General features: G+C 68.9%; 47 protein-coding genes, 1 tRNA gene, 1 pseudogene and 2 riboswitches. Of the genes and pseudogenes, 33 read left to right on the top strand and 16 right to left on the bottom strand.

Features of this window, described 5'->3' with window-relative positions:
• The 5 genes from PK606_RS10715 to PK606_RS10695 all read left to right on the top strand — a co-directional run.
• Nucleotides 1–326, top strand: a 326-nt coding sequence (locus PK606_RS10715; protein WP_324563698.1) for a Bug family tripartite tricarboxylate transporter substrate binding protein, incomplete at its 5' end; no start/stop codon positions are given.
• A 137-nt stretch (nucleotides 327–463) separates the two neighbouring features.
• Nucleotides 464–1,789 (top strand): glucarate dehydratase, encoded by a 1,326-nt coding sequence (gene gudD, locus PK606_RS10710; protein ID WP_324563696.1) that lies wholly within the window; start codon nucleotides 464–466, stop codon nucleotides 1,787–1,789.
• A gap of 25 nt (nucleotides 1,790–1,814) precedes the next feature.
• Nucleotides 1,815–3,374 (top strand): galactarate dehydratase, encoded by a 1,560-nt coding sequence (garD, locus tag PK606_RS10705; RefSeq protein WP_324563694.1) that lies wholly within the window; start codon nucleotides 1,815–1,817, stop codon nucleotides 3,372–3,374.
• An 82-nt stretch (nucleotides 3,375–3,456) separates the two neighbouring features.
• Complete coding sequence (locus PK606_RS10700; protein WP_324563703.1) at nucleotides 3,457–4,344, top strand: 2-hydroxy-3-oxopropionate reductase; 888 nt, start codon at nucleotides 3,457–3,459, stop codon at nucleotides 4,342–4,344.
• Between the two features lie 62 nt (nucleotides 4,345–4,406).
• The gene (locus PK606_RS10695) at nucleotides 4,407–5,177 is read left to right on the top strand and encodes an HpcH/HpaI aldolase family protein (RefSeq protein WP_324563692.1); all 771 of its coding nucleotides are present in this window, start codon (nucleotides 4,407–4,409) and stop codon (nucleotides 5,175–5,177) included.
• Between the two features lie 338 nt (nucleotides 5,178–5,515).
• On the opposite strand, the gene PK606_RS10690 is transcribed toward PK606_RS10695, so the two are convergent.
• Together PK606_RS10690 and PK606_RS10685 are read right to left on the bottom strand one after the other, a co-directional pair.
• Nucleotides 5,516–5,591 (bottom strand) — tRNA-His (locus PK606_RS10690).
• A 164-nt stretch (nucleotides 5,592–5,755) separates the two neighbouring features.
• Complete coding sequence (locus tag PK606_RS10685; protein ID WP_324563689.1) at nucleotides 5,756–6,457, bottom strand: Bax inhibitor-1 family protein; 702 nt, start codon at nucleotides 6,455–6,457, stop codon at nucleotides 5,756–5,758.
• Nucleotides 6,458–6,660: 203 nt separating this feature from the next.
• Here PK606_RS10685 and PK606_RS10680 point away from each other — a divergent pair, with 203 nt between their 5' ends.
• Entirely contained in the window at nucleotides 6,661–7,068 is a 408-nt protein-coding gene (locus PK606_RS10680; protein WP_324563686.1) for a GlcG/HbpS family heme-binding protein, read from the top strand.
• 27 nt (nucleotides 7,069–7,095) lie between these two features.
• Here PK606_RS10680 and ppsR read toward each other — a convergent pair whose 3' ends face one another.
• Nucleotides 7,096–7,917 (bottom strand): posphoenolpyruvate synthetase regulatory kinase/phosphorylase PpsR, encoded by an 822-nt coding sequence (gene ppsR, locus PK606_RS10675; RefSeq protein WP_324563683.1) that lies wholly within the window; start codon nucleotides 7,915–7,917, stop codon nucleotides 7,096–7,098.
• A 139-nt stretch (nucleotides 7,918–8,056) separates the two neighbouring features.
• Between ppsR and ppsA the strand changes: the two genes are divergently transcribed.
• The 3 genes from ppsA to PK606_RS10660 all read left to right on the top strand — a co-directional run bounded on the left by ppsA (nucleotide 8,057) and on the right by PK606_RS10660 (nucleotide 12,970).
• Nucleotides 8,057–10,447 carry a phosphoenolpyruvate synthase gene (gene ppsA / locus PK606_RS10670; RefSeq protein ID WP_324563681.1) on the top strand — a complete coding sequence of 797 codons (2,391 nt, stop codon included), beginning with the start codon at nucleotides 8,057–8,059 and terminating at the stop codon, nucleotides 10,445–10,447.
• 149 nt (nucleotides 10,448–10,596) lie between these two features.
• The gene (locus tag PK606_RS10665) at nucleotides 10,597–10,902 is read left to right on the top strand and encodes a DUF4212 domain-containing protein (protein WP_324563680.1); all 306 of its coding nucleotides are present in this window, start codon (nucleotides 10,597–10,599) and stop codon (nucleotides 10,900–10,902) included.
• Nucleotides 10,892–12,970: a VC_2705 family sodium/solute symporter gene (locus PK606_RS10660; protein WP_324563699.1), complete on the top strand. Its 2,079-nt coding sequence runs from the start codon at nucleotides 10,892–10,894 to the stop codon at nucleotides 12,968–12,970. Before PK606_RS10665 ends, PK606_RS10660 begins: the two co-directional genes overlap by 11 nt.
• Before the next feature lie 90 nt (nucleotides 12,971–13,060).
• On the opposite strand, the gene PK606_RS10655 is transcribed toward PK606_RS10660, so the two are convergent.
• Nucleotides 13,061–14,917 carry an ABC transporter ATP-binding protein gene (locus PK606_RS10655; RefSeq protein ID WP_324563678.1) on the bottom strand — a complete coding sequence of 619 codons (1,857 nt, stop codon included), beginning with the start codon at nucleotides 14,915–14,917 and terminating at the stop codon, nucleotides 13,061–13,063.
• Between the two features lie 27 nt (nucleotides 14,918–14,944).
• Complete coding sequence (locus tag PK606_RS10650; protein WP_324525024.1) at nucleotides 14,945–15,226, bottom strand: hypothetical protein; 282 nt, start codon at nucleotides 15,224–15,226, stop codon at nucleotides 14,945–14,947.
• A 104-nt stretch (nucleotides 15,227–15,330) separates the two neighbouring features.
• Between PK606_RS10650 and PK606_RS10645 the strand changes: the two genes are divergently transcribed.
• Nucleotides 15,331–15,681 carry a DUF3147 family protein gene (locus tag PK606_RS10645; protein ID WP_324563676.1) on the top strand — a complete coding sequence of 117 codons (351 nt, stop codon included), beginning with the start codon at nucleotides 15,331–15,333 and terminating at the stop codon, nucleotides 15,679–15,681.
• Nucleotides 15,682–15,694: 13 nt separating this feature from the next.
• Here the strand turns inward: PK606_RS10645 and PK606_RS10640 are convergent, their stop codons facing one another.
• The 3 genes from PK606_RS10640 to PK606_RS10630 all read right to left on the bottom strand — a co-directional run bounded on the left by PK606_RS10640 (nucleotide 15,695) and on the right by PK606_RS10630 (nucleotide 17,713).
• Nucleotides 15,695–16,354 carry an O-methyltransferase gene (locus PK606_RS10640; protein WP_324563674.1) on the bottom strand — a complete coding sequence of 220 codons (660 nt, stop codon included), beginning with the start codon at nucleotides 16,352–16,354 and terminating at the stop codon, nucleotides 15,695–15,697.
• Nucleotides 16,355–16,565: 211 nt separating this feature from the next.
• Nucleotides 16,566–16,955 (bottom strand): hypothetical protein, encoded by a 390-nt coding sequence (locus tag PK606_RS10635; RefSeq protein WP_324563672.1) that lies wholly within the window; start codon nucleotides 16,953–16,955, stop codon nucleotides 16,566–16,568.
• Nucleotides 16,956–17,137: 182 nt separating this feature from the next.
• Nucleotides 17,138–17,713 (bottom strand): DNA-3-methyladenine glycosylase, encoded by a 576-nt coding sequence (locus PK606_RS10630; RefSeq protein WP_324563670.1) that lies wholly within the window; start codon nucleotides 17,711–17,713, stop codon nucleotides 17,138–17,140.
• A 76-nt stretch (nucleotides 17,714–17,789) separates the two neighbouring features.
• On the opposite strand from PK606_RS10630, the gene acuI reads away from it, so the two are divergent.
• From acuI to PK606_RS10605, 5 genes are read left to right on the top strand one after another with little or no spacing between them, the layout of a single operon-like run.
• Nucleotides 17,790–18,776, top strand: coding sequence for an acrylyl-CoA reductase (NADPH) (gene acuI, locus PK606_RS10625; RefSeq protein WP_324563667.1), 987 nt, complete (start codon nucleotides 17,790–17,792; stop codon nucleotides 18,774–18,776).
• A 45-nt stretch (nucleotides 18,777–18,821) separates the two neighbouring features.
• Nucleotides 18,822–20,204, top strand: coding sequence for a Rieske 2Fe-2S domain-containing protein (locus tag PK606_RS10620; protein ID WP_324563665.1), 1,383 nt, complete (start codon nucleotides 18,822–18,824; stop codon nucleotides 20,202–20,204).
• Nucleotides 20,201–21,679 (top strand): glutamine synthetase family protein, encoded by a 1,479-nt coding sequence (locus PK606_RS10615; RefSeq protein ID WP_324563662.1) that lies wholly within the window; start codon nucleotides 20,201–20,203, stop codon nucleotides 21,677–21,679. The genes PK606_RS10620 and PK606_RS10615 overlap by 4 nt, the downstream gene beginning before the upstream one ends.
• On the top strand, nucleotides 21,679–22,014 hold the full coding sequence (locus PK606_RS10610; RefSeq protein WP_324563660.1) for a 2Fe-2S iron-sulfur cluster-binding protein: 336 nt from the start codon (nucleotides 21,679–21,681) through the stop codon (nucleotides 22,012–22,014). The genes PK606_RS10615 and PK606_RS10610 overlap by 1 nt, the downstream gene beginning before the upstream one ends.
• Before the next feature lie 36 nt (nucleotides 22,015–22,050).
• Nucleotides 22,051–22,233, top strand: a complete 183-nt coding sequence (locus PK606_RS10605; protein WP_324563705.1) for a hypothetical protein — start codon at nucleotides 22,051–22,053, stop codon at nucleotides 22,231–22,233.
• On the opposite strand, the pseudogene PK606_RS10600 reads toward PK606_RS10605, so the two are convergent.
• Nucleotides 22,227–22,379, bottom strand: a pseudogene (locus PK606_RS10600) (response regulator); the annotation flags it as partial. The gene PK606_RS10605 and the pseudogene PK606_RS10600 overlap by 7 nt on opposite strands.
• 350 nt (nucleotides 22,380–22,729) lie before the next feature.
• Between PK606_RS10600 and PK606_RS10595 the strand changes: the two are divergent.
• The 7 genes from PK606_RS10595 to PK606_RS10565 all read left to right on the top strand — a co-directional run bounded on the left by PK606_RS10595 (nucleotide 22,730) and on the right by PK606_RS10565 (nucleotide 30,952).
• Entirely contained in the window at nucleotides 22,730–23,701 is a 972-nt protein-coding gene (locus PK606_RS10595) for a TRAP transporter substrate-binding protein (RefSeq protein WP_324563657.1), read from the top strand.
• A 90-nt stretch (nucleotides 23,702–23,791) separates the two neighbouring features.
• Complete coding sequence (locus PK606_RS10590) at nucleotides 23,792–24,286, top strand: TRAP transporter small permease (protein WP_324563655.1); 495 nt, start codon at nucleotides 23,792–23,794, stop codon at nucleotides 24,284–24,286.
• 52 nt (nucleotides 24,287–24,338) lie between these two features.
• Entirely contained in the window at nucleotides 24,339–25,613 is a 1,275-nt protein-coding gene (locus PK606_RS10585; protein WP_324563652.1) for a TRAP transporter large permease, read from the top strand.
• 24 nt (nucleotides 25,614–25,637) lie between these two features.
• Nucleotides 25,638–25,719: riboswitch (glycine riboswitch) on the top strand.
• Nucleotides 25,720–25,831: riboswitch (glycine riboswitch) on the top strand.
• 66 nt (nucleotides 25,832–25,897) lie between these two features.
• On the top strand, nucleotides 25,898–27,046 hold the full coding sequence (gene gcvT / locus PK606_RS10580; protein WP_324563650.1) for a glycine cleavage system aminomethyltransferase GcvT: 1,149 nt from the start codon (nucleotides 25,898–25,900) through the stop codon (nucleotides 27,044–27,046).
• Between the two features lie 67 nt (nucleotides 27,047–27,113).
• Nucleotides 27,114–27,479: a glycine cleavage system protein GcvH gene (gcvH, locus tag PK606_RS10575; RefSeq protein WP_324563648.1), complete on the top strand. Its 366-nt coding sequence runs from the start codon at nucleotides 27,114–27,116 to the stop codon at nucleotides 27,477–27,479.
• 93 nt (nucleotides 27,480–27,572) lie between these two features.
• Nucleotides 27,573–30,464 (top strand): aminomethyl-transferring glycine dehydrogenase, encoded by a 2,892-nt coding sequence (gcvP, locus tag PK606_RS10570; RefSeq protein WP_324563646.1) that lies wholly within the window; start codon nucleotides 27,573–27,575, stop codon nucleotides 30,462–30,464.
• Nucleotides 30,461–30,952: a GNAT family N-acetyltransferase gene (locus tag PK606_RS10565; protein ID WP_324563643.1), complete on the top strand. Its 492-nt coding sequence runs from the start codon at nucleotides 30,461–30,463 to the stop codon at nucleotides 30,950–30,952. The genes gcvP and PK606_RS10565 overlap by 4 nt, the downstream gene beginning before the upstream one ends.
• A 124-nt stretch (nucleotides 30,953–31,076) precedes the next feature.
• On the opposite strand, the gene PK606_RS10560 is transcribed toward PK606_RS10565, so the two are convergent.
• Nucleotides 31,077–31,625 (bottom strand): DUF2889 domain-containing protein, encoded by a 549-nt coding sequence (locus tag PK606_RS10560; RefSeq protein WP_324563640.1) that lies wholly within the window; start codon nucleotides 31,623–31,625, stop codon nucleotides 31,077–31,079.
• A gap of 111 nt (nucleotides 31,626–31,736) precedes the next feature.
• Between PK606_RS10560 and PK606_RS10555 the strand changes: the two genes are divergently transcribed.
• Both PK606_RS10555 and PK606_RS10550 read left to right on the top strand, forming a co-directional pair.
• Nucleotides 31,737–32,822, top strand: coding sequence for a P1 family peptidase (locus PK606_RS10555; RefSeq protein WP_324563636.1), 1,086 nt, complete (start codon nucleotides 31,737–31,739; stop codon nucleotides 32,820–32,822).
• The gene (locus tag PK606_RS10550; protein WP_324563634.1) at nucleotides 32,819–34,222 is read left to right on the top strand and encodes a TAXI family TRAP transporter solute-binding subunit; all 1,404 of its coding nucleotides are present in this window, start codon (nucleotides 32,819–32,821) and stop codon (nucleotides 34,220–34,222) included. The genes PK606_RS10555 and PK606_RS10550 overlap by 4 nt, the downstream gene beginning before the upstream one ends.
• 82 nt (nucleotides 34,223–34,304) lie before the next feature.
• Here PK606_RS10550 and PK606_RS10545 read toward each other — a convergent pair whose 3' ends face one another.
• Entirely contained in the window at nucleotides 34,305–35,321 is a 1,017-nt protein-coding gene (locus PK606_RS10545; protein WP_324563632.1) for an asparaginase, read from the bottom strand.
• Nucleotides 35,322–35,439: 118 nt separating this feature from the next.
• Here PK606_RS10545 and lplT point away from each other — a divergent pair, with 118 nt between their 5' ends.
• Nucleotides 35,440–36,687 carry a lysophospholipid transporter LplT gene (gene lplT / locus PK606_RS10540; RefSeq protein WP_324563630.1) on the top strand — a complete coding sequence of 416 codons (1,248 nt, stop codon included), beginning with the start codon at nucleotides 35,440–35,442 and terminating at the stop codon, nucleotides 36,685–36,687.
• Entirely contained in the window at nucleotides 36,684–37,739 is a 1,056-nt protein-coding gene (locus PK606_RS10535; protein WP_324563629.1) for a glycosyltransferase family 4 protein, read from the top strand. Before lplT ends, PK606_RS10535 begins: the two co-directional genes overlap by 4 nt.
• Nucleotides 37,740–37,759: 20 nt before the next feature.
• On the opposite strand, the gene PK606_RS10530 is transcribed toward PK606_RS10535, so the two are convergent.
• The 3 genes from PK606_RS10530 to PK606_RS10520 form a co-directional block, all read right to left on the bottom strand.
• The gene (locus PK606_RS10530; RefSeq protein WP_324563627.1) at nucleotides 37,760–38,182 is read right to left on the bottom strand and encodes an acyl-CoA thioesterase; all 423 of its coding nucleotides are present in this window, start codon (nucleotides 38,180–38,182) and stop codon (nucleotides 37,760–37,762) included.
• A gap of 35 nt (nucleotides 38,183–38,217) precedes the next feature.
• Nucleotides 38,218–39,135 carry a DMT family transporter gene (locus PK606_RS10525; RefSeq protein ID WP_324563625.1) on the bottom strand — a complete coding sequence of 306 codons (918 nt, stop codon included), beginning with the start codon at nucleotides 39,133–39,135 and terminating at the stop codon, nucleotides 38,218–38,220.
• Nucleotides 39,136–39,373: 238 nt separating this feature from the next.
• Nucleotides 39,374–40,156: an SDR family oxidoreductase gene (locus PK606_RS10520; protein WP_324563623.1), complete on the bottom strand. Its 783-nt coding sequence runs from the start codon at nucleotides 40,154–40,156 to the stop codon at nucleotides 39,374–39,376.
• Between the two features lie 148 nt (nucleotides 40,157–40,304).
• Here PK606_RS10520 and PK606_RS10515 point away from each other — a divergent pair, with 148 nt between their 5' ends.
• The 4 genes from PK606_RS10515 (at nucleotide 40,305) to PK606_RS10500 (ending at nucleotide 45,156) form a co-directional block, all read left to right on the top strand.
• Nucleotides 40,305–42,005 carry an electron transfer flavoprotein-ubiquinone oxidoreductase gene (locus tag PK606_RS10515; protein ID WP_324563621.1) on the top strand — a complete coding sequence of 567 codons (1,701 nt, stop codon included), beginning with the start codon at nucleotides 40,305–40,307 and terminating at the stop codon, nucleotides 42,003–42,005.
• Between the two features lie 234 nt (nucleotides 42,006–42,239).
• Nucleotides 42,240–43,205: an ABC transporter substrate-binding protein gene (locus PK606_RS10510; RefSeq protein ID WP_324563618.1), complete on the top strand. Its 966-nt coding sequence runs from the start codon at nucleotides 42,240–42,242 to the stop codon at nucleotides 43,203–43,205.
• Nucleotides 43,206–43,453: 248 nt separating this feature from the next.
• Entirely contained in the window at nucleotides 43,454–44,347 is an 894-nt protein-coding gene (locus tag PK606_RS10505) for an ABC transporter permease (RefSeq protein WP_324563616.1), read from the top strand.
• Nucleotides 44,348–44,361: 14 nt separating this feature from the next.
• Nucleotides 44,362–45,156 carry an ABC transporter ATP-binding protein gene (locus PK606_RS10500; RefSeq protein ID WP_324563614.1) on the top strand — a complete coding sequence of 265 codons (795 nt, stop codon included), beginning with the start codon at nucleotides 44,362–44,364 and terminating at the stop codon, nucleotides 45,154–45,156.
• A gap of 123 nt (nucleotides 45,157–45,279) precedes the next feature.
• On the opposite strand, the gene PK606_RS10495 is transcribed toward PK606_RS10500, so the two are convergent.
• Nucleotides 45,280–46,605 (bottom strand): D-amino acid dehydrogenase, encoded by a 1,326-nt coding sequence (locus PK606_RS10495; protein ID WP_324563612.1) that lies wholly within the window; start codon nucleotides 46,603–46,605, stop codon nucleotides 45,280–45,282.
• A gap of 129 nt (nucleotides 46,606–46,734) precedes the next feature.
• Here PK606_RS10495 and PK606_RS10490 point away from each other — a divergent pair, with 129 nt between their 5' ends.
• The 3 genes from PK606_RS10490 (at nucleotide 46,735) to PK606_RS10480 (ending at nucleotide 48,330) form a co-directional block, all read left to right on the top strand.
• On the top strand, nucleotides 46,735–47,214 hold the full coding sequence (locus tag PK606_RS10490; protein ID WP_324563610.1) for a winged helix-turn-helix transcriptional regulator: 480 nt from the start codon (nucleotides 46,735–46,737) through the stop codon (nucleotides 47,212–47,214).
• Nucleotides 47,215–47,459: 245 nt separating this feature from the next.
• Nucleotides 47,460–47,750 carry a hypothetical protein gene (locus tag PK606_RS10485; protein WP_324563607.1) on the top strand — a complete coding sequence of 97 codons (291 nt, stop codon included), beginning with the start codon at nucleotides 47,460–47,462 and terminating at the stop codon, nucleotides 47,748–47,750.
• A gap of 220 nt (nucleotides 47,751–47,970) precedes the next feature.
• On the top strand, nucleotides 47,971–48,330 hold the full coding sequence (locus PK606_RS10480; protein ID WP_324563604.1) for a hexameric tyrosine-coordinated heme protein: 360 nt from the start codon (nucleotides 47,971–47,973) through the stop codon (nucleotides 48,328–48,330).
• Between the two features lie 201 nt (nucleotides 48,331–48,531).
• On the opposite strand, the gene PK606_RS10475 is transcribed toward PK606_RS10480, so the two are convergent.
• Nucleotides 48,532–48,891 carry a hypothetical protein gene (locus PK606_RS10475; protein WP_324563602.1) on the bottom strand — a complete coding sequence of 120 codons (360 nt, stop codon included), beginning with the start codon at nucleotides 48,889–48,891 and terminating at the stop codon, nucleotides 48,532–48,534.
• Nucleotides 48,892–49,019 lie beyond the last annotated feature (128 nt).

Genomic DNA, 49,019 nt, shown 5'->3' with positions numbered 1-49,019 from the left:
GCAAGCTGCGTCCGCTGGTCATCACCAGCGCCAAGCGCTCGCCGCTGCTGCCGGATGTGCCGACGCTGGAGGAAAGCGGCGTGAAGGAGTCCAACGTGTATTCGTGGCAGGCCATGGCTGGCCCGCACGGACTGCCGGCCGACATCAAGACTAAGCTGCGCAATGCGGTGGCCGAGATCATGAACGAGCCCGAGACCAAGGCCAAGATGCTGGAACTGGGCTTCGAGATGGTGCTCAACACGCCGGAAGAGTTCGCCAGGTTCCAGGCTGCCGAGTACGCGCGCTGGGGCAAGCTGATTGCCGACCGCAAGATCAGCGCCAATTGATTGCGGCTTGATCACGAATTGATCGCGACGACGAATCCGACCCGCATCCGACCCCGGTATCCGGTCGGCTGCGGTCGGTCACCATCCATGGTGTCGAGTACCGCCATCGCACCACCCTCTAGCCGAATGCGAGAACCATGAGCGCCCCAACGATCCGCCAGATGCGTGTCATTCCCGTCGCCGGGCGCGACAGCATGCTGCTCAATCTGTCCGGGGCGCACGCACCCTTCTTCACCCGCAACCTGGTGGCCGTGACCGACAGCGCTGGCCACACCGGGGTGGGCGAAGTGCCCGGCGGCGAGAAGATCCGCCAGACGCTGGAAGACGCCCGGGCGCTCATCGAAGGGCAGTCGATCAGCGCCATGCATGCGGTGCTGAATGCCATGCGCGCGCAGTTCGCCGACCGTGATGCGGGCGGGCGCGGCCTGCAGACTTTCGACCTGCGCACCACCATTCACGCCGTGACCGCGGTGGAAAGTGCCTTGCTCGACCTGCAGGGTCAGCATTTGGGCGTGCCGGTGGCGGCCCTGCTCGGCGAAGGGCAGCAGCGCGACGCGGTGCAGATGCTGGGCTACCTGTTCTTCATCGGCGACCGCGGCAAGACGGACCTGCCGTATGCCGGCGAACCTGACGCCGAGGACGACTGGCTGCGCCTGCGTCACGAGCGGGCCATGACGCCCGAGGCGGTGGTGCGCCTGGCCGAGGCCGCGCAGGCGCGCTACGGTTTCCAGGACTTCAAGCTCAAGGGTGGCGTGCTGCGCGGCGACGAAGAGGTCGAGGCCGTCACCGCGCTGCACGAGCGCTTCCCGGACGCGCGCGTCACGCTCGACCCCAATGGTGGCTGGCTGCTGAACGATGCCATCCGACTGGGTCGGAAGATGCAGGGCGTTGTGGCCTACGCAGAAGATCCCTGCGGTGCCGAGGACGGTTTCTCGGGCCGCGAGGTGATGGCCGAGTTCCGCCGTGCCACCGGCCTGCCGACGGCCACCAACATGGTCGCCACCGACTGGCGGCAACTGGTGCACGCGCTGTCGGTGCAGGCGGTCGACATCCCGCTCGCCGATCCGCATTTCTGGACCATGGCGGGCAGCGTCCGCGTGGCACAGACCTGCCGCGACTGGGGCCTGACCTGGGGCAGCCACTCCAATAACCACTTCGACGTCTCGCTGGCCATGTTCACCCACGTTGGTGCGGCCGCGCCCGGCAAGGTCACCGCCATCGACACCCACTGGATCTGGCAAGACGGCCAGCGACTGACCAGGCAACCGCTGAAGATCGAAGGCGGCTACGTGCAGGTGCCGGATCGACCCGGCCTGGGGATCGAGCTGGACCTGGCCGAGGTCGAGAAGGCGCATCAGCTCTACCTTCGGCATGGCCTCGGCGCGCGCGACGACGCCGTGGCGATGCGGTATCTGGTGCCGAACTGGACCTTCGATCCCAAGCGGCCGTGCATGGTGCGCTGATGGGGCTTCGCTGGACCTGGCACGCATGAACACGACCCGCCGGCCGCTGGCCATCCGCATGCACCCGGCGGACAACGTGGCCGTCGTCGCCAACGAGGGCGGCCTGGCGGCAGGCACGGTGATGCCCGATGGCCTGGTGCTGCGCGAGAAGGTGCCGCAGGCGCACAAGCTGGCGCTCACCGACATCGAGGCCGGTGGCGTGGTGCGCCGCTACAACGTACCGGTGGGTTACGCCAAACGCGCCATCGCCGCCGGCAGTTGGGTGCACGAGCGGCTGCTCGACATCCCGGCGGCGCGCGCGCTCGAGGGCTTGCCGATGGCCACCGTGCCGGCGCCGACGTGGGAACCGCTGGAAGGCTACACGTTCGACGGCTACGTCAACCCCGACGGCTCGGTCGGTACCCGCAACCTGCTGGCCATCACCACCACCGTGCAGTGCGTGGCCGGCGTGGTCGGCATCGCGGCCGAGCGCATCCGCGCCGAGCTGCTGCCGCTCTATCCGAATGTCGATGGCGTGGTGGCACTCGAGCACAGCTACGGCTGCGGCGTGGCGATCGATGCGCCGGGTGCCGAGATCCCGCAGCGCACGCTGCGCCACATCAGCATGAACCCGAACTTCGGCGGCGAGCTGCTGATGGTCAGCCTGGGCTGCGAGAAACTGCAGCCGGACCGGCTGATGCCGCCCGGCACGCTGCCGCTGCGGCCGGCGGGTGCGACGCTCAACAACGTCTGCCTGCAGGACGCCACGCACGTCGGCTTCATGTCGATGGTCGATGACATCGTGCAGCGGGCGCGGCCGATTCTCGAACGCCTGAACGCGCGCCGGCGCCAGACGGTGTCTGCCAGCAAGCTGGTGGTGGGCGTGCAATGCGGCGGCAGCGATGCGTTCTCTGGCATCACCGCCAACCCGGCGGTCGGCAAGATGGCCGATCTGGTGGTGCGCGCCGGCGGCACCGTGATGTTCAGCGAGAACACCGAAGTGCGCGACGCGGTCGATCAGCTCACCTCCCGCGCCGCCACGCCCGAGGTGGCCGAGGCGATCGTGCGCGAGCTCGACTGGTACGACCACTATCTGGCGCGCGGCCGCGCCGACCGCGCGGCTAACACCACGCCTGGCAACAAGGCCGGTGGCCTGTCGAATATCGCCGAGAAGGCCATGGGCAGCGTGGTCAAGAGCGGCAGCGCGGCGATCGCCAGCGTGCTGCCGCCGGGCGAGAAGCTGCGCCCCGACCAGACCGGCCTGGTATTCGCCGCCACGCCCGCCAGCGACTTCATCTGCGGTACCCTGCAACTGGCCGCCGGCATGAACCTGCACGTGTTCACCACCGGGCGCGGCACGCCCTACGGCCTGGCTGCGTGCCCGGTGGTCAAGGTCGCCACGCGCACCGAGCTGGCACGCCGCTGGCACGACCTGATGGACCTGAACGCCGGCCGCATCGCGGACGGCGAACAGACCATCGAGGAGACCGGCATGGCCTTGTTCAAGCTGTTGCTCGAAGTGGCCTCGGGTCGCCAGCGAACCTGGGCCGAACGCTGGCGACTGCACAACGCGCTGGTGCTGTTCAACCCGGCGCCGGTGACCTAGGAGGGCAGTGCGGGCACGGTGGTTTTTCGCCGCGGCACGGTCACCGTTCACGCGGAACTCGTCAATCAAGCATCAAGGAGTCATCATGAAGATCGGATTCATCGGCCTCGGCATCATGGGCGCGCCCATGGCGCTGCACCTCGTCAATGCCGGGCACCAGCTCTATTACGTCAAGCGAGCCAAGACCCACGCCGAGATCGCCGCCAGCAACGCCATCGCCTGCGCGAACGGCAAGGAAGTCGCCCAGCAGGCCGAAGTCACCATCCTGATGGTGCCCGATACCCCGGATGTCGAAGCCGTGCTGTTCGGCGCCGATGGCGTGGCCGAAGGCCTGTCCAAGGGCAAGCTGGTGATCGACATGAGCAGCATCTCGCCGATCGAGACCAAGCGTTTTGCCGAGCGCGTCGGGGAACTCGGCTGTGACTACGTCGACGCGCCGGTCTCGGGCGGCGAAGTCGGCGCCAAGGCCGCCAGCCTGACCATCATGGTCGGCGCAACCGATGCGGCGTTCGCCAAGGCCAGGCCGCTGTTCGAGCTGATGGGCAAGAACGTCACCCACGTCGGCGGCGTGGGCGATGGCCAGACCACCAAGGTCGCCAACCAGATCATCGTGGCGCTGAACATCGCGGCGGTGGGTGAAGCGCTGCTGTTCGCCAGCAAGGCCGGCGCCGATCCGGCCAAGGTGCGGCAGGCGCTGATGGGCGGCTTCGCCTCCAGCCGCATCCTCGAGGTGCATGGCGAGCGCATGATCAAGCGCACGTTCGACCCTGGCTTTCGCATCAACCTGCACCAGAAGGACCTGAACCTGGCGCTCTCCGGCGCCAAGGCGATCGGCGTGGCGCTGCCGCAGACTGCCGGCGCGGCCCAGCTGATGGGCGCGTGCGCTGCGAACGGCTGGGACCAGCTCGACCATTCGGCCCTGGTCAAGGCGCTGGAGCTGCTGGCGAAGCACGAGGTCGCGGCGGCGTGAGCCAGGCCGGGGCACGTCGTGCCAGAAGCCGGCCTGACTGAACCAGACAACAGGAGCATTCCATGAGAGAGAACCGCTTGCGCATGCTGTGGCAGTCGGGAGACGCCGCCATCAATGGCTGGCTCACGCTGCCGAACGGATTTTCGGCGGAAACCATGGCCCATCAGGGCTGGGATTCACTGACCATCGATCTGCAGCACGGCGTCATCGATTACCAGGCCATGCTGCCCATGCTGCAGGCGATCTCGACCACGGACACCGTGCCGCTGGTTCGCGTCCCGTGGCTGGAACCGGGCATCTTGATGAAGACGCTGGACGCCGGCGCCTACGGTGTGATCTGTCCCATGGTCAACACGCGCGAGGATGCCCAGAACCTGGTGGCCTGGACCCACTACGCGCCGCGCGGCACCCGCAGCTTCGGCCCGATCCGCGCGTTGCTGTACGCCGGCGCCGATTACCCGCAGCACGCCAACGACACCATCGTCAGGTTCGCGATGATCGAGACCGCCAAGGCGCTCGACAACCTGGACGCGATCCTGTCGGTGGAAGGCCTGGACGCGATCTACATCGGCCCGTCCGACCTGTCGTTGGCACTTGGGTGCCGCCCGGTCTTCGACGACGTCGACCCGAAGGTGCAGCAGGCCATCGACCACATCCTGGCGCGGGCCAAGGCGCACGGTGTGGTGGCAGGCATCCACAACGGCAACTCGCAAGGTGCGCTGGCACGCATGGCGGCCGGCTTCCAGTTCCTCACCGTGAGCTCGGATGCACGCCTGATGGCCGCCGGCGCCCAGGGCGTGCTGACGGCCATGCGGCCAGCGCCAGCAAACTGAACAGCGTGGGCCGCTGCGGCTGGCAGCCGGACCGCCGGCTATCCCTGCAGCTGACGTTTTCCGCCGGGGGGCCGGCTTGGCCCTCGTTTTCCCCAAGTGCACCGATCCGCACACATCCCCAATTTTGGGGATGCGCGTGATCGCCGATCAGGCTAGTCTTGCCCGGTCACGCATCTGGCAACACCAAAATCCATAACGAGGGGGATACCCCAACTTGAGCCCCGTCACCGGGGCTTTTTTGTGGGCGGCGTCCAGGAGCCGTGCTTGCAGGTCTGCTTGCAGGCACGCGGAGAAAAAAAGCCCGCTATGTTACGCATAGCGGGCTTTGATGTATTGACTGGGGTGGCTGATGGGACTCGAACCCACGACGACAGGAATCACAATCCTGGACTCTACCAACTGAGCTACAGCCACCGTCAATAACCGCAAATTATAGCGTGATCGATGGCGGTGGTGCTGCCCGACGCATCACTGGGGTGCTCCGCGTCGCAGCAGGTCGCTGTACATGAAAAAGGGGCCTGAAGGCCCCTTGGTCCATGTGGCAGCGGCCGGCAACCGGCCGCTCTGGCCGTGCGTCATCAGTCGCTGCTGCCGCCCAGGCCGAGCAGCGCAAGCAGGCCCTGGAACACGTTGAACAGGTCCAAGTATAGCGCCAGCGTGGCGCTGATGTAGTTGGTCTCGCCGCCATCGATGATGCGCTTGAGGTCGTACAGCATGAACAGGCTGAACACGCCGATCATCAGCGTGCTGATGACCATCATGCCGACCGCCGAGCCAACGAACAGGTTGACGACGATGCCGGCCAGGATGACCAGCGCGCCGACGAACAGCCATTTCCCCATGCCCGAGAGGTCGCGCTTGATGACGCTGGCCAGGCTGGCCATGACGAAGAACACGCCGGCCGCGCCGCCCATGGCGGTCATCACCAGTTCGGAGCCGTTCTTGAAGCCCAGCACCATCGCGATCAGGCGCGAGAGCATCAGGCCCATGAAGAAGGTGAAGGCCAGCAGCACCGGCACGCCGGCGGCCGAGTTCTTGGTCTTCTCGATCGCGTACATGAAGCCGAAGGCACCGGCCAGGAACACCACCAGGCCGAGTCCGCCGCCCAGGCCGGCGGTGATGCCGGTGGCCACGCCCAGCCAGGCGCCGAGGACCGTCGGCACCAGGCTCAGGGCCAGCAGCCAGTAGGTGTTGCGCAGAACCTTGTTGCGCTGTTCCGGCGTGGTGACGCCGCCACGCGCGATGTCGGCGTAGCCCAGGGTTCGAGAGCGGTCATTCATGCGATGGATTCTCCTGTAGGTCAACAACATGGCCGCCAGAGTGACGCCCGGATCGTTTCATTGTACGTAGAGTGGTCGCCAACGGAAAAATTCCCGCCGAGTGAACGGAAAGTGCCATGAGGGGATTTCATGGCCCGGATTGGCGTTACGCTATCCGGTTATCCGAACGACCTTATGACCCCATTCAATTTGAGGATCCCGCGATGAAAAACAAGATGATGCTGGAAAGTGCCGACGTCAAGGCGGTGGCCGCGGCGGCGGAAGCCGAGGCGCTGAAGCACCACTGGGCGGTGACGATCGCCATTGTCGACGACGGCGGCCACCTGCTGCACCTGCAGCGGCTCGACGGTGCGCCGCCGGTGAGCGCCCAGATCGGCCCGGCCAAGGCGCGCACGGCGGCCATCGGGCGGCGCGAGAGCAAGGGCTACGAGGACATGATCAACGGCGGGCGCACCGCCTTCCTGTCGGTGGCGGCGCTGGACGGCATGCTGGAGGGCGGCGTGCCCATCGTCAAGGACGGCCAGTGCCTGGGCGCGGTCGGTGTCAGCGGCGTGAAGTCCAATGAAGACGCGCAGATCGCGCGCGCCGGCATCGCCGCGCTGGGCCTGTAGGCGTCCGGCCGGCGTTTCCGCCATTCGTTAGTAGCTCAGCCGCTCCGGCCGCACCTCCTGCAGGATGGTGGTGGCGATCTCCTCGATCGACTTGGTGGTGGTCGAGAGCCAGCGGATACCCGAGCGGCGCATCATGGCCTCGGCCTCCGACACCTCCATGCGGCAGTTCTCGATCGACGCGTAGCGTGAGCCGGGCCGGCGTTCGGAGCGGATCTCGGACAGGCGCTCGGGCGCGATGGTGAGGCCGAAGGTCTTCTTCTTGTGCGGCACCAGCGCCGGCGGCAGCTGGCGGCGCTCGAAATCCTCCGGAATCAGCGGGTAGTTGGCGGCCTTCAACCCGTGCTGCATGGCCAGATACAGGCTGGTTGGCGTCTTGCCGCTGCGGCTGACGCCGATCAGGATCACCTCGGCCTCGGTCAGGTCGCGGTTGCTCTGGCCGTCGTCGTGGGCCAGGCTGAAGTTGATCGCCTCGATGCGGTCGTGGTAGGCCTGGCTCTTGCTCACGTCCGAGAAACGCCCGACCCGGTGGTGGCTGGTGATGCCGATCTCCTGCTCGATCGGCGCCACGAAGGTGCCGAACATGTCCAGCATCATGGCCTTGCAGCCGCTCTGGATGATGCCCAGCGCCTCGCGGTCGACCACCGTGGTGAAGACGATCGGCCGCTTGCCCTCCAGCTCGCCGGCGTGGTTGACCTGGCGCACCGCCTGGTGCGCCTTGTCCGGCGTGTCGACGAACGGCAGGCGCACGCGGCGCGGCGTGAAGTCGAACTGCGCCAGGATGGCGTTGCCGAAGGTCTCGGCAGTGATGCCGGTGCCGTCGGAGATGAAGAACACGGTGCGGTCAGGCATGGCGGTGGGCTCGCTACTTACAATCGATGCCCATTATGCGAACCCGCGCCGCCCAGTCCACGAAACACAACGACAAAGGCCTGGCCGCACCCGTCAGCGGCGCCGTTCGCCCCGGTTTTCAAACTCTGGAGCTTTTCCCATGTCAACGCTGTTCGAGCCGACCGCCCTGGTCGTGCCATTCGAGAACCTGAGGATGACCGACGTCGAGGCGGTCGGCGGCAAGAACGCCAGCCTCGGCGAAATGATCAGCCAGCTGCCGCAGGGCGTGCGCGTACCCACCGGCTTCGCCACCACGGCGCACGCGTTCCGCCGCTTCCTGGCCCACGACGGGCTGGCCGAGCGCATCAGCGCGCGCCTGAAGACGCTCGACACCGACGACGTGCGCGCGCTCGCCGAGGCCGGCGCCGAGATCCGCGGCTGGGTCGAGGCGCAGCCGTTTCCGGCCGATCTGGAGCAGGCCATCCGCGACGCCTTCGCCCGGCTCGCAGGCGGCAACGCGGACGCCAGCTTCGCCGTGCGCTCGTCGGCGACGGCCGAGGACCTGCCCGACGCCTCGTTCGCCGGTCAGCAGGAGACCTTCCTCAACGTGGTCGGCATCGACGCCGTGCTGCACAAGATGAAGGAGGTGTTCGCCAGCCTTTACAACGACCGCGCCATCAGCTACCGCGTGCACAAGGGCTTCGAGCACGATGTGGTGGCGCTGTCGGCCGGCGTGCAGCGCATGGTGCGCTCGGACCTGGGCGCGGCCGGCGTGATGTTCACCATCGACACCGAGAGCGGGTTCGACCAGGTGGTGTTCATCACCAGCAGCTACGGCCTCGGCGAGACGGTGGTGCAGGGCGCGGTGAACCCGGACGAGTTCTATGTCCACAAGCCGATGCTGCAGGCCGGCAAGAAGTCGGTGATCCGGCGCAACCTCGGCAGCAAGCTGGTGCAGATGGTGTTCGCCACGGCCGAGGAAAAGGCCGCCGATGACAGGCTGGTCAAGACCATCGACGTGCCGGCCGAGCAGCGCAACCGCTTCTCGCTCAGCGACGAGGAGATCGAGCAGCTGGCGCGCTACGCCCTGGTCATCGAGCAGCACTACGGCCGCCCGATGGACATCGAGTGGGGCAAGGACGGCGGCGACGGCCAACTCTACATCCTGCAGGCGCGCCCCGAGACGGTGAAGAGCCAGCAGCACGGCAAGACCGAGCACCGCTACAAGCTCAAGAGCACCGGCCCGGTGCTGGCCGAGGGCCGCGCGATCGGCCAGAAGGTGGGGACCGGCCCGGTGCGGCTGGTCGGCGACATCGCCGAGATGGACAAGGTGCAGCCCGGCGACGTGCTGGTCACCGACATGACCGACCCCAACTGGGAGCCGGTGATGAAGCGCGCCAGCGCCATCGTGACCAACCGCGGCGGGCGCACCTGCCACGCCGCCATCATCGCGCGCGAACTCGGCATCCCGGCCGTGGTGGGCTGCGGCAACGCCACCGAGAAGCTCAAGGACGGCACCCTGGTCACGGTGAGCTGTGCCGAGGGCGACACCGGCCACATCTACGATGGCCTGCTGGAAACCGAGGTGACCGAGGTGCAGCGCGGCACCATGCCGCCGATCGCCACCAAGATCATGATGAACGTCGGCAACCCGCAGCTGGCCTTCGACTTCGCCCAGCTGCCCAACGAGGGCGTGGGCCTGGCGCGGCTGGAGTTCATCATCAACAACAACATCGGCGTGCACCCCAAGGCCATCCTCGACTACCCGCAGGTCGATGCCGACCTGAAGAAGGCGGTGGAGAGCGTGGCACGCGGCCACGCCAGCCCGCGCGCCTTCTACGTCGACAAGGTGGCCGAGGGCGTGGCGACCATCGCGGCGGCGTTCTGGCCCAAGCCGGTGATCGTGCGGCTGTCGGACTTCAAGAGCAACGAGTACCGCAAGCTGATCGGCGGCAGCCGCTACGAGCCGGACGAGGAAAACCCCATGCTGGGCTTCCGCGGCGCCGCGCGCTACATCAGTGCCGACTTCCGCGAGGCCTTCGCCATGGAGTGCGAGGCGCTGAAACGCGTGCGCGACGAGATGGGTCTGACCAACGTGCAGGTGATGGTGCCCTTCGTGCGCACGCTGGCGCAGGCCGAGCGCGTGACCCAGCTGCTGGCCGACAAGGGCCTGAAGCGCGGCGACAACGGGCTCAAGGTGGTGATGATGTGCGAGGTGCCCAGCAACGCCATCCTGGCCGACGAGTTCCTGCAGTTCTTCGACGGCTTCTCGATCGGCTCCAACGACCTGACCCAGCTCACGCTGGGCCTCGACCGCGACAGCGGCATGGAGCTGCTCGCGGCCGACTTCGACGAACGCGACCCGGCCGTGAAGGCCATGCTGGGGCGCGCTATCGCGGCCTGCAAGGCGGCCGACAAGTACGTCGGCATCTGCGGCCAGGGCCCCAGCGATCACCCCGACTTCGCGCGCTGGCTGGCCGACGAGGGCATCGCCTCGATCTCGCTCAACCCTGACAGCGTGATCGACACCTGGCAGCTGCTGGCCAGATGACCTCCGTCCCGAGTCGCTGCGCGCCTTGCCCCTGGCGGGAAGCCGCCGGTGGCCGGGCCGGGCCGGCGTCTCGGCGGCATCGGCCTGGCCTGCCGCACGGCTGTCGGGGCCGCACGGCCGCGCGGCCGCTGGGCTGAGCGAGCGACGACATGCAGCGGCAGCCGGACGCCCTGGAACAGGAATCCGCCTCGGCTGTCTGGTTGCGCGCCGTGCTGCTGCTGGTCTGGGCGGTGGCGGCGTTCGGCATCACCTTCTTCGCCCATGACCTGGACCAGAGCGTGGGCAACTGGCCGCTCAACTACTGGTGGGCGGCCCAGGGCGCGGTGCTGGTGTTCATCGCCATCGTGATGGTCCATGCGTGGCTGATGAATCGCGCCGAGGCGGTTGAGCCGCCGCCCGCCGACGCACCCGATGCGCCCGGCGCAGACGATGTGGCAGGTGGCGATGCGCGCTAGCGACGGCCGCGCCGAGCGCGACTACCTGTGGCGCCTGCACCGCCAGCTGTTGTTGTTCATCCTGGGCCTGGTGGCCTTCCTGCTGCTGATGGCCTGGGCCGAGCGCGCCGGCCTGTCGCGCGGCTGGATCGGCCCGATCTTCCTGTTCCTGTCGGTCATGATGTACGCCGTGGTCGGCATCTACGGGCGCACCACCGACCCGGAGGATTTCTACGTCGCCGGGCGCCGCATCCCGGCCATGTACAACGGCATGGCGACCGCGGCCGACTGGATGAGCGCGGCCTCCTTCATCAGCCTGGCGGGCGCGCTGTACCTGCAGGGCTTCGCCGGCACGCCGGCGCATCCGGGCGGGTTCGCCTACGTGCTGGGCTGGACCGGCGGCTTCTGCCTAGTCGGGCTGCTGATCGCGCCGCGCCTGCGGCGCATGGAGCTCTACACCGTGCCGGATTTCTTCGCCGTGCGCTACGGCGGGCGCTGGCCGCGCCTGCTGGCGGCGCTGGGGGCGGTGGCCTGCTCCTTCATGTACGTGGTGGCGCAGATCTACGGCGTCGGCCTGATCGCCTCGCGCCTGACCGGGGTGCAGTTCGAGATCGGCATCCTGCTCGGTCTCGGCGGCATCCTGCTGTGCTCGTTCCTGGGCGGCATGCGCGCCATCACCTGGACCCAGGTGACGCAGTACGTGGTGCTGGTGCTGGCCTTCTTGATTCCGGTGTCCTGGCTGGCCTACAAGCAGCTCGGCACGCCATTGGCGCCGCTGGTCTACGGCGAGCAGCTGCCCAAGATCGAGCGGCTCGAGCGCGCGCTGATCGACTCGCCGGCCGAGCAGGAAGTGCGCGCCATCCACCTGCAGCGCGCGCGCGACTACGCCGAACGGCTGCAGGATCCGGCCGCCGCGCTGCGGCGTGAGCGCGATCAGCTGGAGGAGCGCATCCGCATGCTGCGCAAGCAGGGCGTCGACTTCTCGCTGGTGATGGTGGCGCGGCGCGAACTGGCGGCGCTGCCCAAGGACGAAGCCAGCGCGCGCGAGCAGTGGAGCCGCGCCATGAGCGACGCGCTGGAGCGCGCCCGCCCGCTGGGCGGCGTGCCGCGCCAGAGCCAGACCTTCGACGGCGATCCCGCGGGCACGCCCGAGGAGCAGGCCGCGTTCCAGGCCTCGCGGCTGAACTTCATGGCGCTGATGTTCTGCCTGATGATCGGCACCGCCAGCCTGCCGCATCTGCTGACGCGCTTCTACACCACGCCCAGCGTGGCCGACACGCGGCGCTCGGTGGCCTGGTCGCTGGTGTTCATCGCGCTGCTGTACCTGAGCACGCCGGCGCTGGCGGTCTTGGTGAAGTACGAGGTCATGGAAGGCCTGGTCGGCAGCAGCTTCGACCAGCTGCCGCACTGGATCGCGCAGTGGGGCCGGGTCGATCCGGCGCTGATCTCGGTGCAGGACGTCAACGGCGACGGCCTGCTGCAGTTCGGCGAAATCCGCCTGGGCGTCGACATGATCATGCTGGCCACGCCCGAGCTGGGTGGGCTGCCCTACGTGGTCTCCGGTCTGGTGGCGGCCGGCGGCCTGGCGGCGGCGCTGTCGACCGCCGACGGTCTGCTGCTGACCATCAGCAACGCGCTGGTGCACGACACCGCGCCGATCCGCGGCGGCGTGGTCCGGGTGTCGGAGAACCGCGTGATCCTGACCAAGTTCACATTGCTGGCGGTGGCCATGCTGGCGGCGACGGTGGCGGCGTTCAAGCCGGCCGAGATCATCCTGCTGGTGGCGGCCTCGTTCTCGCTGGCGGCGGCGGTGTTCTTTCCCGGCCTGGTGCTGGGCCTGTTCTGGCGCGGCGCCACGCGGCGCGGCGTGGTGGCCGGCATGCTGGCCGGCATCGTCGTCACGGTCGGCTACATGCTGCTGGCCAGCCCCGGGTGGCGCAGCGTGTGGGGCCTGCCGCCGGGCGGCACCTGGTGGAGCATCCACCCGGTGTCGGCGGGCATCTTCGGCGTGCCGGCGGGCTTCATCGCGATGGGGCTGATCTCCTGGTGGGACGGGCGCGCCGCCCGCCGTGCCGTGGTGCCGGCCTGACGCCTTCGGGCCGGCACCGACAGCGCCGGCGTCGCTTGCCGGCAGGCGGGTGACGTCCCGGCTGAGGACGGCGAACGGGCGTGGCCGCCCTCAGGCCGCCACGGTTTCGGGATCCTCGATCTGCTCGCCCAGGAAGCCGCCGCTCTGGCGCGCCCACAGGCCGGCGTAGAGGCCGCGGCGCGCCAGCAGTTCGGCGTGCGTGCCCTGCTCGACAATGCGCCCCTGGTCCAGCACCACCAGCCGATCGAGCGCGGCGATGGTCGACAGGCGGTGCGCGATGGCGATCACGGTCTTGCCCTTCATCAGCTCGTACAGGCTGTCCTGGATCGCCGCCTCGACCTCGGAATCGAGCGCGCTGGTGGCCTCGTCGAGCAGCAGGATCGGCGCGTCCTTGAGCATCACGCGCGCGATCGCCACCCGCTGGCGCTGGCCGCCGGACAGCTTGACGCCGCGCTCGCCGACGTAGGCCTCGTAGCCGGTGCGGCCCTGCGGGTCGGCCAGGTGCTGGATGAACTCGTCGATCTGCGCGCGCCGCGCCGCGGTGGCCAGTTCGGCCTCGCTGGCGTCGGGTCGGCCGTACAGGATGTTGTCGCGCAGGCTGCGGTGCAGCAGCGAGGTGTCCTGCGTGACCATGCCGATGTGCTGGCGCAGGCTGTCCTGGGTGACGTGGGCGATGTCCTGGCAGTCGATCAGGATGCGCCCACCCTGCAGGTCGTGAAAGCGCAGCAGCAGGTTCACCAGGGTCGACTTCCCGGCGCCCGAGCGGCCGATCAGGCCGATCTTCTCGCCCGGCTGGATGGTGAGGTTGAGCCGGTCAATGACCGCCTTGCTGCCGTCGCGGTAGTGGAAGCTGACATCCTCGAAGCGCACTCCGCCCTGCGTCACCAGCAGTGCGCGGGCGTCCCGGGCATCGACCACGGCGCGGCGGCGCGACAAGGTGTTGATGCCGTCCTGGATCGTGCCCACGCTCTCGAACAGGCTGGTCATCTCCCACATCACCCAGTGGCTCATGCCCGACAGGCGCAGCGCCATCGCCGTCACCGCGGCCACCGCGCCGGCGCCGACCTCACCCAGCGACCACAGCCACAGCGAGCTGCCGCAGGCGCCCAGGATCAGCAGCACGATGAGCGCATGGTTGACGATCTCGAACCGGCTCACCAGCCGCATCTGCGCATAGCCGGTGCGGCGGAAATCCTCCATCGCCGCGCGGGCGAAATGCGCCTCGCGCCGGGTGTGCGAGAACAGCTTGACGGTGGCGATGTTGGTGTAGGCGTCGGTGATGCGCCCGGTCATCACGCTGCGCGCGTCGGCCTGCGCGCGGCTGACCTTGCCCAGGCGCGGCACGAAGTAGCCGCAGGCGGCCGCGTAGGCCAGCGCCCAGAGCGCGAACGGCAGCATCAGCCAGCCGTCGAAGCCGGCCGCCAGCAGCAGGATGGTGATCATGTACACGCCCATGCCGATCACCACGTCGGCGGTGGTGAAGCTCATGTCGCGCACCGCCAGCGCGGTCTGCATGATCTTGGTGGTGATGCGGCCGGCGAACTCGTCGGCGTAGAAGGCCATGCTCTGGCCCAGCATCAGGCGGTGGAAGTTCCAGCGCAGGCGCAGCGGGAAGTTGATCGCCAGCGTCTGGTGCTTGATGATGGTCTGCAGCGCCACCAGCGCGATCGATGCCAGCAGCACGCCGGCCAGCAGCATCAGCATGCCGCCGTGCACGGCCCACAGCTGGCCCGGCCGCACCTGGGCCAGCCAGTCGACCACGTAGCCCAGCAAGGCGAACAGCAGCGCCTCGTACACCGAGGTCGCGGCCGACAGCAGCGCCATCAGCGCCACGTAGCCGCGCAGGCCGGTGGTGGCGCGCCAGACGAAGGCGAAAAAGCCCTGCGGCGGCAGCGCCGGTTCGGGATCGGGGTAGGGCGGCAGCAGCCGCTCGAAGCGGCCGAGCATGTCAGTTGCGGCCGCGCATGGCCGCTGTCACCGTTCGATCAGGATCTGGCCTCGGTCCAGGAACACGTCGAGCTCGACCACCGGGATCGATGCGTTCATCGGCTGGCCGTCCTCCTTCCAGCTCACCACCATGCTTTGCGGCGCGCGCTCCAGCTCCAGGCTGTAGTCGGGGTGGATCTGGATCAGCGGACCGTCGCCGGCACGGTATTCGAGCAGCGAGGCCACGCGGCCGCGTGCCTTCTCGCCCGGCTGCAGGCCGTCCAGGCCGGGGACGTATTCAAGTTTCTTGCCGATGGCGTCTGCGTTCATGCTTGATTGCTCCAAACAGGGAGGTTCGAGGCGGGATGTGCCACATTGTGCCTGTGCCGGCGGCGGCGCATGCGACACTCGCGCGTCGCCACGGGAGCCCATGCATGGCCTGGATCGCCACCAAATACCTCATCACCGCCGCGCTGGTGGTGCTGATCTCGGAAGTCGCCAAGCGCAGCGACCGTCTTGGCGGCCTGATTGCCGCGTTGCCGCTGGTCACGGTGCTGACGCTGATCTGGCTGTACGTGGAAAAGCAGCCCGCCGAGCGCATCACCAACCACGCCTGGTATACCTTCTGGTACGTGCTGCCGACGCTGCCGATGTTCGTGCTGTTCCCGTTGATGCACCGGCACTGGGGCTTCTGGGGCGCGCTGGCCGGCAGCGCCGTGCTGACCATCGTATGCTTCACCGCGCTGGCCTGGGTGATGCGGCGCTTCGGAGTCGAGCTGCTCTGATCCGCTCAGCGCCTCAGCCCTTGCCGCAGACCACGAACAGGTCGCCGCCGCCCATGTCGTGAACCCGATGCTCGAAGCGGGAGTCGTTCTGCGCTGCCTCGACGAAGCCGCGGATGCCGGGCGAGCGCGAGCGCATCACGTGGTCGACGGCGTAGCAGGCGCGCGAGCTCAGCTTGTCCTTGAGCGCGTTCCAGTAGTTCAGCGACCAGTCCTTGTCGGCGTCCTGGAACACGAAGTCCCACGGCCCCGGCAACTGCTGCACCAGCTCGTGCGCGTCGCCCAGCCGGGCATCGATGAAGCCGTCCAGCCCGGCGTCGCGGAAATTGCGCAGCGCCTCGGCGTGGCGACCGGGGTCGATCTCGATCGTCGTCACGCGCCCGCCAGTCCTGGCCGCCGCCCAGGCCAGCCACAGCGCGCTGTGGCCGGTGGAGGTGCCGATGTCGAGGATGCGTTGGTGCCGGCGTTCTATCACCAGTCCGTGCATCAGGCGCGCGCCGGCCTCCTGCACGCTCCACAGGTTGATGCCGCGGCCCCAGTCGCCCCGCTTGCGCTCCATGAAAGCCTGCACGCGGGCATCCAGCGCGGCATCGGCGCCTGGCGTGGCCTCGCGCGCTGCGGCAGGCAGCGCCAGCATGCCGGTGAGGACGAGGAGCAGGCGGCGGGTGAGGGTCATCTGGCGCACTCCGGTCATTGCAGCGACGCGACCAGCATAACTGGCCGGCGGTGTATGCGGCGCAGGTTCGTGCCGGCTTCAATGAAAGCGGCGATGCCTGGCACATGCAGTGCGCAAGCATCGCCCGAAAACCGCAGCCGGGGAGGACAGGTGGTTGGGGAGGCGGCTGCGGCGGAGAACGCTATACGGTGGAGGGCCTGACCGGGATGAATCAGCGGCAGGACTGGGTCACGGTGGTGGCGCCGGCGGCAAGCGCGGGCAGCATGCGCTGGCAATGCTCCATGGTGGCGAAGCGGAAGCTGTAGTTGGTGCGCGTGCGCGGATCGGCCACCGCGGCGCTGACCGGCAGGCTGGCCGCGGCCGAACTGGCGGAGCAGCGCGCCGCCTCGCTGCCGTGCACGTTGGTGCGCTGCAGGTTGGCCAGGTGCTGCTGGCAGGTGGCGGTGTCGGCGGTGAGGTATTCGGCGACCACCCGGTTGTCCGGCGTGTGGTACTGGAAGAAGCGGCCCTGGGTGGCGAACGGCCCGGTGCTGCAGCCGGCGGCGATCAGCGTCAGCGCGCTGGCGGCTGCGAGGGCGAAGGTGCGCGGGGTTTGGCTCATGGCTTGGTCTCCTGGAGCGAGGCGAGGGTCGCTTGTCGAACGCTGGCCTCGGTGGTTTCTTGTGCTTGCATTGTGGGCAGCAGGGCCGTGCGCCGCGTATCGGCTTGGGGCGCACGGGCGCGTCGGACAAGGCCTGCATGCGCCGCGGGGCGTGCGCGGCCGGCGGCCCTGCTGTTGCGGCTTCAGAAACGCCGGCTGACGTAGCGCGAACCGGCCAGCCCGAAGCGCCAGGGCAGGTCGATCGCCTTGCTGATGCCGATGCGCGGGCCGGCCAGCACTTCCACTGGCGTATCGGCCGGTGCGGCAAGGATGCGAAACGGCGGCTGGTCGAGCGGCAGCCCGTAGTGCGCCTGCGTGATGCCCAGCGCCTGCGTCAGCCGGCCCGGCCCGGCGCACAGCAGGCGCTCGTCCTGCAGGCCGCGGCGCTCGCGCATCAGCTCGATGCCGTGCGTCGGCTGCAGCGCCCGGATCAGCACGCCGGCGCCGTGGCCGGCCTCGCGGCAGACGAAGTTGACGCACCAGTGCAGCCCGTAGCTGCGGTAGACGTAGGCGTAGCCCGGCGGGCCGAACATGACGCGGTTGCGCTGGGTCGGACCGGGGTGGCAGTGCGAGGCCGGATCGTGCTGGTCGTAGGCCTCGACCTCGACGATGACGCCGCCGACGTCCTCGACCAGCAGCGTGGCGCCGATCAGCGCATGGGCGACGGCAGGCGCGTCGGCCTTGAAGTCGCTGCGGCGGAGGGTGCGGGCGCGGGCCATGGGCGACAAGTCTATGCGCGCTGCGGCGCCGCCTTATAGTTGCCCGTGAGAAACCGCATTCGAAAGGAGACCACCGATGTTCAAGGCCTTGCTGCTGACCAAATCCGACGATGGCGCGCTGGGCTGCGCCGTGACCGAACTCGAGCCGGCGCAGCTGCCGGCCGGCGAGGTGCTGGTGCAGATCAGCCACTCGACGCTGAACTACAAGGATGCGCTGGCCATCACCGGCAAGGCGCCGGTGGTGCGCAGCTACCCGATGGTGCCGGGCATCGATTTCGCCGGCACGGTGCTGGAGTCGAGCGACGCGCGCTACCGCGTCGGCGATGCGGTGGTGCTGAACGGCTGGGGTGTCGGCGAGACGCACTGGGGCGGCCTGGCGCAGCAGGCACGCGTCAAGGCCGACTGGCTGGTGCCGCTGCCCGCCGGCCTGACGGCCAGCCAGGCCATGGGCATCGGCACCGCGGGGTACACGGCGATGCTGTGCGTGATGGCGCTGCAGCAGCACGGTGTCACGCCCGAGCACGGCCCGGTGCTGGTGACCGGCGCCAACGGCGGCGTCGGCTCGACCGCGATCGCGCTGCTGTCGCGACTGGGCTTCACCGTGCATGCCTCGACCGGACGCATGCACGAAGCGGAGCACCTGAAGGCGCTGGGTGCCAGCGAGCTGGTTGACCGCGCCACGCTGAACGCGGCCGGCAAGCCGCTGCAGAAGGAGCGCTGGGCCGCCGCCGTCGACAGCCTGGGCAGCCACACGCTGGCCAACGTCTGCGCCAGCCTCAAGTACGGCGGCGTGGTGGCCGCCTGCGGCCTGGCGCAGGGCATGGACTTTCCGGCCACGGTGGCGCCCTTCATCCTGCGCGGCGTCACGCTGGCCGGCATCGACAGCGTGATGGCGCCGCACGCGCGCCGCGCCAAGGCCTGGGAGCGGCTGGCGCGCGAGCTGCCGCCCGAGGTGCTGGCGCAGAACACCGAGACCATCAAGCTGGCCGATGCGCCGGCAGCGGCTGGGCGCCTGCTGGCGGGCCAGGTGCGCGGACGCGTGGTGGTGGACGTGAACGCCTGAGGGTGTGCGCCTCACGGGCGCCGCCGGACTTTGAGGAGAGCAGCCATGAAAGCAGAGCAGAACGAGCGCATCACCCGCATCGGTCCCGGCACGCCCTGCGGCGCCCTGATGCGCAGCTATTGGCAGCCGGTGGCGCTGGTCGATGAGTTCGACCCCGAGATCGATCCGCGCATGGCCGAGCGGCCGCTCAAGGCCGTGCGGGTGCTGGGGCAGGACCTGATCCTGTTCCGCGACGAGCAGCGTCGCTGGGGCCTGCTGGACCGCGACTGCCCGCACCGCGGCGCCGACCTGGCGTTCGCGCGCCACGAGGGCGACGGCGTGCGCTGCCCGTTCCACGGCTGGAAGTTCGACGCCGGCGGCCGCTGCCTGGACACGCCGGCCGAACCCGTGGGCAGCCAGTTGTGCGAGCGCGTGCGCCAGCGCAGCTACCCGGTGCGGGAGCGCAGCGGCGTGCTGTTCGGCTGGCTGGGCGAGGAGGGCAGTGCGCCGCCGCCGTTCCCCGATTTCGACTGCTTCGTCGCGCCGGAATCGCACACCTTCGCCTACAAGGGCCTGTGGCACTGCAACTGGCTGCAGGCCTTCGAGGTCGGCATCGACCCGGCGCACACCTCGTATCTGCACCGCTTTCTCAACGACGCGCCGCTGGAGCAGGTCGGCGACAACGCCGCCGGCAAGCAGTTCCGCAGCGCCTCGGCAGGGGATGCGGCGGGCGAGCGCTGGCCGATGACGCGCATCGTGCGCGAGTTCGGCCGGCCCGACATCAGCTTCGAGCCGGCGCCCTGGGGCCTGCGCCTGACCACGCTGCGGCCGATGACCGACGAGCTGACGCACGTGCGCGTGACCAACGCGGTGTTCCCGCACACCTTCGTGATCCCGCTGTCGGAAACCATGACCATCACGCAGATGCACCTGCCGGTGGACGACACGCACACCTACTGGTATGCCATCTTCACCAGCTTCGCCGGCCCGGTCGACAAGCCGGCGATGCGCGAGCAGCGCGCCCGTTTCGTGCCACCGCCCGACTACGTGCCGCTGCGCGGGCGCCACGACGACTGGGGCTTCGATGCCCGGGAGCAGCGCGAGCGCACCTTCCTCGGCATGGGCGAGGACGACATCAACGTGCACGACCAGTGGGCGGTGGAGAGCATGGGCGCGATCCAGGACCGCACGCGCGAGCACCTGGGCACGTCGGACAAGGTCATCATGGCCAATCGCCGCCTGCTGCTGCAGGCCATCGACAGCGTGGCCGCCGGCGGCAGCGCGCCCTTCGTGGCCGATCCGGCGCAGGCCGACGGCCAGCGCGGTCCCGACACGGTGGACGGCATCGCCCCCGCCGGCACCTGGGGCGACTGGTGGCGCCAGCAGGTGCGCGCCAAGCGCGAACGCGCGCCCTGGCACCAGGCGCAGCGCGATACCCAGCCCGCATGAGCAGTTTCGCCGAGCGCTGCGGCGTGCACGACGCGGCGCGCGAGCGCGCCATCGCCGACACGCTGGCTGCGATCGAGGCCGACGGTGTCGACCTGGTGCGCGTATCCTGGTGCGACCTGCACGGCATGCTGCGCGGCAAGGCATTGACGCCGCCCGCCGCTGCGCGCGTGCTGTGCGATGGGCTGGGCATGGTCAGCACGCTGATGCTCAAGGACGCCTCGGACCGCACCGCCTACAAGGTGTTCGAGCCCGGCGGCACCGCCAGCCTGCCCGGCTTCGGCCAGGCCAACAACCTGCTGCTGCTGCCCGATCCGCGCAGCTACCGCCGCCTGCCCTGGGCGCCCGGCACCGGCTGGCTGCGCGCGCAGCCCTGGCTGGCCGGTGGCGCGCCGGTCGAGCTCGACAGCCGCCGCGTGCTCGAACGCCTGCTGGCGCGCCTGCACGCGCTTGGCATGGAGATGCGCTGCGGGTTGGAACTGGAATTCCACATCTACCGCATCGATGACGCCCGCGCGCAGCTTGATCCGGCGCGCGCCGCCTGGCCGGGCGAGCCACCCGACGTGCAGCTGATCCATCCGGGCTACCAGCTGCTCGGCGAGGCCTGGCTCGACATGGCCGAGCCGGCGCTGCGCATCGTGCGCGAGACTGCGCTCGGCCTCGGCCTGCCGCTCAGCTCGCTCGAGATCGAGCTCGGCCCGAGCCAGGTCGAGGCGGTGTTCGACGTCACCGACGCCATGAGCGCCGCCGACCACATGGTGCTGTTCCGCAACGGCGTGCGCCAGGCCCTGCAGCGCGCCGGCTACCACGCCAGCTTCATGTGCCGGCCGCCGTTTCCCAACATCATGGCCAGCGGCTGGCACCTGCACCAGTCGCTGGTGGCGCGGGACGACGGCCGCAACCTCTTCAGCCGTGCGCAACCGGCGCCGGGCAGCACGCGGATGGATGCCGGCCACGTGCTGTCCGAGCTGGGCGAGCACTACCTCGCCGGCCTGCTGGCGCACGCGCGCGGCATGACGGTGTTCTGCACGCCGACCGCCAACGGCTACGGGCGCTTCCGGCCCAATGCGCTGGCGCCGCAATCGGTGCTGTGGGGCCGCGACAACCGCGGCGCGCTGCTACGCGTGGTGGGCGAGTGCGGTGATGCCGCCACGCGCATCGAGAACCGGCTCGGCGAGCCGAGCGCCAACCCCTACCTCTACCTGGCGTCGCAGTTGGCGGCCGGTCTGGACGGCATCGAGCGCCGGCTGCGCGCGCCGCGCGCCACCGACGACCCTTATCATCCGGACGCCGAGCGCCTGCCGACCACGCTGCGCGACGCGGTCGGCGCGCTGGGTCAGGACGAGGCGTTGGCGGCGGCCTTCGGCGTCGATTTCATTCGTTACTACACGCGTATCAAGCTCGCCGACGCCACGCGCTACGAGCAGGCCGAAGACCCGCAGGACTTCGAGCGGCGCGAATTCTTCAGCAGGATCTAATGATTACCGTGCACTTCACCACCGCCCCGGTCGGCGGCAGCTTTCAGCAATTCGACGTCCAGGCCAAGCCCGGCATGAGCCTGATGCAGGCGGCGGTGGCCGCCAACCTGGACGGCATCGCGGCCGAGTGCGGCGGTGCCATGACCTGCGCCACCTGCCATGTCTACGTCGACGAACCCTGGCGCTCGCGCATCCCGCCGGCCAAGCCGGGTGAGAAGGACATGCTGCAGTTCACCGCCGAGCCGGCCGACGACGGCAGCCGGCTCAGCTGCCAGATCGTGCTGACGCAGGAGATGGATGGCCTGACGGTGCGCATGCCGGCGCGGCAGTACTGAAGCCGCAGCCAGCTGCGTCGTTGCTGCAACCGACTGTTGGCGAGCGCCAGTTCGTGCTCGCGCGCCAGCGTGCTGCCGAGGTCGGCGCACGCCTTGATGATGCCCTGGCGCAGTTCCTCGCTGAAGTTCGCGATGCGCCAACCCAGCACCGCCGACATCGCCGCCGTGGTCACCAGGCTGGAATACGGCGTCCAGATCTGGGCGCCCGGCAGCAGATGAAGCGTGCTGAGCAGGTCGTCGCGCTCCTTCAGCACGCAGCCGATGGCGCCGGCGTGCAGCGCCGCCAGGATCGCGTCCTCGGTGCTTCAGGCGGAGATCACCAGGATGCCCAGGCCCGGACCGGCCATGCGCAGCTCGCGGATCAGCCGCTCGTCCTCCACCAGCATCGGGGTTGGCAGGTTGGATTCGGGGGTAGCGGGGGTGTCATGGGCAGAGCTGCGCCTGGCGCCGCAAGACCGGGCTCGTTATGGCGCTGTGCTGCGGTCCAGCGCATTTGAACATCCCTGAAACCGATGATTTCCGCCTGCCGTCCGCCAGCGTGCGCGCGTCCCAGGTGCTTGCGGCTGATTGGCACGCTCATCCTGGCACCCGGCCGCGTGCCCGACATGCGCGAAAACCCCGTCCCCGTCATGGTGCACCGACAGGGATAATGGGTCTCACTTGTGCGCTGGCCTAAGCTTCAGCGCCAAGTTTTTCTTTTGCAGGAGACACATTGATGAAGTTGCACCACATCGCCCTCGGACTCGGCCTGGCCGTGGGTCTCATGGCCGGCGCATCGGCGCAGACCACCATGCGGATCAGCATTTCGACCACCCAGACCTCGCACCAGGGCATTGCCATCGACACCTTCGCGAAGGAGGTCGAGAAGCGCACCAATGGCCGTTACAAGATCCAGACCTTCTATAACGGCGCGCTCGGCGGCGAGCGCGAGTCGATCGAGGCGGTGCAGCTCGGCACGCAGGAACTGGCGTACAGCTCGACCGGCCCGGTGCCCAACTTCGTGCCCGAGACCAAGATCCTCGACGTGCCCTTCCTGTTCCGCGACAAGGCGCATGCCCGCGCGGTGCTCGACGGCCCGATCGGTGACGACCTGCTGAAGAAGTTCGACTCCAAGGGTTTCAAGGCGCTGGCCTGGGCCGAGAACGGCTTCCGCCACATGACCAACAGCAAGCGCGACGTCAAGACGCCCGATGACCTGAAGGGGCTGAAGATGCGCACCATGGAGAACCCGGTGCACATCACGGCCTACAAGGCGCTGGGCATCATCACCACGCCGATGGCCTTCCCGGAGGTGTTCACCGCGCTGCAGCAGGGCACGGTGGACGGGCAGGAGAACCCGCTGTCGGTGATCATCTCGGCCAAGTTCGACCAGGTGCAGAAGCACCTGTCGCTCACCGGCCACGTGTATTCGCCGGCCATCTTCGTGATGAACAAGGCTGTCTTCGACAAGCTCTCCGACGCCGACAAGAAGGCCTTCATCGAAGCCGCCAAGGAAGGCACCAAGGCCAACCGCGCCAAGGTCGACGAGGACGACGCCAAGGGCGTCGCCGACCTGCGCAGCAAGGGCATGACGGTGATCGACAACGTCGACAAGTCGAAGTTCGTCGCCGCGCTGCAGTCGGTGAGTGCCGACTTCGAGAAGCAGTTCGGCAAGGAGAACTTGGAGCGCATCCGCAACTTCAAGTGATCGCGGTGCGTGCCTGGCTGCGGCCTTGAGCAGCCGGCAATGCCCGTCCGCCTGGCGTGACGGGCATTTTTGTGTTGTGCGGTGAACGCTATGAGAGCCCTGTTCCTGTCGATCGAAACCTGGACCACGCGCATCGCCATGTGGATCGCCTGCCTGATGCTGGCCATCGCCTCGTCGCTGGCGGTGTTCCAGATCTTCACGCGTTTCGTGCTCGAGCAGCCGGCCGAGTGGAGCGAGGTGCTGATCCGCTTCAGCCTGATCTGGATGGTGTTCCTGGGCATCCCGATGGCGTTCCGCCAGGGCGCCATGATCAGCGTCGATGCGCTCTACCGCGCGGTGCCGACGCACTTCAAGCGCGTGCTCGACCTGGTGGTGGCGTTGGCGGCGCTGGCGCTGATGCTCATCATTCTGTGGTGGGGCTTCGACTACGCGGTGCGCGGCAGCGTGCAGACCATGGCCGGGCTGGAAGTGCTTTCGATGTTCTGGGCCTACATCGCGCTGCCGGTCGGGGCGCTGTTCTCCATCATCGCCATCGTCGCCAACTACCTCGATCCGCGCCGGATGGAACTGGAGACCGCGCAATGAGCCGTGCCCGACCGCTTCAGGCCGCGGAGGCCGTCGCCCTGGGAGTGGGCGCATGACCGCCGCCATGGTCTTCACCATGATGCTGGGCTTCGCGCTCAGCGTCTCGGTCGCGGTGGCGATCGGCCTGGCCTCGATCGTCGGCATGCAGGTCAGCAACGCCCACATGCTGATCTCGGTCAAGGAGATCTTCAACTCGATCAACAAGTTTCCGCTGGCGGCGGTGCCGTTCTTCATCCTGGCCGGCAACCTGATGGAAACCGGCGGCATCTCGCGTCGGCTGGTCGACTTTGCCAAGAGCATCGTCGGCGGCGTGCAGGGCGGGCTGGCGATCAGCTGCGTGCTGACCTGCATGATCTTCGCCGCCGTCTCGGGCTCGTCGGTGGCCACCACCTTCGCCATCGGCACCATCCTGATTCCGGCGCTGATCAAGCTCGGCTACCCGACCAGCTACGCCGCCGCGCTGCAGGCCACCAGCGCCGAGCTGGGGGTGATCATCCCGCCGTCGATCCCGCTGATCCTGTATGGCGTCGCGGCCGAGATCTCGATCGGCGAGCTGTTCATCGCCGGCTTCGGCCCCGGCGTGCTGATCAGCGGCGCGCTGATGGTGTTCGTGTGGGCGTACTGCAAGTGGAAGGGCTGGGGCAAGCACGACGGCGAAGGGCGGCTGGGCTTCTGGACCGCCAGCTGGCGCGCCGCCTGGGCGCTCTTGATGCCGGTGATCGTCCTGGGCGGCATCTACGGCGGCATCTTCACGCCGACTGAGGCCTCGGCGGTGGCGGTGGCCTACGCGCTGGTGGTCGGCATGCTGATCTACCGCGAGATCAGCCTGACCGACCTCTACGTGGTGCTGCGCAAGTCGGTGATCTCGTCCGGCGTGATCATGTTCATCATCGCCAACGCCGGGCTGTTCGCCTTCCTCATCACGCGCGCCGGCGTGCCCGAGGCCATCGGCCGCTGGTTGGAAGAGGTGCTGCAAAGCCCGGCCATGTTCCTGCTGGGGGTGAACGCGGCGCTGTTCATGATCGGCATGTTCATCGAGACCAGCGCCGCGATCATCGTGCTGGCGCCGATCCTGGCGCCGGTGGCGGCGCACTTCGGCGTCGATCCGGTGCACTTCGGGCTGATCATGGTGGTCAACCTGGCACTCGGCATGATCACGCCGCCGTTCGGCGTCAACCTGTTCGCCGCCTGCACGGTGGCGCGCATCTCGCTCGACAAGATCATCCGGCACCTGCTGCCCTTCGTCGGCGTGATCCTGCTGTGCCTGCTGATCATCACCTACGTGCCGGCGCTGTCGCTGGGGCTGCGCGACTTGGTGTACCGCTGATTCGGCGCGGCGGCGCAGGCTAGAATCATCCGGTCAGGAGAGCGCGCCGGTTGTTCGAGGCGCCGCCGAAGGCCGAACGCTCAGGCAAAAGGACTGGCATACAAGATTCTGTTGGAGAGAGACCGCCGCGCGCGTTGCGCACTGCGGTCCACCGAAGGGGCAAGACCGCCTGCTTGACGGCAAGGGGTTGAATCTCTCAGGTAAAGAGGACAGCAGGGTTCCGCGCCTGCCGCCGACGGCGTCGGGCAATGCACGACCCAAACGCATTCGAGGAGCCCTGTCCCATGTCCGTTGCTGACACCGAACTGCTCAAGACCCCGCTGCACGATCTGCACGCCGAACTCGGCGCGCGCATGGTGCCCTTTGCCGGCTACAGCATGCCGGTGCAATACCCCGCCGGCCTGATTGCCGAGCACCGGCACGTGCGCGAGGCCGCCGGCCTGTTCGACGTCTCGCACATGGGTCAGATCAGGCTGGCCGGCCACGATGCCGCCGCCGCGCTGGAGACGCTGATGCCGGTCGACGTGCTGGGCCTGGGCGTCGACAGGCAGCGCTACGGGCTGCTGTTGACCGATGAGGGCACGATCATCGACGACCTGATGTTCGTCAACCGGGGCGACCATCTGTTCCTGATCGTCAATGGCGCCTGCAAGCAGGGCGACCTGGCCCACATGCAGGCGCGCATCGGCCGACGCTGCGAGATCGTGCACCTGGCGGACCGCGGCCTGCTGGCGCTGCAAGGTCCGAAGGCGGTCGATGCCTTGAAGCGGATCGTGCCGGGCGTCGAGCAACTGGTCTTCATGACCGGCGGGGCCTTCACTTGGAACGGTGCTGACCTGTACATCACCCGCAGCGGCTACACCGGCGAGGACGGCTTCGAGATCTCGGTGCCCGGCGCGCAGACCGAGGCGCTGGCGCGCGCGCTGCTGGCGCAGCCCGAAGTCAAGCCGATCGGTCTGGGCGCGCGCAACAGCCTGCGCCTGGAAGCCGGCCTGTGCCTTTACGGCAACGACATCGATACCAGCACGACGCCGGTCGAGGCGGGCCTGAACTGGGCCATCCAGAAGGTGCGCCGCACCGGCGGCGAGCGTGCCGGCGGCTTCCCGGGTGCCGACCAGGTGCTGCCCTTCATGCAGGACGCCGCCGGCAACCCGGCGGCGCAGAAAGTGAGCCGCAAGCGCGTGGCGCTCACGGCCAAGGAGCGCGTGCCGGTGCGCGAGCACATCGAACTGCAGGACGCCCAGGGCCAGAAAATCGGCGAGACCACCAGCGGCCTGCTTGGCCCCAGCATCGACCGCCCGATCGCCATGGGCTACGTCACGCCCGCGCATGCCGCCGTCGGCACGCCGGTGTTCGCACTGGTGCGCGGCAAGCAGGTGCCGATGGAAGTGGCGGCCACGCCCTTCGTGCCGACGCGCTACCACCGTGGTTGACCCCACGAGCCGACCCGAATTCCAACGCCTCCCATCCACCCAGCCCACTCTCAATGCCGGAGACGCCATGAGCATCAAGTACAGCGAAGACCACGAATGGATCCAGGTCGACGGCGACATCGCCACCGTCGGCATCACGCAGCACGCGCAGGACGCGCTCGGTGACGTGGTGTTCGTCGAACTGCCCGAGGTCGGCAAGAGCTACGCGCAGAAGGACACCGCCGGCGTGGTCGAGAGCGTGAAGGCCGCCGCCGACGTCTACATGCCGGTCAGCGGCGAGATCGTCGAGGTCAACCAGGCGCTGGTCGACGAGCCGAGCCTGGCCAACAGCGACCCGATGGGCGCCGGCTGGTTCTTCAAGGTCAGGCTGTCGCAGCCGGACGAAATGGCTGCGCTGATGGACGAGGCCGCCTACAAGGCCTTCACCGGCTGAGCGCAACCGCACCCTCAGAGCACTGAGTGAGGCGCATCGCCGGCGTCGGCCGGTGGTGCACCTTGCTCAAGGTTTTGTCCGGAGCACCCTGTCATGTCCCAAGCCCCTTCCCTTGCCAACCTGGAAAACGCAAGCGAGTTCGTTGCCCGCCACATCGGCATCACGCCGGCCGACGAGCAGCTAATGCTGTCGGTGATCGGCGAGCAATCGCGCCAGGCGCTGATCGATTCCATCGTGCCGCGCTCGATCGCGCGCGCCAGCGAGATGACGCTGCCGCCGGCCGTCACCGAAGCCGATGCGCTGGCTGAGCTCAAACGCATCGCGGGCAAGAACCACCACCAGATGAAGAGCTTCATCGGCCAGGGCTACTACGGCTGCCACCTGCCGGGCGTGATCCTGCGCAACGTGCTGGAGAACCCCGCCTGGTACACCGCCTACACGCCCTACCAGGCCGAGATCAGCCAGGGCCGCATGGAGGCGCTGATCAACTTCCAGACCATGGTGTGCGACCTGACCGGCATGGACATCGCCAACGCCTCGATGCTGGACGAGGCCACTGCCGCCGCCGAAGCCATGACGCTGGCGCGCCGCTCGGTCAAGGTCAAGGGCGACGTGATCGTGGTCAGCGGCGACGCGCACCCGCAGACCATCGAGGTGATGCAGACCCGCGCCGCGCCGCTGGGCCTGGTTGTGAAGCTGGCCAACTCGGCTGAGGAATGGGATGCGGCGATTGCCGCCGACGACTACTTCGCTGCCCTGATCCAGTACCCGTGCTCGAGCGGCTGGCTGGCGGATTGGAGCGGCGAGGCCGAGAAGATCCACGCCAAAGGCGCCGCCGTCATCATGGCCAGCGACCTGCTGGCGCTGACGCTGCTGAAAAGCCCCGGCGAGATGGGCGCCGACATCGTGGTCGGCAGCACGCAGCGCTTCGGCATGCCGATGGGCGCCGGTGGCCCGCACGCGGCCTTCATGGCCTGCAAGGACGAGTTCAAGCGGTCGCTGCCTGGCCGCCTGGTGGGCGTCAGCGTCGACGTGCACGGCAAGCCCGCCTACCGGCTGGCGCTGCAGACGCGCGAGCAGCACATCCGGCGCGAGAAAGCCACCAGCAACATCTGCACTGCGCAGGTGCTGCCGGCCGTGATCGCCAGCATGTATGCCGTGTACCACGGCCCCGAGGGGCTGAAGCGCATCGCCGAGCGCGTCACGCGGCTGACCAGTATCTTCACTGCTGGCATGCGGCAGCTCGGCTTCAGCGCCATGCACCACGACTCGGGCTTCGATACCGTCAGCTTCAAGACCGACGCCGCCACGGATACGATCGCCGCCCGCGCGGTCGCGATGGGCGCCAACCTGCGCAAGGCCTGGGACGCCTACCTGTGCGTGTCGCTGGATGAGACCAGCACCCGCGCCGACGTCGAGCTGCTGTGGAAGATCTTCGGCGACGGCAGGCCGCTGCCGGACTTCGCGGCGCTGGAGCAATCCGCGCCGGCGCTGATCCCGGCCGCGCTGCGCCGCACATCAACGTTCATGACGCACCCGGTGTTCAACACGCACCACAGTGAGACCGCCATGCTGCGCTACATCCGCCAGCTGTCCGACAAGGACCTGGCGCTGGACCGCGGCATGATCCCGCTCGGCAGCTGCACCATGAAGCTGAACGCAACCAGCGAGATGATCCCCATCACCTGGCCCGAGTTCGCCAACCTGCACCCGTTCGCGCCCGCCGACCAGCTGGCCGGCTACGCCGAGCTGGATCGGCAGCTGCGCGCCTGGCTGTCGGCCATCACCGGCTACGCCGACGTCAGCCTGCAGCCCAACGCCGGCAGCCAGGGCGAGTACGCCGGCCTGCTCGCCATCAAGGCCTGGCAGGACGCACGCGGCCAGGGCCAGCGCGACGTCTGCCTGATCCCCAGCAGCGCGCACGGCACCAACCCGGCCAGCGCCATGATGGTCGGCCTGAAGGTGGTGGTGGTCAAATGCGACGAACAGGGCAACGTCGACGTCGCCGACCTGAAGGCCAGGTGCGCGCAGCATGCCGAGCAGCTGGCCTGCATCATGATCACCTACCCCAGCACGCACGGCGTGTTCGAGCCGCAGGTGAAGGAAGTTTGCGAGATCGTGCACCAGCACGGCGGCCGCGTGTACCTGGACGGCGCCAACCTGAACGCCATGGTCGGCGTGGCGGCGCCGGGCGAGTTCGGCGGCGACGTCAGCCACCTGAACCTGCACAAGACCTTCTGCATCCCGCACGGCGGTGGCGGCCCCGGTGTCGGCCCGGTGTGCGTGGTGGAAGACCTGATGCCCTACCTGCCGGGCCACCAGACGGCCGGCGACGTGCGCAAGATCGGCGCCATCAGCGCCGCGCCCTACGGCAACGCCAGCGTGCTGCCGATCAGCTGGATGTACATCCGCATGATGGGCGCCAAGGGCCTGACGCACGCCACCGAGGCGGCAATCCTGAGTGCCAACTACATCAGCAAGCGCCTGGCCGAGCACTACCCGACGCTGTACGCCTCGGCCAACGGCCACGTCGCGCACGAGTGCATCCTGGATCTGCGCGAGCTGAAGGACACGAGCGGCGTGATGGCCGAGGACGTGGCCAAGCGCCTGGCCGACTACGGCTTCCACGCGCCCACGCTGAGCTTCCCCGTCGCCAACACGCTGATGGTGGAGCCGACCGAGAGCGAGCCGCTGGCCGAGATCGATCGCTTCATCGACGCCATGATTGCGATCCGCGAGGAGATCCGCTGCATCGAGAGCGGCGAGTGGCCGCAGGACGACAACCCGCTGAAGAACGCGCCGCACACCGCCGACGCCTTGCTGGCCGCTGAGTGGAGCCATCCGTATCCGCGCGAGGTCGGCGGCGCCCTGGCCGGCCGCCTGCCCGGCACGGTGAAGTACTGGCCGCCGGTCGGCCGCGTCGACAACGTCTACGGGGACCGCAACCTGTTCTGCTCCTGCGTGCCGTTGGAGGACCTGGCTTGAGCGCTGCGGAGGTGCGGGTGCAGCGCGTCGACTACCGCGCCCCCGCCGACCGCGCGGCGCTGTTCGCGCTGCTCGACGCCTACGCTCAGGATCCGATGGGTGGCGGCGAATCGCTGGCCGATGAGGTCAAGGCGCGCCTGTGCGACGACTTGGCGCGGCTGCCCTCGGCCGCTAGCTTCATCGCCTGGATCGGCGACGAGGCCGTCGGCCTGGTCAACAGCTTCGAGGGCTACTCCACCTTCAAGGCGCGCCCGCTGCTCAACGTGCACGACATCGTGGTGCTGCCGGCGCAGCGCGGGCGCGGCATCGGCCAGGCGCTGCTGGGCGCCTGCGAGGCGCATGCGCGCGAACGCGGCTGCTGCAAGCTGACGCTGGAGGTGCTGTCGGGCAACCGGCGCGCGCTGCGCAGCTACGAAGGCTTCGGGTTCGCGCCCTACATGCTCGACCCGGCCGAGGGCAGCGCGCTGCTGATGCAGAAGTGGCTGTGAGCGTGCCGCCGGCGGGCTGATTGCCCAGGTCGTGGTGTCGTTGGGCTGGTGGCTGTGGGGGCGCATCAGGCGACGCCGCCCGGCATCCGCGCGGCGCCGGCAGCCGGCGAAGCCACAGGGCCGGTCACCGCTTCTCGACTTCCAGGCGGAAGAACTTCGGGTAGTGGGTCTGAACGACCGGCCCGTTGAAATCCCAGGTCACGCACTTGCCCAGGTGCGGCGGCGGGTGCTCGGGGTCGGCCGGCACGATGCTCTGCACCATGGTCTGGAACGCCACTGTCGCCATGTTGAACAGCAGCTCGCGCAGGTGCGCGCAGCCCTGGATGCCACCCAGGTGCTGCTCGATTGCCTTGCGCCAGCTGCGGTTGAGCCGGCTGGCGACCATGCGCTGCATCGGCGCCGCCGCCTGGGGGCAGGGACCGTGCGGCACGTGGTCCATGGCGACCTCGATGGCGTGCACCATGGTGTCGTCGTCAATCGTCAGCCGGATCGACATGCCGTGGATCGGCTCGCCCGCGGCCCAGACGCGGCCGCCCTGCATCGTGATGTCCAGGGTCTTGGTGTCGCGCAGCTCGGCCTCGATGTCCCACAGGCCGTCGGCGCGGCGAAAGCCCCGGTAGGCGACGTCGCGGTGGTGCAGGGCAGTGCGGGCGGCGGGTTCTGAAAGTGGCACGGGCGTTCCTGTGAAGCAGTGGATGAAGGCAGGCCCCCGATTGTCCGCGCACGGCGCGGCCCGCGTGGCCGGCACGCTAACATCGCCCCAGCTTCACCACGCCTTGATCCCATGCCACGCCAAGCCACCGCACCAGCCCGTCCGTCTGCATTGCCGCTGTATCCCGGCGGCATCACCCAGGTGCGCGGCATCGAGGTCGGCCAGCACACCGACCCGCGCCGTCCCACCGGCTGCTCGGTGGTGCTGGCGCGCATGGGCGCGGTGGGCGGCGTCGACGTGCGCGGCGCCGCCCCCGGCACGCGCGAGACCGATCTGCTCGATCCGGCCAATGCGGTCGGCGTGGTGCACGCGGTGCTGCTGTCCGGCGGCAGCGCCTGGGGGCTGGATGCCGCCGGCGGCGTGATGCGCTGGCTGGAGGAGGAGGGCGTCGGCCTCTACCTCGGCAGCGCGCCGGGCCAGCTGGTGCCGATCGTGCCGGCGGCGGTGCTGTTCGACCTGCATGTCGGCGACGCGCGCATCCGCCCTGACGCCGACGCCGGCTACGCGGCCTGTGCCGCGGCTTCCGAGGCGATGCCAGCCCAGGGCAGCGTCGGCGCCGGTGCCGGGGCCAGCGTCGGCAAGCTGTTCGGCATGCCCTACGCCATGAAGGGCGGCATCGGCACGGCGTCGGTCACGGTGGGCGGTGTCACGGTCGGTGCGCTGATCGCCGTCAACGCACTCGGCGACGTGGTCGATCCGGCCACTGGCGAGCCGATCGCCGGCGCGCGCAGCGAGGACGGCCTCAGCCTGCGCGGCAGCGTGGCCGCCACGCTGGCGGGCGAGCCGCCGCTGGCACTGCTGGCTGGCGGTAACACCACCATTGGCATCGTTGCCACCGATGCGCCGCTGACCAAGGCACAGTGCCAGCGCCTGGCCGGCGCCGGGCACGACGGACTGGCGCGCGCGATCCGGCCGGTGCACACCATGAGCGATGGTGACACCTTGTTCGCGCTATCGACCGGCATGTCGGTCGCACTCGACTTCAACGTGCTCTGCACCATGGCTGGCGAGGCGGTGGCGCGCGCCTGTGCCAATGCGGTGCGCGCGGCGCGGGCCTTCAGCACCGACGGCCTGAGCCTGCCGGCGGTGGCCGACCTGGCGGCTGCCGCGGCCGCGCCGCCGGCGGCCAAGACCACCCGGCGCCGGAAGACCCCATGATCGATTCGGTGCGCCGCACGCTGAAGCTGATCGTGCTGTCGATCCGCGACATGCTGGTGTCGGCCGGCCCGGTGGCGCTGATCGCCGTCGGCGTGCTGGTGGCCGCGTACTGGTGGCTGGATCCGCAGCCGCCCAGGACCGTGAGCCTGGCCACCGGCCCGGCCGGCAGCGCCTACGCCGAGTTCGGCCGGCGCTATGCCCAGGCACTGGCGCGCAGCGGCATCGAGGTGCAGCAGCAAGCCTCCGATGGCTCGCTGGCCAACCTGCAGGCGCTGCGCGAGGGCCGGGCCGACGTCGCCTTCGTGCGCGGCGGCAGCGCCGATCCGGTGGCCGATGGCGAGGCCGGCATCACCTCGCTCGGCGCGCTGTTCTACGAGCCGATCTGGGTGTTCTACCGCCAGGACATGCTGCCGGCCCCGGCGGCGGACACGGCCAGGCGGGCCGCATCGTCCAAAGGTGCGCGCGCAGCCGTTGAGCCCACGCCGCCAGTTCCGCTTGTCACACTGCCGCAGCTCAAGGGTCTGCGCGTCAACATCGACCAGCCCGGCAGCGGCGTGCCCGAGATGCTGCAGCGCCTGCTGCAAGCGAATGCGCTGGATGGGGACACGCTGGTGCTGAGCCAGCTGGCGCCGCCGGCCGCCGCCGAGGCGCTGCAAGCCGGCCTGATCGACGCCATGGTGCTCGTGACGGCGCCCGAATCGCCGGTGGTGGGGCAGTTGCTGCGCGCGCCCGGCATCGCGCTGATGGACGTGGCCCAGGCCGGCGCCTACGTGCGGCGCTTTCCGTTCCTGCAGGCCATCACGCTGCCGCGCGGCGTGGTCGACCTGGCGGCCGACATCCCGCCGCAGGACGTCGACCTGCTGTCGACCACCACCTCGCTGCTGACGCGCGAGGACACGCACCCGGCGCTGCGCCAGTTGTTCGCGCAGGCGGCGCAGGGCCTGCACAGCGAGGCCGGCTGGTTCAACCGCGCGCGCGACTTCCCCAACACGCGGACCAGCGAACTGCCGGTCAGCCCCGAGGGCGACCGCGCCATCAACGGCACGCCGCCGTTCTGGCAGCGTTACCTGCCGTTCTGGGCCAGCAACCTGCTGGAGCGCATGTGGCTGGTCATCGGCGGTTTGATCGTGCTGCTGCTGCCGCTGTCGCGCGTGGTGCCGCCGCTCTACACCTTCCGCGTGCGCCGGCGCGTGTTCCGCTGGTATGCGCGGCTGCGCGAGATCGAGGCCAAGGTGGACGAGGGCCGGGGCGAGCGCAACGCGTTGCTGGACGAACTCGACGAGCTGGATCGCCTGGCCAACCAGACCACCGTGCCGCTGGCGCACGCGGAGGAGTTGTACGCGCTACGCAACAACATCCACGCGGTGCGCAAGCGGCTGCTGGCCAAGCGGGCGGCGTGAGGCGTTCTCCAGGGCGACCGTTCGCGGCTCTCGCTGCTCCCCCGGGGCGTAGGCGCGGTGCTAGCCGCGATCCGGCGCGCTCTCAATAGCGGTCGAACACCGCCTGCAGGCCGGCGGCCTCCTGCGTGAGCGTCAGCGCCAGCGCCGCCAGCAGGCGCGCGCGCGGCGGGTTCTGGTCGTCGGCCACCACGCTGCCGCAGGCGTCGTCGTCGAAGCTGGCGTTGCGGATCACTGGCCCGGCGCCGACGCGCGAGCAGCGCACGATGTGGGTGCCGCGCGCGCAGAGTTCCCTGAACACGGGTTTCAGGTATTCGGGTACGGTGCCGCCGCCGAAACCCGCGTGCACGATGGCGCGCGCGCCGACGGCCACCCAGGCGTCGTAGCTCTCCCGCCGCATGTTGCCGTGGCTGCTGACGACGCCGACCAGGGGCAGGGCGTCGATGGCGCCGATGTCGAACTCGCTCTGCATGGTGTGCGGCCGCGTGAGGGCGCGGTACCAGCGCGGCGCGCCTTCCACCACCAGGCCGAGCGCACCGTGCGGCGAGGCGAAGGCGTCGAGCCGCATGCTGTGCACCTTGGCGACATCGCGTGCGCTGTGGATCTGCTCGTTCATCACCACCAGCACGCCGCGCCCGCTCGATGACGGGTGCGCCGCCACCGCCACCGCGTGCAGCAGGTTGGCCGGCCCGTCGGCGGCCAGCGCGGTGCCGGGGCGCATCGAGCCTGTCAGGACGATGGGTTTGCCGCTCCTCACGGTCAGGTGCAGGAAGTAGGCCGACTCCTCCATGGTGTCGGTGCCGTGCGCTACGACCACGCCGTCGACGTCATCGCGTGCGCACAGTTCGGCCACGCGGCGCGCCAGTTGCAGCAGCCGCGTGTCGGTGAAGTCGGCCGAGTCGATCTGGAACAGCTGCTCGGCCTGCAGCCGTGCCAGTGCCGCCAGACCGGGCACGCCAGCCAGCAGGTCCGAGGTCGACACCACCGCCGACTGGTAGGCGGCCGAGGCGCCGGCGTCCGACGGCCTGCCGGCGCCGGCAATGGTGCCGCCGGTGCCGACCAGGGCGATGCGTGGCTGGGAGGAATTCGTCGGAGTCGCCATGCGCGGCATTGTCGGTCAAGCCCCGGTGCCGCCGCCGTGCCCCGCCGGCGTGTCATGAAGCCGCCACACGCGTGCAGTGCAATCGTCACATGCACCCCGGCGCCCGCTGCACCGCGCGATGACCCCCGGCATCGGCTACCTGATCGCGGCACAGTTCGTGTCGGGGCTGGCCGACAACGCGCTGCTCATCATCGCCATCGCGCGGCTGAGCGAGCTGGGCCAGAGCGCCTGGCTGGCGCCGCTGCTGAAGGCGGTGTTCACGCTGGCCTACGTGCTGCTGGCGCCGGTGGTGGGCGCGCTGGCCGACCGCTGGCCGAAGGCGTGGGTGATGCTGGGGGCGAACGGAGTCAAGGGCTTGGGTTGCGCGCTGATGGCGCTGGCGCTGGATCCGCTGCTGGCCTTCGCGCTGGCAGGCGTCGGGGCGGCGGTGTATTCGCCGGCCAAGTACGGGCTGGTGACCGAGCTGTCGCCACCGGCACAGCTGGTGCAGGCCAATGGCTGGCTGGAGGTGACCACGGTGGGCGCGATCATCCTGGGCACGGCGCTGGGTGGCGTGCTGGTGGGACCGCTGCTGCAACTGGACGCCGCGCGGCAGTTGGGCCGGCAGTTGCCGGTCGATACCGCGCTCGGCGCGGCGATCCTGGTGGTGCTGGTGCTGTACGTGCTGGCCGGCGCGCTGAACCTGCTGATCCCGGCCAGCGGGGTGCGCGCGCACGCGATCCAGCCCAGCCTGCGCGCGCTGCTGCTGCGCTTCGGCCAGGCGCAGCGCACGCTGTGGCAGGACACCCTGGGCGGCGTGTCGCTGGGCGTGACCACGCTGTTCTGGGGCGCCGGTGCCACGCTGCAGTTTGTGGTGCTGGCCTGGGCACAGCAGAACCTGGGGTTCTCGCTGTCGGGCGCGGCCTACCTGCAGGGACTGGTGGCGGTCGGCATCGGCATCGGGGCGCTGATGGCGGGGCGCTGGGTGGCCCTGCAGCAGGCGCCGCAGGTGCTGCCGCTGGGCGTGCTGATGGGCCTGGCCGTGCCGCTCCTGACCCTGGTGCACGGCGTCGGCGTGGCCGCGCCCCTGCTGGCCACGGTGGGTGCGCTGGCGGGCTTCTTCGTGGTGCCGATGAACGCGCTGCTGCAGCACCGCGGCCAGCAGCTGCTGGGTACCGGCGAATCGATCGCGGTGCAGAACTTCAACGAGAACCTGTGCGTGCTGCTGATGCTCGGCGCCTATGCCGCGCTGCAGGCGGCGGGCTGGCCACTGGTGGCGCTGGTGTTCACGCTGGGCGGCTTCACCGCCGTCGGTGTGGCGCTGGTGATGCGGCGATACCGCAGGTCGCCACAAAATCTTGTGCTATTGAAAGAGAAGCAACCATGAGGATCATGATCGTCACCGACGCCTGGGAGCCGCAGGTCAATGGCGTCGTGCGCACGCTGAAGATGACCACGCGCCACCTGCAGGAAATGGGCCACGATACGCACATCCTGTCGCCGCTCGACTTCAGATCCATGCCGTGCCCGACCTATCCCGAGATCTCGCTGGCGCTGGCCACGCGCACCGCGGTGGCGCGGCACATCGACCGGGTGGCGCCCGACTGCCTGCACATCGCCACCGAGGGGCCGCTGGGCTGGGCCGCGCGCGCGGTGGCGATCCAGCGCGGCTGGCCGTTCACCACGGCGTACCACAGCCGCTTCCCCGAGTACGTGCACGCGCGCGTGCGGGTGCCGCTGGGCTGGAGCTACGCGCTGCTGCGCAAGTTCCACAACGCCGGTCGCGCCACGCTGGCGCCGACGCCGGCCATCGTCGACGACCTGCGGGGGCGCGGCTTTGTGGAGGCGCGGCTGTGGTCGCGCGGCGTCAACCTGGAGGCGTTCTCGCCCGCGGGGCCGAAGCTGGAGCGCATGCGCTCGCCGGTGTTCCTCTACGTCGGCCGGCTGGCAGTGGAAAAGCAAGTGCACAAGTTCCTTGAGCTCGAACTGCCGGGCGAGAAGTGGGTGGCCGGCACCGGCCCCGCGGAAAGCAGGCTGAAGTCGCAGTACCCCGAGGCGCGCTGGTTCGGCGTGCTGAGCGGCGAGGATCTGGCCACGGTCTACCGCAGCGCCGACGTGATGGTGTTCCCCAGCGTGACCGACACCTTTGGCCTGGTGATGGTCGAATCGATGGCCTGCGGCACGCCGGTGGCGGCCTACCCGGTGCCGGGACCGATCGATGTGGTGGGGCGTGATTCGCCCGGCGGTGTCATCGACACGGACCTGCGCGCCGCCTGCCTGGCGGCGCTGGACAAGCCGCGCGAGGGCGTGCGCCCGCACGCCGAGCAGTTCAACTGGCCGACGGCGACGCGGCAGTTCGAGCAGGCGCTGGTGCGCATCCCGCGTGCCAGCGGCGTGACGGAAGGCGGCGTACCGCGCGAGTCACTGCAAAATTCGTAGCGAGACGGTCTGCCTGGCGTTCAGTTGGCGACCACTTTGCGCAGCCAGTCGGGCAGCGGCGCCGACTTCTGCTTCGGGAAATCCACCCACACCGTGGTGGCGCCGCCGCTGGCATAGACCACGCCAGGCTGGTCGGTGCGCTCCATCGTGCACCAGCTGTCGAACGAGGTTCGGCCGGCGTTGCTGACATAGGTCCTGATCAGGACCTCGCCCGGGTACTCGAACTGGCGGATAAAGTTGCAGAAGGCGTTGACGATCACCACGCCCTCGCCCTGCGCGTCGGGCTGGCAGCCGATGCTGTGCAGCCAGTCGATGCGCGCGGTTTCCATGTAGCGGAAGTAGACCGTGTTGTTGATGTGGCCCATGGCGTCCATGTCGCCCCAGCGGATCGGGATGGTCATCTCGTAGACCAGCTTCTTCTGTTCGGGGATGTCGATGCGCATGGAGGTCCTCGTGTCGTGTGTCGGGGGCGCTGTGCTCAGCGGTGCGCCCGGATGGACGCAAGGATACCGGCGGTGAACAGCAGCGCCGCCAGCCATTGCGCCAGCGTGGGCCAGCGGCCGTCCCACAGGAAGGAGTAGAGCAGGGCGAACAGTGTCTCGCTGACGATCAGCTGCCCGCACAGGCTGGCCGGCAGGCGCCGGCTGGCCAGGTTCCACAGGATGGTGGCGAGCCAGCTCGAGCCGAAGCCGATCGCCACCGCGACCAGCGCGAACAGCGGCCAGCCCGGCTGCGCCATGAGGCGCGGCAGCGGCGTGCCCAGCGTCAGCGCCAGCAGCAGGCCGCCCACGCCAGTGGCCACGCCGAGCCAGTTGGCCCAGTCGGTGGCGCCGACCTCGGGGTGGCGGTGCAGCCAGGCAGCGTTGAGCAGGGTGAAGGCGGTCCAGCAGGCCATCGCGACCAGCGCCAGACCGATACCGCGCCAGTAGGTGCCGGTGGCCGTGATCGCGGCCCCGCCGGCCGGCGTCGACGCGGTGGCCGACAGCGCCGCGTTCGACATCAGCACCAGCCCCAGTGCGGTCAGCGCCAGGCCGGGCAGCAGCGCCCGCCAGCGCAGGCCATGCGGCTTGCCCAGCAGCATCACCCAGATCGGGATGGTGCCGACGATCAGCGCCGGCATCTCGGTGCCGGCGTCGCGGATGGCCAGCACCAGGATCCAGTAGTAGCCGGTGAAGCCGAGCACGCTCAGCCACAGCGAGCCCCAGGCCTGCGCCAGCGTCGGCCGGCGCGCGCGCCGCAGCGACACCGCCAGCACCGCCACCGAGACCAGCCCGTAGACCACGAAGCGCCCGGCCGTCAGGTCGATGCTGGCAAAGCCGCCGACCATGCGCGGCGCCACGAACACCAGGCCCCACAGCGCGCCGGCGGCGAGGCCGGCCAGGATGCCGGTCAGCATGGATCGGTATTCGTCAACGCTGTCAGTTGAGTTCGCGGACGAGAGCGGCGACGGTGAAGCTCAACACCAGCGCCCGCTGCCGACAGCCGGCGGTCAGATGCCGCACGGAAACCAAAGGCCGCGGAGCAGGCCATGCGAGCGAACGCCGTCACCGGACCTGCGCCGGCGACTGGCGTTGTCCCCCCTCCCGCAGGAGAGGGGGGAAGGCGCCGCAGGCGACTCAGGGGGGTGTCTCACATCACAAGGCAAAGCCGTCGTCGGCCGCGATCACCGCCCCGTTGACGAAATGGCTCTGGTCGCTGGCCAGCATCATCAGCACCACGTCCAGATCCTTCGGCGCGCCGATGCGCTTGCGCGGCATCATGTTGACGAGCTTCTGGCCCTGTTCGGTCTGCCAGTGGTGGTGGTTGATCTCGGTGTCGATGTAGCCCGGGCAGATGGCGTTGACGTTGATGCCGAAGCGGCCCCACTCCAGCGCCATGGCCTTGGTCATATGGATCACCGCCGCCTTGCTCATGCAGTAGACGCCGATCTGCGGCAGCACCTTCAGTCCGGCCATGCTGGCGATGTTGATGATGCGCCCGCCGGTGAAGCTGCCCGGCGCCGCGCCCTTGGCGCGCGCGATCATGCGCTTGCCCACCTCCTGCGCAACGAAGAAGGCGCCGCGCACGTTGGTGTCGAACATGAAGTCGTAGTCCTCTTCGCCCACGTCCTGGATGCGCTGGGTGGTCGAGACGCCCGAGTTGTTGACCAGGATGTCGATCGAGCCCATCTCGGTCTCGGCGTGCGCCACCGCGGACTTGATCGACTGCAGGTCGGTGACGTCGCACTCGACCACGTGGGCGTCGCCACCGTCGCCCTCGATGCGTGCGCGCAGGTCCTTGAGCTTCTCCAGCCGGCGGCTGGCCAGCACCACGCCGGCGCCGGCCGCGGCCAGGGTGCGGGCGAACTGTGCGCCCAGGCCGCCGGAGGCGCCGGTGACGAAGGCCACGCGGCCGGACAAATCGATGCTGTAGCTCATGCTGGTTTCCTCTGGAATGGGCTGGTTGGCCAATGGGCCTGGATCATGCGCGATGCGTGCATAGAATCAGTCACGTAGCCGACAGGCCGCCGGCCGCCGTGGCCGGGACAATGCCCCCGATTATTTCAAACGCGACGAGAGGTAGCCCATGACCCCCGAGGAAATCATCCAGCAGTACGGCCCGCGAGAAGCCATGGAGTACGACGTGGTGATCGTCGGCGCCGGGCCGGCCGGCCTGTCGGCGGCGATCCGCCTCAAGCAGCTGGCCGCCGAGAAGGGCCAGGACGTGTCGGTGGTGGTGCTCGAAAAGGGCTCCGAGCCGGGCGCGCACATCCTCTCGGGCGCCGTGATGGACCCCAAGGCGCTGACCGAGCTGATCCCCGACTGGAAGGCCAAGGGCGCGCCCCTGAACCAGCCCGTCACCGATGACGCCTACGTGTTCCTGAGCGAGACCGGCGGCGTGCGTGTCCCGGGGCTGTTCCTGCCGCCGTTCGCGCAGAACCACGGCAACTACATCGTCAGCCTCGGCAACGTGGTGCGCTGGCTGGCCGAGCAGGCCGAAGAGCTGGGCGTGGAGATCTTCCCCGGCTTCGCGGCCGCCGAAGTGCTCTACAACGAGGACGGCAGCGTCAAGGGCGTGGCCACCGGCAACATGGGCATCGGCAAGAACGGCGAACCGACCGAGAACTTCCAGCTCGGCATGGAACTGCACGGCAAGTACACCATCTTTGCTGAGGGCTCGCGCGGCCACCTGGGCAAGCAGCTCATCGCGCGCTTCAAGCTGGATGCGAACAGCGACCCGCAGAGCTACGCCATCGGCGTCAAGGAGCTGTGGGAGATCGACCCCAGCCGCCACACACCCGGCTTCGTCATGCACACGGCCGGCTGGCCGATGGACGAGCACACCTACGGCGGCGCCTTCCTCTACCACGCCGAGAACAACATCGTGCACTGCGGTTTCGTGATCGGGCTCAACTACAAGAACCCCTTCATGAGCCCGTTCGAGGAGTTCCAGCGCTGGAAGACGCATCCGCGCATCAAGTGGTACTTCACCGACGACAACGGCAACGTCAACGCCAAGCGCCTGTCCTACGGCGCGCGCGCCATCACCGCCGGCGGCGTGCTGGCGCTGCCCCGGACCATCTTCCCGGGCGGCGCGCTGGTCGGCTGCGACGCCGGCTACCTGAACGTCGGCCGCATCAAGGGCAGCCACGCCGCGCTCAAGACCGGCATGCTGGCCGCCGAGGCCGCCTACGAGGCGGTGGTGGCGGGGCGCCAGCACGATGAACTGGCCGCCTACCCGGAGGCCTTCGAGCGCAGCTGGCTGGCGTCCGAGCTGAACAAGGACCGCAACTTCAAGAACTGGTTCAAGCGCGGCCTGTCGGTCGGCACCGTGATGAACGGCTTCGAGCAGTACGTGCTGCGCGGCCACATGCCGTGGACGCTGCACCGCCAGCAGCCCGATCACGTGCAGCTGAAGCCCGCGTCCGAATGCCAGCCGATCGCCTACCCCAAACCGGATGGCAAGCTGACCTTCGACCGACTGTCGAGCGTGTTCATCAGCAACACCAGCCACGAAGAGGACCAGCCGGCGCACCTGACGCTGAAGGACGCCAGCGTGCCGGTCGACATCAACCTGGCCAAGTTTGCTGGACCGGAGAGCCGCTACTGTCCGGCCGGCGTGTACGAGTTCGTGCCCGACGAGGCCAAGGGCGGCAACGCCCAGCGCCTGCAGATCAACGCCGCCAACTGCGTGCACTGCAAGACCTGCGACATCAAGGACCCGACGCAGAACATCGTCTGGGTCACGCCGGAGGGCGGCGGCGGGCCGAACTATTCCGGCATGTGAGGCGGCGATGGGCCGGCGCATGCGCGCGGGCACCGTCGCATCGATCCCGATCGGTCCGGGGCTCGCGCGGCGCCAGTGGCTGCGTGACGCATGACGCGCAGCCGCCGGCAGACCGGGGGAAAACATGCAGTCCCCTGCGCCAGGTGGGGGCGTACACTCGACCGGATGCGGCTGGGATGACGGTGGTCCGGAATCCAGCCAACCATGAAACCCTCAAGACAACGGGAGATCGCAATGAAGAAGCTGCCTTGGATGACCCTGGGCGCCCTGGCGCTGGCCATGGCCGCCATCGCACCGGCGAGCGCGCAAGACAAATCGGTCGCGGTGACGGCGATCGTCGAGCACCCGGCGCTGGACGCCGTGCGCGATGGCGTGCAGGCGGCGCTGAAGGAGGCCGGCTACGAGGCCGGCAAGAACCTCAAGTGGCAGTACCAGAGCGCGCAGGGCAACACCGGTACGGCGGCGCAGATCGCGCGCAAGTTCGTCGGTGACAAGCCGGATGCGATCGTCGCCATCGCCACGCCGTCGGCCCAGGCCGTGGTGGCTGCGACCAAGAACGTGCCGGTGGTGTTCTCCGCCGTGACCGATCCGGTGGCGGCCAAGCTGGTGGCCAACTGGGATGCCTCGGGTACCAACGTCACCGGCGTGTCCGACCTGTTGGCGCTGGACAAGCAGATCGACCTGATCAAGCGCGTGGTGCCGGGCGCCAAGCGCGTGGGCATGGTCTACAACCCGGGCGAGGCCAACTCGGTGGTGGTGGTGAACCAGCTCAAGGAGTTGCTGCCCAAGCACGGCATGAGCCTGGTCGAGGCCTCGGCGCCGCGCTCGGTCGACGTCGGCAGCGCGGCGCGCAGCCTGATCGGCAAGGCCGACGTCATCTACACCAACACCGACAACAACGTGGTGTCGGCCTACGAGGCGCTGGTGAAGGTCGGCCAGGAAGCCAAGCTGCCGCTGGTGGCCTCGGACACCGACAGCGTCAAGCGCGGCGGCATTGCCGCGCTGGGCATCAACTACCGCGACCTGGGCGAGCAGACCGGCCGCATGGTGGTGCGCATCCTGAAGGGCGAGAAGCCCGGCGACATCAAGCCCGAGACCAGCACCAAGCTGGAGCTGTTCGTCAACCCCGGCGCGGCCGAGAAGCAGGGCGTCAAGCTCTCCGACGAACTGGTGAAGTCGGCAGCCCAGGTGATCAAGTAACGCGCGGCGGCTTGGACGAGCCGCAGTTTCGCACCTGCCGGAGCCATGAGGTCATGGCTCCGGCCTTTTTGTCGGGCCTGAGTCGCCTGTGAAAAAATACCCTGCTTCCGCCCGGACCACCATGCGCTCTTGCGCGCGCCGGTCGACCCGCGCCGCCACCCGGGCTGCAGTCGAGGCCGGCGTTCCGGTCGGACGCGCTCTGACAGCCCGGTCCGGGCGCGCTTCATTCGTTCACGGCCTTTGAGACCATGTCCCTGTTTTCGCTGCTTGGCGCCGTCGAGATCGGCCTGATCTTCGCCCTGGTCTCGCTCGGCGTCTTCATCTCGTTTCGCCTGCTGCGCTTTCCCGACCTGACGGTGGACGGCAGCTTCCCGCTCGGCGGCGCGGTGTGCGCGGTGATGATCAGCAAGGGCTTTGATCCCTACACGGCCACCATCGCCGGCACGCTGGCCGGCGCCGTTGCCGGCCTGATCACCGGCTGGCTGAACGTGCGGCTGAAGATCATGGACCTGCTGGCGTCGATCCTGATGATGATCGCGCTGTTCTCGGTCAACCTGCGCATCATGGGCGGGCCTAACATCCCGCTCATCAACGACCCCACGGTCTTCAACCAACTGCAGCCGGCCGGCATGGACGACTTCTGGTGGCGCCCGGCGCTGCTGCTGCTGATCGTGGTCGGCTGCAAGTTCATCACCGACTGGTTCTTCTCCACCGAGCGTGGCCTGGCGATCCGCGCCACCGGTTCCAACACGCGCATGGCGCGCGCGCAGGGTATCAACACCGGCGCCATGGTGCTGCTGGGCATGGCGTTCTCCAACGCGCTGGTGGGCCTGGCCGGCGCCCTGTTCGCGCAGACCCAAGGCGGCGCCGACATCTCCATGGGCATCGGCACCATCGTGATCGGCCTGGCGGCGGTGATCGTGGGCGAGAGCATCATCTTCTCGCGCCGCATCGTGCTGGCCACGCTAGGGGCCATCGTGGGCGCGATCGTCTACCGCTTCTTCATCGCCATGGCGCTGAACAGCGACTTCATCGGCCTGAAGGCGCAGGACCTCAACCTGGTGACGGCGGTGCTGGTGACGATCGCGCTGATCATTCCGCAGCTCAAGCGCAAGACGGCCGAAGCGCCGCGCAGCCTGTGAACGGAGGGCACGCCATGCTGAGCGCGCAGGACCTGCACATCACCTTCAACCCCGGCACGCCGATCGAGACGCGCGCACTGTGCGGCATGTCGCTGGACATCCCGGCCGGGCAGTTCGTCACCGTGATCGGCTCCAACGGCGCCGGCAAGTCGACTTTCCTGAACGCGATCTCGGGCAACCTGAGCGTCGACTCGGGCCGCATCCTGATCGACGACCTGGACGTCACGCGCGAGCCGGTATGGGCACGCGCGCAGCGCGTGGCGCGCGTGTTCCAGGACCCGATGGCGGGCACCTGCGAGGACCTGACGATCGAGGAGAACATGGCGCTGGCGCAGCAGCGCGGCACGCGCCGCGGCCTGCGCGGCGCGGTCAAGAGCGCCGAGCGCGCCATGTTCCGCGAGCGCCTGGCGACGCTGGGCCTGGGGCTGGAAAACCGCCTGACCGACCGCATCGGCCTGCTTTCGGGCGGCCAGCGCCAGGCCGTCAGCCTGCTGATGGCGTCGCTGCAGCCCTCGCGCATCCTGCTGCTGGACGAGCACACCGCTGCGCTCGATCCGCGCACCGCCGACTTCGTGCTGCGCCTGACCTGCCGCATCGTCGAGGAAAACCAGCTCACCACCATGATGGTCACGCACAGCATGCGGCAGGCGCTGGACGTGGGCACCAGGACCGTGATGCTGCACCAGGGCCAGGTGGTGCTGGACGTCGAGGGCGAGGAGCGCGCGCGCATGGATGTGCCCGACCTGCTGCGCATGTTCGCCAAGGTGCGCGGCGAGGAACTGGCGGACGACGCTTTGCTGCTGGGCTGAGGCGCGCCAACGCCCGGTACGGCGGTGATGATGCGCCGCGCCCGTGGCGCCCGTGGCGCCTGTGGCGTGATGAGGCCCTGAGCGGCCTGCCGTTGCGGCAGGTCCGCACCGGTGCCAGGTAGCTTAGAGCGAGCCTGCGGGCTGCGGCCGCGGCGCGCCGGACCACCGCTGACCGGTCTTCGAGTAACGACCGAGGCCCAGTCCTTCCGTCGAGATGTCGGGCCTGCGGCCCAGCGCCAGGTCGGCCACTAGCTTGCCCGAGCCCGCCGCCATGGTCCAGCCCAGGGTGCCGTGGCCGGTGTTGAGCAGCAGGTTGGCGTAGGGCGTGGCGCCGACGATCGGCGTGCTGTCGGGTGTCATCGGGCGCAGGCCGGTCCAGAACTCGGCCGCGGCCAGGTCGCCGCCGCCGTCGAACAGGCCGCGCGTGACCAGCTCCAGCGTGGCGCGGCGGCGCGGGTTCAGGCGCAGATCGAACCCGCCCAGCTCGGCCATGCCGCCGACGCGGATGCGCTGGTCGAAGCGCGTGATCGCCACCTTGTAGGTCTCGTCCATCACGGTCGAGCGCGGCGCGCGCGCCTCGTCGCGCAGCGGCACCGTGAGTGAATAGCCCTTGACCGGGTAGACCGGCAACTCCAGGTCCAGCGCGCCGAGCAGGGCGCGCGAGTAGCTGCCCAGCGCCAGCACGTAGCGGTCGGCGGTCAGCAGTTCGCCCGCTTCGCCGTCCTGGTCGGCCAGGCGCACGCCGCTGATCTGCTGCTTGTGCCGTTGCAGTTCGGCGATCTCGGTGTCGAAGCGGAACTTGACACCGAACTGGCGTGCCAGTTCGGCCAGCCGGGTGGTGAACTGCTGGCAATCGCCGGTCTCATCGCCCGGCAGGTGCAGGCCACCGACGAGGCCAGGCGCATGTGCGAGCGCGGGCTCGATCCCGGCCAGCGCATCCGCCTCGGTCAGCAGCTGGTAGGGCACGCCGCATTCGTCCAGCACCGCGGTGTCGCGCCGGGCGGCCGCCAGCTGCGCCGCGGTGCGGAACACCTGCAGCGTGCCGAGCGTGCGCTGCTCGTATTCGATGCCAGTGTCCTGGCGCAGCGAGCGCAGGCAGTCGCGGCTGTACTCGGCCAGGCGCGTCATGCGCTCCTTGTTGACGGCGTAGCGCGTCGAGGTGCAGTTGCGCAGCATGGCGGCCATCCAGCGCAGCTGGAACAGCGTGCCGTCAGGGCGGATTGCCAGCGGCGCGTGGCGCTGCAGCAGCCACTTCATCGCCTTGAGCGGAATCCCCGGCGCAGCCCAGGGCGTGGAGTAGCCGGGCGAGACCTGGCCGGCGTTGGCAAAGCTGGTTTCCAGCGCCACGTCGGACTGGCGCTCCAGCACCGTCACGTCGGCGCCTGCGCGCGCCAGGTAGTAGGCGGTGCTGACACCGATCACACCAGCACCAAGAACGATCACTTTCATGGGAGGCTCCCGCAAGCATGGCAATGACGGTCAGTTTAGGGGCTTGTGAAGGTCAGTAATCACTGAAAAACCTGCGATCAGACTTAATAGCAGTAATAATTCACCTTATTTAGTTTGAATAAAAGTGAAATGTACTCCCTGGATCGGATCGACCGCAAAATCCTCCACGAACTGCAACGCGACGGCCGCATCTCGATGACCGAACTGGCCGAGCGGGTCAGCCTGTCCACCTCGCCCTGCACCGAGCGCGTGCGGCGCATGGAGCGTGCCGGCGTCATCCAGGGCTACCACGCCCGCGTCAACCCCGAGGCGCTGGGGCGCGGCCTGCTGGTGTTCGTGGAGCTGACGCTGTCGTCCAAGTCGGCTGACGTGTTCGAGAAGATGCGGCGCGAACTGCAGCACGAGCCGCGCGTGCTCGAATGCCACCTGATTTCGGGTCCGTTCGACTACCTGGTCAAGGCGCGCCTGTCCGCCATGCGCGAATACCGCGACCTGCTCGGCCAGATCCTGAGCAAGGTGCCGGTTCCAGCGCAGAGCAACAGCTACGTGGTGATGGAAGAAATCAAGGAGACGCTGCTGCTGCCGGTGGATCCGGTGGCCGGGAACTAGGCGCCGCTGGCGTCGATTCCATTCAGCAAAGGCGCTGGCAGGCGTACCTGCCAGCGCAGGGGCTGCTGTCGCCATATTGTTTCCAAGCAGGAAATTATTCATTCACTCCCAGGTGGTTTTTTCAATGCTCTCCGAACCCCAGAATTCAAGGCATCGGACGCGCTGCAAGCCAGCCGCCGACCCCGGGAGCGGCCGCAACGCCGAATGTTCGAGTTCATTCACCCATCTTTTTTTGGAGTTTCACCATGACCAAGTTCACCGCCACCATCGCTTCCGCCGCGGCCCTGCTGCTGGCCGGCAACGTCTTCGCCCAGGCGCCGGCCGCCGGCGAGGGTCCGCTGTTCCTGGGCGAGGTGTCGACCGTCGCCAGCAGCAACGTGCGTACGCCGGTGTCGATCCAGCAGGTCGCATCGGGCGAGCAGTCGGGCGTCGTCGCCGTCGCCAGCGACTCGGCCGTCAGCCGCGCCGAAGTGCGCCAGGCCACGCTCAAGGCCTTCGCCAATGGCGAGCGCCCGAGCATCGGCGAGCGCAGCTGATCCAAGGCGGCACCAGCCGCCGCCTGTCAGGCGAGGAACGGCCAGCACACGCTGGCCGTTCGCGTTCTTGAGGCTTCTGCCCAAGCTTCGCTGGGCGCGTTCGCAGGAATGGCCGCTGTCTCCGCGCGGCTGGCAGGGGGAATGCATCGGTCCTAGACTTCCTTAGGCAACCCGCTACGGCAGTAGCGATACGAGGAATCTTCTTCAGGAGCCTGACGCCATGCACCTCACCCCGACACCGAACTCGATCCGTCCCTTCACCCATCGGCTTGCCGCACCGCTGGTCGCGGCCGTGTTCGCCTTCGGCATGGCTGCAGGGGCAGTGGCGCAGGACAAGCCGGCGACGCCCACCGCATCGGCTGGCCTGACATCGCTGATCACGGCCACGCCCGAGGAGGGCTTCGCGCTGGCGGTCAAGCTTTCGCAAAAGGGTGTGGGCACGGTGCAGAAGGACGTCGATGTCCGCAAGGCGCTGCGTCCGGTCTACTCGCATGACCCGGATAGCCTGATCGCCGTATCGCATGTCATCGCGACGCACTTCCAGACGGTTGCTGCAGCGAACAACTACTGGCGCAAGTAGACGGCGCAAGACGAAACCGACCCGCACGCCGCGAGCAGCAGGACGGCACGGTGCGACCTCGGGTTTGCGACCGCGCCGCGCAGGCCAGCAGATGAGTTTTTCGGAGTGGACGCCGGAATGCCCGCCTTGGTGCGGGCTTTTTTTGATGGTTGGTGCGGAACTGTGCAAGGCGCGGGCCAAGTCCGCCGATGGTTGTCGGCATCAGGCACCGGTACGCGTCATCTTGCGCAGGCTTTCGCCGCTGTTCAGGTAGTAGTCACCCTGCGGGCTGATCACCACGGCGCGAACCGCCGCCGGGTCGGAGTAGTAGCGCCAGCCATGCGCCTGGTCGCCAGGTCCCGCCTGGTTGAACACGGGCCGCATGGCCGTGCCGGTGTGCAACGCGGGAGAGGGTTGCAGCGCCGGGGTGGTGCGCGACACCGGGGCCGTGTACATCTGTGTGCTGCTTGGCCGCGAACTGCGTTCACGGTCATGGTCCTTGTCGTGATCGCGCTCGCTGGCCATCACGGCGGTGCTGGCGACGAGCAGGACGACGGAAGCGAAGAGTGCGGTCGATTTCATGATGGGCCTCCAGTGGTTGCCACGGCCGACGTCGGCTGTGTGAGTGCAGTCTGCGCCGCAGTCATGAAGTGACGCTTACTCATAAGTCAGTAATATAGGCGACACTTGGATGCTTGAAGAACGAGCGA

The sequence above is a fragment of the Ottowia sp. genome, assembly GCF_035444425.1.
Classification (GTDB): Bacteria; Pseudomonadota; Gammaproteobacteria; order Burkholderiales; family Burkholderiaceae_C; genus Ottowia.
Note: the sequence above shows the minus strand (reverse complement) of the source record. Positions and strands in the feature narration are given on the sequence as shown.

What these genes read in the sequence shown, in the direction of transcription:
- PK606_RS10555 (WP_324563636.1), top strand. Translation starts at nt 31,737, where the DNA reads ATGCCACGCCAAGCCACCGCACCAGCCCGTCCGTCTGCATTGCCGCTG.
- lplT (WP_324563630.1), top strand. Translation starts at nt 35,440, where the DNA reads ATGACCCCCGGCATCGGCTACCTGATCGCGGCACAGTTCGTGTCGGGG.
- PK606_RS10530 (WP_324563627.1), bottom strand. Translation starts at nt 38,182, where the DNA reads ATGCGCATCGACATCCCCGAACAGAAGAAGCTGGTCTACGAGATGACC.
- PK606_RS10480 (WP_324563604.1), top strand. Translation starts at nt 47,971, where the DNA reads ATGCACCTCACCCCGACACCGAACTCGATCCGTCCCTTCACCCATCGG.
- gcvP (WP_324563646.1), top strand. Translation starts at nt 27,573, where the DNA reads ATGTCCCAAGCCCCTTCCCTTGCCAACCTGGAAAACGCAAGCGAGTTC.
- PK606_RS10665 (WP_324563680.1), top strand. Translation starts at nt 10,597, where the DNA reads ATGCAGCGGCAGCCGGACGCCCTGGAACAGGAATCCGCCTCGGCTGTC.
- garD (WP_324563694.1), top strand. Translation starts at nt 1,815, where the DNA reads ATGAACACGACCCGCCGGCCGCTGGCCATCCGCATGCACCCGGCGGAC.
- PK606_RS10505 (WP_324563616.1), top strand. Translation starts at nt 43,454, where the DNA reads ATGTCCCTGTTTTCGCTGCTTGGCGCCGTCGAGATCGGCCTGATCTTC.
- acuI (WP_324563667.1), top strand. Translation starts at nt 17,790, where the DNA reads ATGTTCAAGGCCTTGCTGCTGACCAAATCCGACGATGGCGCGCTGGGC.
- PK606_RS10615 (WP_324563662.1), top strand. Translation starts at nt 20,201, where the DNA reads ATGAGCAGTTTCGCCGAGCGCTGCGGCGTGCACGACGCGGCGCGCGAG.
- PK606_RS10685 (WP_324563689.1), bottom strand. Translation starts at nt 6,457, where the DNA reads ATGAATGACCGCTCTCGAACCCTGGGCTACGCCGACATCGCGCGTGGC.
- PK606_RS10610 (WP_324563660.1), top strand. Translation starts at nt 21,679, where the DNA reads ATGATTACCGTGCACTTCACCACCGCCCCGGTCGGCGGCAGCTTTCAG.
- PK606_RS10545 (WP_324563632.1), bottom strand. Translation starts at nt 35,321, where the DNA reads ATGGCGACTCCGACGAATTCCTCCCAGCCACGCATCGCCCTGGTCGGC.
- PK606_RS10620 (WP_324563665.1), top strand. Translation starts at nt 18,822, where the DNA reads ATGAAAGCAGAGCAGAACGAGCGCATCACCCGCATCGGTCCCGGCACG.
- PK606_RS10680 (WP_324563686.1), top strand. Translation starts at nt 6,661, where the DNA reads ATGAAAAACAAGATGATGCTGGAAAGTGCCGACGTCAAGGCGGTGGCC.
- PK606_RS10510 (WP_324563618.1), top strand. Translation starts at nt 42,240, where the DNA reads ATGAAGAAGCTGCCTTGGATGACCCTGGGCGCCCTGGCGCTGGCCATG.
- PK606_RS10495 (WP_324563612.1), bottom strand. Translation starts at nt 46,605, where the DNA reads ATGAAAGTGATCGTTCTTGGTGCTGGTGTGATCGGTGTCAGCACCGCC.
- gudD (WP_324563696.1), top strand. Translation starts at nt 464, where the DNA reads ATGAGCGCCCCAACGATCCGCCAGATGCGTGTCATTCCCGTCGCCGGG.
- PK606_RS10550 (WP_324563634.1), top strand. Translation starts at nt 32,819, where the DNA reads ATGATCGATTCGGTGCGCCGCACGCTGAAGCTGATCGTGCTGTCGATC.
- PK606_RS10475 (WP_324563602.1), bottom strand. Translation starts at nt 48,891, where the DNA reads ATGAAATCGACCGCACTCTTCGCTTCCGTCGTCCTGCTCGTCGCCAGC.
- PK606_RS10660 (WP_324563699.1), top strand. Translation starts at nt 10,892, where the DNA reads ATGCGCGCTAGCGACGGCCGCGCCGAGCGCGACTACCTGTGGCGCCTG.
- PK606_RS10590 (WP_324563655.1), top strand. Translation starts at nt 23,792, where the DNA reads ATGAGAGCCCTGTTCCTGTCGATCGAAACCTGGACCACGCGCATCGCC.
- PK606_RS10595 (WP_324563657.1), top strand. Translation starts at nt 22,730, where the DNA reads ATGAAGTTGCACCACATCGCCCTCGGACTCGGCCTGGCCGTGGGTCTC.
- ppsR (WP_324563683.1), bottom strand. Translation starts at nt 7,917, where the DNA reads ATGCCTGACCGCACCGTGTTCTTCATCTCCGACGGCACCGGCATCACT.
- PK606_RS10640 (WP_324563674.1), bottom strand. Translation starts at nt 16,354, where the DNA reads ATGACCCTCACCCGCCGCCTGCTCCTCGTCCTCACCGGCATGCTGGCG.
- PK606_RS10645 (WP_324563676.1), top strand. Translation starts at nt 15,331, where the DNA reads ATGGCCTGGATCGCCACCAAATACCTCATCACCGCCGCGCTGGTGGTG.
- gcvT (WP_324563650.1), top strand. Translation starts at nt 25,898, where the DNA reads ATGTCCGTTGCTGACACCGAACTGCTCAAGACCCCGCTGCACGATCTG.
- PK606_RS10535 (WP_324563629.1), top strand. Translation starts at nt 36,684, where the DNA reads ATGAGGATCATGATCGTCACCGACGCCTGGGAGCCGCAGGTCAATGGC.
- PK606_RS10650 (WP_324525024.1), bottom strand. Translation starts at nt 15,226, where the DNA reads ATGAACGCAGACGCCATCGGCAAGAAACTTGAATACGTCCCCGGCCTG.
- PK606_RS10585 (WP_324563652.1), top strand. Translation starts at nt 24,339, where the DNA reads ATGACCGCCGCCATGGTCTTCACCATGATGCTGGGCTTCGCGCTCAGC.
- PK606_RS10655 (WP_324563678.1), bottom strand. Translation starts at nt 14,917, where the DNA reads ATGCTCGGCCGCTTCGAGCGGCTGCTGCCGCCCTACCCCGATCCCGAA.
- PK606_RS10525 (WP_324563625.1), bottom strand. Translation starts at nt 39,135, where the DNA reads ATGCTGACCGGCATCCTGGCCGGCCTCGCCGCCGGCGCGCTGTGGGGC.
- ppsA (WP_324563681.1), top strand. Translation starts at nt 8,057, where the DNA reads ATGTCAACGCTGTTCGAGCCGACCGCCCTGGTCGTGCCATTCGAGAAC.
- PK606_RS10500 (WP_324563614.1), top strand. Translation starts at nt 44,362, where the DNA reads ATGCTGAGCGCGCAGGACCTGCACATCACCTTCAACCCCGGCACGCCG.
- PK606_RS10490 (WP_324563610.1), top strand. Translation starts at nt 46,735, where the DNA reads ATGTACTCCCTGGATCGGATCGACCGCAAAATCCTCCACGAACTGCAA.
- PK606_RS10695 (WP_324563692.1), top strand. Translation starts at nt 4,407, where the DNA reads ATGAGAGAGAACCGCTTGCGCATGCTGTGGCAGTCGGGAGACGCCGCC.
- PK606_RS10485 (WP_324563607.1), top strand. Translation starts at nt 47,460, where the DNA reads ATGACCAAGTTCACCGCCACCATCGCTTCCGCCGCGGCCCTGCTGCTG.
- PK606_RS10630 (WP_324563670.1), bottom strand. Translation starts at nt 17,713, where the DNA reads ATGGCCCGCGCCCGCACCCTCCGCCGCAGCGACTTCAAGGCCGACGCG.
- gcvH (WP_324563648.1), top strand. Translation starts at nt 27,114, where the DNA reads ATGAGCATCAAGTACAGCGAAGACCACGAATGGATCCAGGTCGACGGC.
- PK606_RS10520 (WP_324563623.1), bottom strand. Translation starts at nt 40,156, where the DNA reads ATGAGCTACAGCATCGATTTGTCCGGCCGCGTGGCCTTCGTCACCGGC.
- PK606_RS10515 (WP_324563621.1), top strand. Translation starts at nt 40,305, where the DNA reads ATGACCCCCGAGGAAATCATCCAGCAGTACGGCCCGCGAGAAGCCATG.
- PK606_RS10635 (WP_324563672.1), bottom strand. Translation starts at nt 16,955, where the DNA reads ATGAGCCAAACCCCGCGCACCTTCGCCCTCGCAGCCGCCAGCGCGCTG.